The sequence below is a fragment of the Bacillus sp. FSL R5-0434 genome, from assembly GCF_038004745.1.
In the GTDB taxonomy this organism is placed as follows: domain Bacteria; phylum Bacillota; class Bacilli; order Bacillales; family Bacillaceae; genus Bacillus; species Bacillus halotolerans.
On sequence record NZ_JBBORV010000001.1, the window covers coordinates 3,224,077 to 3,280,718 of the forward strand.

Here is a 56,642-nt window from a genome sequence, read left to right on the forward strand (position 1 = left end):
AAAGGTCAGGCCGTTTTCTTCAATCGCCTGGCGAATTCCTTCTTCCCCGATCACATACACAGACGCGTCTTTTTTCTGCTGGGCGATATGCTGGGCAGTCGCCATGCTTGTCGTAAAAACCTGCTCCTCTGTTGCCGGAATGTCAAAAGAGACCAGCTTGTCCGCCACCTGCTTCGGTGTGCGGGAAGAGTTGTTTGTCACAAAAAGATAAGGAATGCCGCGGTCTTTCAGCGTTCTGACAAATTCACAAGCTTCCTCGATTTTTTCTGTGCCGTTGTACATCGTTCCGTCTAAATCAATTAGATATCCTTTATATGTTTTCATTTTTAAACACTCCTGTGGCTTTCCTGTCGTTATTTAAACGCGGAAACAGGGCCCAGCTCTGTTTCCAAGTAGCTTCTGATTCGTTTCGGAAAGACTTGAAGGACCGCTAGATGCGCGGTGATCAGCTTGTAAAGCTCTGCACTGTCAGCGAGCTGGTATTGCTGAACCAATGTTTTTCGGTACGCAATCAATTGCTTCAGCTCTGCCCCCTCTTCTTCCGTTACGACTTTTTCATCAACCAGTATGTCCATGATATCATCATAGCTGCCCGGGTCCCGCATAATAAAACCGTCAATCATGTCATTTCCTGTATCGAGAATGCATTCGATTAACAGGTGGCCGATGCGTTCAAGCGCGAGCCCCTCGATCTCGGATTTCCAGTCTGTTTGCGAATGAAACAGCTCCAGCTGACGCTCGAAGAACCCGAGTGTATGCTCTATCTTGTTTCTGTCAACAAAATACATGACAGCATCCCCTTTGTGTAATGGTTATTTTCTGATCCGTTTTAAGACAAAATACGCACAGCCGAAATTACAGTATTCGTAAATGTATTCGTCCAATGTGCTGATTTTCGTTTCAAAGGTCGCCTTTTGATTCTGGTCGTCAAAGAAGCCCTTGAGCCTGAGCTGGCCGTATCCCCAGTCTCCCACAATGTAATCGTATTTATTTAAAATATCGGAATAACGGGCTTTAAAAGCCTCTTCGTTGAAGCCGTCTTTGAAATTGTGCACCAGCTCAAATTCGGCATTTTGAATAAGAATCATGATCTCACCTCTTTTTCACTCATTCCTATCATAATTCATTGCCCCGTCCCCATCAATTGCTAAAGAATAATTCGTGTGATTTGGCTACCCTACACATGAGGAGGGATTACAAATGAAGCGAACTGCTGTCAGCCTCTGCCTGATGACCGGGCTTTTATCCGGATGCGGAGGCGCAGGACTCAATAACGCTGAACAGAATGCCCAGCATCAAAATGAAACCAGGCCCATTCATGTATCTGACCGCAATGAAGCTTTTAACAGGCATGATGAGAATGAACAGTTTGGTTATGTCCGCTATCAAAAAGAACAATTTGACGGCGAACAGCAGGAGACACCGGCGCCAGACCGTGAAGAAACCGCTCACATCATATCAAGCTTAACGGTTCAGCTCCCTCATATTCAAGATGCCGCAGCGCTTGTCACTGACCAAGAAGCGCTTGTCGTGTACAAAACAGATTCGAATAACCGTGAGCTGACAGCTGATCAAGTGAAAAAAACGGCGGTTTCGGTGATTCCGCGTTACTATCATGTGTACATTTCCGACAATCCAAATCACATGCAGGCCATCAAAAATTACAGCAATCTCGGTTCCGGTTCAAGAGATGTCAGAGACATCATGTCGGGGACGATACAAGAAATGAAAACCTCCCCGCAAGGAAGCCCTGTCTCGGAAAACGAAAATGCCAATGGAGAAACACGCCAGGACAAGGAAACGAATAGGAATGACAAAAACGCCAGATGATCTGGCGTTTTGGCATTATGCTTGCGCTTGGCGTTTTTTAGATGCTTCGTTAACCTGTTCATCCGCATGGTAGGAGGAACGGACAAGCGGACCGGCTTCACAGTGGCTGAAGCCTTTTTGCATCGCGATTTCCTTCAATTCTGCAAATTCATCAGGGTGATAATATTTTTGGACTTTTAAGTGCTTCTTCGACGGCTGCAGATATTGGCCTATTGCCATAATATCAACATTGTTTGCCAAGAGGTCGTCCATCACTTCGATAATTTCTTCTTTCGTTTCACCGAGTCCGATCATGATGCTTGATTTTGTCGGGATGTCAGGCTGCATTTCTTTCGCGCGGCGCAAAAATTCCAACGAACGGTCGTACGTCGCACGCGCGCGGACTCTTGGCGTCAGGCGGCGAACCGTTTCGATATTGTGATTCAGGATGTCAGGGCGCGTATCCATTAACGTTTTTAAGTTATCATAGTTTCCGCCCATATCTGACGGAAGCACCTCAATCGTTGTGAACGGGCTTTTTCTGCGGATTGCACGGACAGTTTCCGCGAAAATACCCGCACCGCCGTCTTTTTGGTCATCACGCGCAACAGCTGTGATAACCGCGTGTTTCAGATTCATCAGAGCGACGGAATCTGCTACGCGTTCCGGCTCTTGCAGGTCAAGCTCAGTCGGAAGGCCCGTTTTGACTGCGCAGAAACGGCACGCTCTCGTACAAACGGATCCTAAGATCATAAATGTCGCTGTACGTCTCACTGCCCAGCATTCATGAATATTCGGACATTTTGCTTCTTCACATACGGTGTGCAGATTGTTTTCCCGCATGAGTTTTTTGAGTCCTGTATAATTTTCATTTGTATTTAATTTGATTTTGAGCCATTCGGGCTTTCTGAGGTGTTCGTCTTTCTTTGCCAATTCCCATCATCTCCAATATCCAATATACTCAATTTCTGACACGAAACATTCTGAAAACGAGATAGGTGCAGTTTTTTCATTTCTGCAACAAAAATAATGTTTTTCTAACTAAAGAAAGTCTTTTCTTTAGACACTTTAACATAGGAAAAATTTCTCGACAAGGGAAGATGATTACTGACATTTTCTCGCCGGGTTGCCGCAAACTATGTGTATTCAATATTGAAAGGAGATTATTTTGTGAAAGTTGTGTTATCTGCCCTTCTTCTCCTTTTGTTTGCATTTGAACCTTATGCGTCTGGTAAAGAGCTTTCAGATCCGGTGCTTTCCAAACGGATGGAATTATATCATAAAGTCGAGGCTGTAACGCAGATTCCTTGGTATGCGCTTGCCGCTGTTGATCAATACGAGGAGAATGTGCGGAGCAACAGAAAGGATCTGCCTGACAAAACGGGAATCATCAGCATCTATGTACCGGATGAGATCTGGAGCGGACCAGAAAACCCGAATCTGAAAGACGATGCGCCGTTAAGCATAAAAGTGTTTGACGGAATCGGAATGGACGGTGACGGCGACGGGAAAGCCGAGGTCAGCAATGATGAAGACATTCTGTATACATTCGCACAATATCTGCTGTCGTACGGCACAGATGAGGAGAATATCCGCATCGGGCTCTGGAATTATTACCGCCGTGATCAAACGGTGGGAATCATATCAGAGTTCATGAAGCTGTTTAAGGCTTACGGTCATATTGATTTGGGCGAGCATGCATTTCCGCTTCCGATCAGAACGGATTACAGCTACCGCAGCACGTGGGGAGACGCCCGCGGCTTTGGGGGAAGGCGGATTCATGAAGGAACAGATCTCTTTGCCCACTACGGCCTTCCTGTTAAATCCACCTGTTACGGCGTCATTGAAATGAAAGGCTGGAACCGCTTTGGAGGATGGAGAATCGGCATCAGAGATATTAACAATACGTATCATTATTTCGCCCATCTCAATGGGTTTGCAAAGGGCATTAAAACAGGGCAGATCGTTGAGCCCGGCCAAGTGATCGGGTCAGTGGGCAGCTCAGGATACGGCCCGCCTGGCACGGCCGGAAAATTTCCGCCGCACCTGCACTATGGCATGTATAAGGATAATGGAAAAACTGAATGGTCGTTTGATCCTTATCCACATTTGAGAGCGTGGGAGCGCTATGAGTACAAGAAAAAGAAATGACGAAAGCCGCCTCATGAAAAGGCGGCTTTATTTGCTGTTTTTTTCATTTTTTGAATCATGGCTGTCTTCTTCTTTGCTGCTTGGAAGCTGGACAGAAGGCGTAACACCTGAACCGCCGCTTCCGTTATAAAATTGCGGCACTTCGCCCTGCACTGCTTTAATTGATACAGGAACATTATTGGTGACCACGGCCGTTTTGCTTGCGAACGGGATGATGACCTTCACTTTAATTTCTACGAAGATGCTGATATCAATAAGTGCGTTATTAATGCCGTATGGCTTTATTTTTGTTTTGACGTCCGTAAAGGCGTCACCGATCAAATTAAACCGGACCGGGATTTTCGGGCCGAGGTTTCCAAGAAGGCTGTTTCCTGTCACCTGTCCCAATGGGATGTTGATCATAATATTTTCACTGGCGCCGCTGTGTCCGGTGTGGGTTTCCATCTCTTTCAGATGAGACTGAAGCTGTTTTGTCACCTTTGTTTTCACACTGTTTATAATCTGTGTATTAAAATCGATTGTCGTTAAATTTCCGTTTTCATCAGAATTCATTTGAAACATATCTTTCATATTTTCGCTGTCAGACATATAATCCTCAATCGAATCCTGAATCACCTCTGTTGCCACACGCTTCGTTTCCATTTCACCGATGCTCATTAATACCGGTTTAATCGAGCCGTTGATAATCCAAAGGCTGACTGTTGTTGATATGATAAAAAATACGAGTGACAGCAGCAGCACGTACCGGAAAGGCAAAGGTCCTCTCTTGCGAAGAGGGCCGCGATATCTTGGCAAGAAAATCCCCCCTTACATATCACAATGTATGCTTGTAAGGGGGGACATAGTAATAGCCGGGCCAATTTATTTTATTTCACCATTTTTAAAAGCGCTTCTCTGCCGCTCATGCCGGCATGAATGCCAAGATCTTCTGCGGCATATGTGACGGATTCTAAAGGGGCGTCTAACAGCTGGTCAATTGTTCGCACACCAACCGCCCGTCCCGCCACAATTCCACGCTCCTTTAATTTTTCATTCAGCAGCGCCACATCAAGCGCGCCGCACATAATGTATCCGTGATCATTGGAAACTGCCATGAAATTTGTTTTTGGAAGCTTTACTGTCACAGCTGTAAAAGGCTGTCCTTCGATCATAATCGGTGTCAGATTTACCACGTCAACCACTCCCTTCCTTCATCACTTTATGATGAAGGGCACGGCTTGTTGTGGGCTGACCTCCTTATTGTGCAAGCTTCCAGGCAAGCAGATCCCGCAAAAATTCCGGCATAAAATATTCTTTTACCTCGGCGTCGCGGATGATTGGAAACAGCCTGCCGAGCGTAAACATGTCAAGCACGGCCACAGCGTATTGTTTATTTTTATCTATGTCAGCTCCGTTCAGCGTAATCCGGGTGACGTGGGTCATCCCATCGTCCAGCCGTTTTGTTTCGACATCGACACCCGCGTACACCATTTTTCCCATCACTTCTCCCCGGAAGCCCAATCCTTTAATTCGGAGCTGCTCTATCTGTTCCGAAGCGGCATGAACAATCGTTTCCTTCAGTTCCTCTCCCGTCAGGCGGACAGTAACCGGGTTGATGGGGTGAGGGCAGATGCGGTGCAGGTCAAGCTTGGTCACCGGGCCGGCTTTAAGCGGTCCGAGGATGACGCCGGAATTCACCATGCTGATGTCGGCTCCGCACCATTCCTTTAACGCATATGCCAAAAGTAAAGGCAGATCAGATTCTTCAAACCACTTGACTTCAGCATCTTGCGCAAGCTCCGCAACGGCAACGGACAGCTTTTCCTTGGCTTCACGCTCTTTTTCCTCAAGAAATGCTTTGGTTTCCGCCGATTCCCCTGTCCATTCAGCCATGTTTTGAACAGACGCTGTTTTGCTGATGATTTTTCGCTTTTCAGTGTCCATCGTGATGTCTACACAGCCGACATAGTTTCCGTATTTCTCAGCGCTGGCAAGCAATACGCCGTTGACCATCTGTCCATTTTCAAGCAGATGGTGAGTATGAGACTCGAGGATAACGTCAATCTCCGGAACCGCTTCAGCAACCGCTTGATCGTCAAGAATTCCCAAATGCGACAGGAGAACGATGATATCAGCCTGTCCTTTCACTTCCTGTATGGTTTCTTTTATACTTTCGAGCGCATCAGTAACAGTCCATTCCAGCTTGTCATATACGGGATAATACGGCACCGTTACGCCTAACAAAGCGATGGTCATGCCGTTTCCCAATGTTTTGATATGGTAAGGAACCGCCCAGGACGGGCGGTTTCCGTTTTTGTCATACAGATTAGAGACGATAACGGGAAACTCGGCATGATCATATAAAGAAGCAAGCTCTTCATGAGGAAGCGTAATCCCCTCGTTATTGCCGATAGCCGCTCCATCAATTTCAAGACGGTTTAAGAGGTCTACATTGGCTTTTCCGAATGTCGCCTCTGTCACAAAATGAAAACGATCAATATGATCACCAATATCAAAAACGAGCGTCTCTTCGCTGTGCAACTGATGTTCTTTTCTTTTTTGCTCAATATAATCTGTTATTTTTGGCCAATTTTCAAAATGGCTGTGCAAATCATTTGTGTGATATAAGCGGAGCTTCTCTTTCATACCATTCTCTCCCTAATCGTTCAGCTGAAAATGCCTTCATAAATGAGCTGGCAGCCGATCAAAATTAATACGATCCTCATAATCATAACGATCGTTTTCGTCTGCATTTTTCGGTTGATGGCGGCGCCAAGCCTTCCGCCGAACCAAGCGCCGGGCACAAGTGCGAGGGCATACAGCCAATTCACATGCCCGGACATGATATGTGAAACAGATCCTGTCATAGAGGACAGGAAAATAATGAACATGGACGTTGCCACCGCAACCTTTGGCGGGAACAGAAATAACAGCATCATGGCCGGAACCATCAGCGAGCCGCCGCCTATTCCAAAGAGCCCGCCTAAAAAGCCGACAACAAAGGCGATGGCAATCCCGACAGGCGCCTGATACGAGTAAGTATAGGGCTCTCCGGCATCATCCTGAAAAGTCCGTATTATTCCTCTGTGCTCTTTGTTTACCGGCCGCGCCTTCGCTTTCAGCATTAAGGATAATGAAATAAGAATCATAAATATGCCAAACCAAATGGAAAACGAGTTTGAATTAAAAAGCTTTGACACGTAAGCCCCAATAATGCTGCCGGGACCTGAACCGATAAAGAAAATGAGCCCGCTTTTATAATCAACCGTTTTATATTTAATATAAGCCAAAGTTGAGGAAAGACCCGTAAAAATAATGACCAGAAGCGAAGTCCCGATGGCGACCTGCGGCGTCACATCCTGAAAATACGGCGTCACCGCGCTTAAAAACATCATGGCCGGAACGATGACAATCCCGCCGCCGAGTCCAATCAAACTTCCTACCGTACCCGCAATAAATCCCAGTACGATCAAAATCACAAACGACATCAATCAAAACCTCTTTTCTAAAATAAATCGAGCTGTCTCGGAGAAAGTCCGGAGTACTCGATATCAAGCAGTTCAAGCATCTGCTTGCCGTTATCCGCGGCGTCTCCGCCGGAATTGTTGTTGAACAGGACAAATACATCTTTACACTGCTGCTGCAATTCATTCAGATGCTTTTTCCAGTCTTCCAGCTCCTGTTTGTTATAGCGGTATAAATATCTGACCTCACGCCAGTTTTTCCCGCCATCAGGCTTCATCCAGCCCTGCTTATTGCGTCCGTGAAACCTGACGAGCGTTTTGTTTTCATCGGTCGCCCGCAACACAGTCGGGACACTTCCATCGCCGATTTGCGGTTCATCACATACGCTGTGAATCCAGCCTTCCGCTTTCATAAAGGAAAGCGTCTGCTCATAAAATGGCGGCGAAAACCAGGAGCGGTTTCTGAACTCAAGCGCGCAAGGAATATCGCCCATTTGATTTTTGCACCATCTTAAATAAGCGACATTTTCTTTCTTGCAGTCAAACCACGGCGGAAATTGAAACAGCACCATGGCGAGCTTATTGCTATGTAAATATGGCGTTAAGGACAGCTTAAAAGCATCAAACATCTCCTCTTTGGAGTCAAACGGAATGTCGCCGCGCTGATGCCCCGTCATGCCCTGATACGCTTTAATGATAAATTGGAAGGTTTCCGGTGTTTCCTTCACCCACTTTTCATTGTTGCGCGCCGGCTGAATCGCGTAAAAGCTCGCGTCTAATTCCACGATCGGAAAATGGGAGGAATAGGCCTGCAATTTTTTCTGGCTGGCCGTTTTCGGCGGATAAATGCTGTCATGATCCCCCCATCCCGTCAGTCCGATATAAATCACAATCATTCACCTCTCTTCCAGTTTATCACACGCGTTTTCAGGTTTCCTCGGAAATGCTGTTCATATTGCGGAAAAACGCTGAGCGCAGATGCTGATATTGTTCCTCATTGGTATCCAAAAACGCCTCCTCTCTTGAGGAAGGGATATTTTGGTACTCAATAGGCTCCTGAAACTGTTCACTCGTAAAGTCATACACAGCCCCATTTATGCTGTTATAAAAATGCCAGCTCCCACCGACCTTTGTTTTGAAAATATCGCCCCCGAATTGCTCCTGTATCACCAATGCCGTCACGCCGCATTGGCCGCATGCCGGGCATTCTTTCGTCCATTTGGAACTCGTATGCAGCGACCATGATTGGTTTAGTATGTGTTTGATGTGTTCCATCATCGAAAGCCCCCTTTTTAAAAAGATACCACGATGATTGATTTTTAAAAACCAAAGTCACTGACATAAAAAAACCGGCAGAATTCAATCTGCCGGGCTTACGAAGGAACGACCAATGCTCCCTCAATTCCGCTGTCTGCTTTCTCCCCATCACTGTACACGCTCCGTCCTCTGCTGTAGGTGGCCGAGATGCGGCAGGGGAAAGTATGTCCTTCATAAATGCTCTGCTTATGTTTTGCAAACATCGTTTCTGTTGTGACTGTGTACGGCTCCATGCTGACGAGAACGAGATCCGCGTCTCGCCCCTCTTCAAGCCTCCCTTTTTGCTGAAGGCCGAATCGCTTCGCGGGTGCCCCCGCTGTCCATTCAGCAATGGTTTCAAATGGAATATCCCGCTCAAGGGCCAATTCAAGCATGGCCAATAAAGTAAACTGCCCGCCGCTGATTCCGCCCCATGACAAAAACATATTATCCTCCCGCTTCAGAGAAGGACGGCAGGGGGAGTGGTCCGAGGACACCATGTCAATATCCCCCGCGATCAGCGTATCAATTAACGCCTCTTTTGATGGCTGCGATCTGAGCGGAGGGGCGCATTTTGCGACAGAACCCCTTTCGCGTAAATCGTCATGGCTGAACAAAACATAATGCGGGCATGTTTCGACCGAAACATCAAGCCCTTCCCGTTTCGCCTCTCTAATCAGCCGAACCGCTTTCACCGTGCTGATATGGACAAAATGAACCGGACAGCCCGTCACTTTCGCATACTGAATCGTGCGATACACCGCTTCAGCTTCGGCTTCCTCCGGGCGGGAGGCCGCGTATGCATCTGCATTCACTTTCCCTTTATTCGCCCATTCCATCTGCAAAAAGCTTGTGATCGCATCGCTTTCTGCGTGAAGAGCAAGGATTTTTCCTGCGGCCGCGATTTCTTTCATGCCTTTGAGCAAGGTCCGTTCATCAACAGAGCGAAACTCCTCTGTGCCTGATTTTGATAAAAATGCTTTAAATCCTATCGCACCCGCTTCAGCCATCGGATGTATGTCATCAATATGACCGGGCACAAGGCCGCCCCATAACGCAAAATCCACCGCCGATTTTTGCCTGCCGATTTCAGCTTTTGCGAGAATGTTTTCAGCCGTCACCGTGGATGGAATGCAGTTCAGCGGCATATCAAAATAAGTGGTGCAGCCGCCTGCAGCCATCATCTGTGAGCCTGTTTCAAACCCTTCCCAATCCTCTCTGCCCGGTTCGTTGAAATGAACATGGCAATCGATCGAACCCGGAAAAATATATTGCCCGCTAGCCTCCACAACTGGTGCCCCCTCTGCTTCAATTGCAGAACCGATCTTGGCAATTGTCCCGTTTTTCATTGCAATATCAGCTTCTTTAACACCATCCGGCGTGACTGCCTTTGCTCCTTTTATTACTAAATCGTAAGCCATACTGAACCCTCCCCTGTAAGGATGATGAATTTTTATGTCAGTTTATGTAACACAATCAGTCTATTTTCAACATTTTACTGTTACTATGATCGTATTACATCAGCAAAACAGCTAGAATTAATAATGAAATTTATTCATCTTAACCAATGGTTACTTTTTGTGAAAAAAGGAGAATGAGCTATGAATATTTTTGATGTGATGAAAATACCGGCTTACGAAAATGCAGTTTTAATTGCGGGCAAAGCAGGGGGAGAAAGAGAGGTTCAGCATGTCAACATGATGGATGCTCCTGATATCGCGGATTTTCTGCATAAAGACGAGCTGCTCGTCACCACCGCGTATCACCTGAAGGACAATCCTCACCAGTTATCAGAGCTGATTCGGCAAATGGCAAAACGCGGCTGTGCCGGTCTCGGCATTAAAACAAAACGCTACCTGGAGGATATCCCGAAAGAAATTATTGACCTCGCCGATTCACACGCGTTTCCTATCATTGAGCTCCCTGAGCATATACGCCTCGGAGACATTGTCAACGCCACGCTGAGCCATATTCTTGATATGCGTTCAAACGAGCTTCAGCAAGCCATTTACGCACATAAGAAATTCACAAACCACATTATGAGCGGCAAGGGATTGCAATCTCTGCTCAAAAAGGTATCAGACCTCCTTCATCTTCCCGTGCTGCTCCTTGACCAGCATGCCAAAATGCTTTCTGCATCTCATCAGATTTCATTTGAAACCGAAAAGCTCAAAAGCACGCTGCACACCGTGTCCGGGCCGTTTTTCACTTGTTTTTCTTCGATCTCAAATCAGAAAACATATTCTGTCCTTCCTATCTATAATCATGAAAAAAGCTGCGGCTACCTGCTTATACCGGAAATGGTCCAAGCCGCTGATAAAGGATTGATTCTCACCATTGAACAGGCTGCGAACGTGATTTCCTTTGAGCTGCTGAAGGAAAACGCGCTGAAGCAATACAGCCGGCGGGCGCGGAATGAGTTTTTCAGTAATTTTATCGAGCGGTCGTTCTCTTCAGACGACGAAATCAAAAACCGGGCAAAAGAATTTAAGCTCAGCTGGGATCAAAAATATATGTGCATCGCCGGAAAGCTCGACCGGAATGACAGATCGATCAGCTTTACTGAAAATCAGCTGGCCTCTGACAGTGTATTTGAATTTCTCGAAGGCGAATTGTCTGCCTTCCCATTCCCGCCTCACCTCTTTATTAAAGGAAATGTCGGCATTCTGCTGATCGAGGCGACAGACAGCTGGAGTGAAATGCACGCTTCGGTGATCAGCTTTTTAGAGCAGTTTCAGGCACAGGTTAAAAACCAATTTAAACGGACATTGTCCTTTGGCATCAGCAACATTTGCCAAAAGCTGATCGATGTTCCGGACGCTTTCACAGAAGCGTCTGACGCTCTCCAATCAGGGCATTTATCAAGAAGCACGGAGTTTATCCAAGTGTATCACGCGAAAGATGTACCTGAGTTGCTCCGCCTGCTTCCGGTTGAGGATTTGAAGAAATTTTACAATTCCACTCTTCAAAGCCTGGCTGAAAAGCAGCAGGAGGATCAAAGCCTGCTTCATACACTGTCTGTCTATCTAGAGACACACTGCCAGATTTCCGAGACGGCAAAACGTTTGTACGTGCATCGCAATACGGTCATCTACCGCCTCGAAAAATGTGAAGAATTACTGGGCAAAAGCTTAAAAGATCCCGAAACGACAATGCGGTTGCGGCTTGCCTTGCGGATGCAGCGGCTGATTAGCTAGCATTTGTCACATGGTGTTACAAAAGAAATGGCTTTTCGTTACTTTCAGCAATAACGCTCCTATTTTTCAGCTACTGTATCCAATGACATCCCGCAAACGGCACGCTATCATGTTACTAAAGTTCACATGTAAAAGGAGGGACTGTAGTGAAACAAAAACCGTTTGCAGTGTTCACTCTTGGCCTGCAGCATGTGCTGGCCATGTACGCAGGTGCGATTTTGGTGCCTCTGCTTGTCGGCAGAGCGCTGAATGTAACGTCGGAACAGCTGTCTTACCTATTGGCGATTGACCTGTTAACGTGCGGAGCCGCGACGCTTTTGCAGACCTGGCGAGGAACGCACATCGGCATTGGGCTTCCCGTCATGCTCGGCAGCTCGTTCGTGGCCGTCACCCCGATGATTGCAATTGGTGCAAATTACGGCATTTCAGCGATTTACGGTTCAATCATCGCAGCCGGTGTCTTGATCTTCTTGTGTGCCCGTTTCTTCGGCAAGCTGACCGTGTTATTCCCTCCTGTCGTAACAGGAACTGTTGTCACCTTGATTGGTCTTTCTCTTGTTCCGACAGGTGTGAAAAATATGGCTGGCGGAGAAAAAGCAAACGGCAGCGCCAATCCCGAGTACGGTTCGCTCGAAAATCTTCTTCTTTCTGTCAGCGTCCTTATCCTGATCTTAGTCCTCAACCGCTTTCTCAAAGGGTTTGCCCGAACGCTTTCCGTTCTGATCGGGATTGCTGCGGGTACTGCGGCGGCTGCCGTCATGGGCAAGGTCAGCTTTTCATCTGTATCTGAAGCCCCATTCTTTCAAATCCCAAAGCCGTTTTACTTCGGCGCTCCATCTTTTGAAATCGGTCCGATCATCACGATGCTGATCGTCGGAATTGTCATTATTGTTGAATCAACCGGCGTTTTTTACGCCATCGGAAAGATATGCGGCCGGCCTCTAACCGAAAAAGATCTGGTCAAAGGCTATCGGGCGGAAGGAATCGCCATTATGATAGGCGGGCTGTTCAACGCCTTTCCCTATAATACATTTGCACAAAACGCCGGATTATTGCAGCTGACAAAGGTGAAAACGAGAAATGTCGTCGTCACCGCGGGCTGTATCCTTCTTTTCCTTGGGCTGATTCCTAAGGTTGCCGCTCTTGCTTCCTCCGTTCCCGCGGCTGTGCTCGGCGGCGCAACCGTTGTCATGTTCGGCATGGTTATCGCCTCCGGAGTAAAAATGCTCAGTACAGTGGATCTGAAAAACCAATATCATCTGCTGACCATCGCCTGCTCAATCGCACTCGGTATCGGCGCCAGCACAGTACCGGCGATTTTCGCAGAGTTTCCCGCTCCGATCCGCATTCTGGTCAGTGACGGCATGATCACAGGAAGCCTGACTGCGATCTTTTTAAACCTATTCTTCAGTTTGCGCGACAGAAAGGAAAAAACCGTTCAGAAGGAAAAACAGCCTGTATTAGAAAACACACTCGTTTTAGAAAAAGAGGTGTAAATAGAGATGAAGGAACAGTATCATTCCTTTCAGCTTTTGATGCTTGGGCTTCAGCATATGCTGGCGATGTACGCGGGAGCCATTCTCGTCCCTCTGATCGCCGGAGCTGCGATCGGGCTCAATGCGGGCCAGCTGACGTATTTAATTGCCATTGATTTGTTTATGTGCGGGGCTGCGACTCTGTTACAGCTCTGGAAAAACCGCTATTTCGGCATCGGCCTTCCTGTTGTGCTCGGCTGTACGTTTACTGCAGTCGGCCCGATGATTTCTATTGGCAGCACATACGGTGTCTCAGCGATTTACGGTTCGATTATCGCAGCCGGGCTGATTGTCGTTTTAGCCGCGGGCTTCTTCGGGAAGCTTGTCCGTTTTTTCCCGCCGGTCGTAACCGGCTCAGTCGTTATGATTATCGGCATCAGCCTGATTCCGACGGCGATGAATAACCTGGCCGGCGGCGAAGGCAGCAAAGACTTCGGCTCACTAGGCAACGTGCTCCTTGGCTTTGCCGTTACAGCCTTTATTTTAGTGCTGTTTTATTTCTTTAGAGGGTTTATCCGCTCCATTGCGATTTTGCTCGGCCTTGCAGCTGGAACGGCAGCCGCTTTCTTTATGGGAAAAGTCGATTTTTCTGAGGTCGCGGAGGCGTCCTGGGTTCATATTCCTTCTATATTTTATTTCGGCACGCCAACCTTTGAGCTGCCCGCCATTCTCACCATGCTATTGGTTGCGATTGTCAGCCTTGTTGAATCAACGGGTGTTTACTTTGCTCTATCCGATATGACAAACCGGAAACTAACAGAGAAAGATCTTGAGAAAGGCTACCGTGCGGAAGGGCTTGCGATTGTGCTTGGCGGCTTATTGAACGCGTTTCCTTATACAGCCTTCTCGCAAAATGTCGGTATCGTTCAGCTTTCAAAAATGAAAAGTGTCAATGTCATCGCCATCACCGGGTTTATGCTGATGGCAGTCGGTCTGATTCCAAAAGCCGCGGCATTGACGACCGTGATCCCGAATGCAGTGCTCGGCGGCGCGATGATTGTCATGTTCGGCATGGTCATTTCTTACGGTATTAAAATGCTTTCCGGCGTCGATTTTGAATCACAAGGCAATCTGCTGATCATTGCTTCTTCTGTCAGCTTAGGGCTTGGCGCCACGACGGTGCCCGCCTTGTTTTCCTCTCTCCCGGGAGCAGCTTCCGTGTTGACCGGAAGCGGCATTGTCATTGGCAGCTTAACCGCGATCGCATTGAACACTTTTTTTCAATGCAAACAGCCCCATGGCGCAGAAATCAATACGTAAAGGGGAGATGGCTCATGTTCACAATTGACGACCTGAATCAAATGGATAGACAAACACTGGCTGACACACTTGGATCTATTTTCGAGCACTCTGCATGGATTGCGGAGGAGGCCGCGGCACTCCGCCCATTTTCCTCCCTTTCTGATTTGCATCAAAAAATGTCCCGCTTAGTCAAAGCTGCGGATCGCAAGACACAGCTTGAGCTCATCTGCAAACACCCTCGCCTCGGCACCAAGAAACCAATGAGCGCTTCCTCTGTAAAAGAGCAGCAAAACGCAGGGCTCAGTAAGCTTGAACAGCAGGAATACGAGGAATTTCTCAAACGAAATGAAGACTACTATCATAACTTCGGTTTTCCTTTTATTTTAGCGGTAAAGGAAAAAACGAAACAGGAGATCCGCCAAGCTCTGCTGACAAGGCTGAAGAACAAACCAGAAACAGAATTCCAGCAGGCTCTTGAGGAAATATACCGCATCGCCCGCTTTCGTTTAGAGGACATCATTACAGAAAAAGGAGAGATTCTAATGAAAAGAACCATGTCTTACGGCAAAGGAAATGTGTTTGCATACCGAACGTTTTTAAAACCGCTCACAGGCATAAATCAAATCCCAGAGTCTTCTTTTACGGGCAGAACCAATACAGTTGTCGGCATTGATGTGACATGCGAAATTGGCGGAGATGCCTTTTTGCCCTCATTTACAGACGGAGATAATACGCTCATCGTGGCTACGGATTCGATGAAAAACTTTATTCAGCGCCACCTCGCTTCCTATGAGGGAACAACCACCGAAGGCTTCTTGCATTATGTGGCTCACAGATTTTTAGACACCTATTCTCATATGGATACGATCACCCTGACAGGTGAAGACATTCCGTTTGAAGCGATGCCTGCATACGAGGATCAAGAGCTCGGCACAAGCCAGCTTGTCTTCAGAAGATCGCGCAATGAACGCGCTCGGTCGGTGCTGAAAGCAGAACGAATGGGGGATACGATAACGCTGAAGGAGCAATACAGCGAAATAACGGATCTCCAGCTTGTCAAAGTAAGCGGAAACTCCTTCGTCGGCTTTATCAGAGACGAATATACGACTCTCCCTGAAGATGGAAATCGTCCGCTCTTTGTCTATTTAAACATCAGCTGGCGTTACGAACATACGGAAGATGCATACGCCGCCGATCCAGCCCGTTACGTGGCGGCTGAGCAGGTCCGTGACTTAGCGAGCACTGTATTTCACGAGCTCGAAACGCCCTCCATTCAAAACTTAATCTATCATATCGGATGCAGAATATTAACGAGATTCCCGCAGCTCACGGATGTCAGCTTCCAATCTCAAAATCACACATGGGATACAGTCGTCGAAGAGATTCCGGGCACAAAAGGAAAAGTCTACACAGAACCGCGCCCGCCATTCGGTTTCCAGCGGTTCACCGTGACGAGAGAAGACGCCGAGAAAGAAAAACGGAAAGCCGGGGAAGCATTAGGGAGCCTGAATGCCTGATGGGAAAGCTGACAACACATATCTTGGATTTAACCTGCGGCAAACCCGCGGCAAACGTAAAAATCGAATTGAAGCGGCTGTGCGAAGACAAAAGTCTTATTCTTATCAAAGGGGCTTTTACGAATAAGGACGGCCGAGTCGATGCTCCGCTCCTTGCGGGAGAAGAGCTGAAATCAGGGGAGTATGTGATGGAGTTCCATGCGGGGGATTACTTTGCGGGAAAGAAAGCGAACACGGCTGAGCCGTTCTTAACGATTGTAACAGTTCGTTTCCATCTTTCTGATCCGGAAGCTGATTATCATATCCCGCTTTTGCTGTCGCCGTTTGGTTATCAGGTGTATAGGGGGAGTTAAGAAAAGAGCCCGCCCGCTGGTGAGGCGGGCTCCGCAAATGTTTAGGGGTTGCTGGATCACTGCATAAATAAAAGACCCTCCCTATTGTGAGAGGATTCCTGCGAATTATGCCACATCAGGACCTCGTATTTGAGAGTTCGAGTTTCTTTTTTATATATTAAATTTATCGTTCTCTATTTCTACTTAGACTAAAAAAAATTTAAAATCAATTAAACTAGTATCACTATCAAGTTATCTCCATCAGCATATCATGTACTATCCTCTTTTAAGGGAGGTGAAGTTATGAGGTCATTCCCTTTGATCGTGGTGCTATTCATCCTATTAATCATCGTTGGCACTTCTTTCTTCGGTGGCTATTAAGAACTCACCTTACCCCATATCCGTCAGACGCCATAAGAATTCTTTATGGCGTTTGTTTTGCTATAGCGACAAGGTTTTGACAGGGAAATATAACACTCGCTACAAATCCTCGTCCTCCATTACAATATGAGATGAGAGCGAGATGTTTTCCCACAACGCGGCCGCGTCTTGATCACGCTCTTCAATTAATCCCACCATTTAGAAACGCTTGTTAACGGATTTGTTAGTTTCTATCGGATCGATTTCTTCCGCACCTACAAAAAATTTTTTTCATTCCCTTTTCTCCAAAATGAATTATTTTATTTTTTCAATCGATTTAACAGGTACTTCCGGTGGATTGAGTATTAAGTCAATCCGTTGAACAGTGACAAAGACGACAGAAAAAATCAGGGAACAAAGAAAGGTTAGTAAAAGTATTTTCCACCAATTTAAGTTATTCATCATCTCTTCTCCCTCTTTCCTTAATTTGTAACATTACCCATTTCTAGTATCAAACACAACTAGGCAAAAAGTAAAGGGAGAAGAGGTATTTCATCTTCACGATCTGTAATTGAAGTTTATCCTTTATCGATTCGCTTAATTTTTTATATCCGGTGCTTTGCCGTAGCTGCGGGAAAAGTCCAATGACTCCCTTTTCCCACTTGCTACCTCTTTTCTAATCCTGCAAGCCGACCGCATAATCCCTCCATAACCGGTACACCGGCACAAATTGCCCGCCAGACCTTCTTCAATATCTTCGTCAGTAGGTTGCGGGTTTTCCTGAAACAGAGCTTTGAGCGCAATCGTCATCCCTGGTGTGCAATATCCGCATTGGAAGCCTCCTTCCTCCAGGAAAGCGGTTTGGCAGATATCCAGTTCTTCTTTTTGAAGCCCCTCAATGGTTGTGATCGAATGGCCGTCCGCTTGGTATGCCATGGTCATACACGCATTGGCGAGCTTGCCGTCTAGCAGGACAGAACATGCTCCGCAACGGCCGATTCCGCAGGAAACCTTAGTTCCGGTCAGCTGGAATTCTGTCCGGAGAAGGTCAATCAAGCGAGCTGTAGGAACCGCATCAACCTCCTGCTCTATTCCATTCACTTTCATTCGGAATCGCTGCTTTCTTGCAGAGAAAGATCCTGCTTCTTTTACGTCCATTGCTTTATCCCCTTTCTGTCTATTTCATCAAGCAGCTCTTCACGCGAAATCGGCAGCTTGTTCACCCAGCAGCCCACGGCATCATGTACCGCCTTTACAATCGCCGGGGTGATGGCGATCGTTCCTATTTCTCCGACACCGCGCGGGCCATATGAGTCACCATCCATCAGCTCTTCTATCGCGGTCAGTTTCATTGCCGGAACATCTTTGATTCCCGGTATTACATACTGATCCAAATTCACCGCCGTGTAACGGCCGTCCGTCATTTTTGCTTCCTCCATCAGCGTATAGCCGAGCGCCATAGCAGCGCCGCCTTCGATTTGTCCACGATAGCCCTGCGGACTGACAACCGGACCTGCCGCAATGGCGTGCTCACAATCTATCACTCTGACATCGCCTGTTAATAGATCAACCTCCACCTCAACTGCAGCCGCTCCAAATGAGTAGAGAAAATGGCCGCCGATCACAGGATCAGGCGTTGTCGGAAAATCGAATGCTGTTTCCTCAGTCAAAGGGCCTTTTTCTGCCAATTCCTTATAGGTCACCACCAGATCCTTTGTATTATGCATCCGCAGCCCCCCAGCGCTGAGAATGAGTTGTTCAGGCAAACATGAGACCAATTGTGCGGCACGTTTTTTCAACTGATATAGAAACGGTTTCTTCAAACGCTGGATCGCGTGCCACACCATGCTCGTGCCGCGGGATGCTGTGGAGGAGCCTGACTTTGGCACTTTTGCGGTATCCCCGATGATAATGGAAATATCCTCCGCCGCACAGCCCAGCTCTTCGGTGACAATATGTTCAATCGCGGCGAGTATGCCCTGCCCGCACTCTTCAAATCCAAATGAAGCCGTGATTTTGCCGTCACTTGAAAGGGAAAGGCGCCCTCCTGCGACATCCATCCGGCCATAGCCAAGCCCGCCCCCGTGCATGGTAATCGCGGCTCCAACACCTCTTCGTTTATAACGAGACGTCTGATGTTTTCTTTTGAGAATAGGAGATGCAGAAATGACGTTCAACACCTGCGCCGCTCCGTCAGTGGGCGCAATCCGATGCTCAAGCGGCCCCGGGTCATGCGGTTTTCTGATATTTTTTCTTCGCAGTTCCAGTGGGTCGATGCGGAGCATGCTGCTGAGGCGATCAAGATGGGTTTCAAGCGCAAATGTAATTTGATTGCCGCCAAAGCCTCGGAATTCTCCCGCCACCCCATTGTTCGTAAACACAGAGATCCCTTCAGTGCGGATATTCGGAATGCGGTACGGACCCGCGGCATGCTCGGCAGAAAAATCCAGGACTGCCGGTCCCAGCGTGGCGTAAGCGCCTGTATCGGCAATGATTTTCACATCATGAGCCAGAAGGTTTCCTGTTTGATCAGCCCCTGTTTTGATCGAAATTTTCATCGGGTGGCGCTTGATTCCTGAGCGTACAGATTCCTGTCTCGTCTGATGAATTTTGACCGGGCATCCGCTTTTACGGGCTAAAAGCGCGGCATACGGCTGAATATTCAGCTCATCCTTTCCGCCAAATGAGCCGCCCATCGGACTCGACACAACCCGAATTTTCTCTTCAGGAATACCAAAAATGCGGGCAAGCTGAAAACGGTCCTTGTAGCCGTACTGAGTGCCAGCGTACATCGTAAAACCCCCGTCACGTTCCGGAACAGCTACGCCCCCTTCCGTTTCCATATACGTATGCATCTGCCGCGGCAGTTCGTAGGTTTCTTCAAGGATGGTGTGACACGATTGGAATCCCGCTTCCACATCGCCGTGCGAGAAAAACGCGCGATGAAGGATGTTCCCGTCCGGGTGCAGCATATGCGCATCTGGTCGGAGCGCTTTTTCCGGAGAATCAATGACCTCCAGCTCCCTGTACACCACATGAATCAGCTCCAGCGCGGCTTCGGCAATATCTTCTGTTTCTGCTGCGACGGCCGCCACTGCATCTCCGACATAACGCACTCTATCCTCGCATAGAACCGGCTGGTCAGGGATGACAATTCCAAAACGGTTGAAACCTGGAACGTCCTTATGGGTGACAACCGCTCGCACACCTTCCATTTCTTCAGCCTTTTTTGTGCAAATCGACACGATTTCCGCATGAGGATAAGCGCTTCTCAGGATTTTGCCATACAGCATCCCCGGAAAAGTGAGATCAGTCATATACTTCAATTCACCCGTGACCTTTTCCCTTCCATCTGGCCTTATTCTTGATGGTTTGCTTACGCTCATTTATTCCCCTCCCTCAAACATCAGCTCGGACATGATGACGTTGGCAGCCGCTTTTTTTCTGTATGCCGCTGACACGAAAGCATCGGCTGAAAACGGCAGCTCCTTGATAAGTGTTTCGTACAGCTCGTGCGCCTCCCATTCAGGATCCATCCATTTCGCCTCGCTTTCTATTAATCTTTTCGGCCTGATATCGGCATGACCCGCTGCGAGGCGAATGTCACTGTCTTTCAGTAAACGTCCTGCCGCCACAGCAACCGCTCCGGTAAATGCCTGCCGCCTTCCCAGCTTGCGGAAAAACACACGATCTCCATCATGATGCGGGATGATCACACGCGTCACGATTCCATGTGAGTACTTTTCACTGGAGATCCATTCAGCAAGCGGCAGCCTGACAAGCTCCTTCTGATAAACGATAAGCTCCGCATCAAGCACAAGCAGAAGCGGAATCAAATCCCCTATTTTACTCGCTATGTTGCCGCCAATTGTGGCCCGGCTTCGGATTCCCGGCGCTGCAACAGCAGAAACTGCATCACATAAGCAAGCCAGATCCCGCTTGATGAGGCTGTTTTTTCTGCATTCATTCAGCGTGGTGAGCGCCCCGATCGACACATGGGTGCCGTCAGCGGTAATGCCTTTCATCTCATCAATGCCTTCAAGGCTGATGAGATGCGTTTTCGGAAGAATTCCTTTGTCCCATTGGAGCTGGAGCAGCGTGCTGCCCGATACTGCACACACATCTGGCGCAAGCTGCTCCAAAAGAGAAAATGCCTCATCAAGCGCTGCCGGCCTCCATAATTGAATGTTCATTCGCGCTTGTGTCACTTGTCCGTTCATGTATTCGCCTCCTGACAGTGTCATATTCCTCCGGCGTATCAATATCTTCCAGTTCCTCGCACGCTTTCACTGCCAGCACCGCTCCAGTGCCAAGCTGTCCGTTTTTCAGCAGCCTGCGGGCACCCTCATCTCCCTTTAACTCCTTTACATATGGAAAACAGGCGGATGAGAAATAAATAGGCGGACTGAGCGTACGCAAAGACGCTGACACGGCAAACAATTCGTGAGCCCTTGATATCAGGGCATTTACATGGTCGACGGAAAGCTGCGGCTGGTCACCCAACAAAATGACGACTCCGTCTGCCCCCATGCTTTCCGCTATTCTCACCCCGGTGCTGACGGAATGCCCTTGGCCCTTTTCCGCCTCTTTACAGACATGCAAACTCCAGCGATCCAGAAAAGGCGGTGCTTGATATTGCTCCCCGATCCACTCAAGTGAAGCATGTTCTGTCCTCTCGACAATCAGCACATGGTCAAGACGGGATAATAGAGCTGTTTTTAATGAAGCCGATCCGATCGTTTCTCCTTTTAGCGGCAATGCCAGCTTGTTTGTGCCCATTCTCTCGCTTTTTCCGGCCGCCAAAAATACACCGATAATGCTCATGTAACCTCCAGCCGTTCTCGTGTTTGAAGGATTTCCGCAACGATGCTGACGGCAATTTCCTCTGGGCCTTCCGCGCCGATTTTCAACCCGACCGGACTGTAAAAATGCGCGGGCGGCTGTTTTCCATTCAGCAGCCGTTTCGTGCGGTTTTCAGAGCCTAGAAGCCCGATATAATGAAGGTCTCGAGAAAATAAGGATTCAACGATGACTTGATCGTGCTGAAAATGGTGAGTCGCCACAACAGCGAAATCCTGAGGCGAAAATTCAAATTCACTCAGCATCTGCTCCGGAAAGGCAGTGATCAGCTGATCTGCTTTTGGAAAAAGAGAGGCTGTGCAATATGCAGGCCGCCAATCTGTCACAATGACAGAAAATCCGGTCTCAGCCGCCAAATTGGCGAGCGGTATCATATCTGGGCCCGCCCCAAACAGAATGAGACGCGGCTTCGGCTCAATACGCTGAATAAAAATGTTTGATGATGGATCAAAATGCGGTACATTTGAAGCGGTGCGTTGAATATCTTGAAGCGGCACATCCGGCCAGTGCCCAAAATACCCGTTCTCTGACAAAAACAGATAACGCCCTGCCTGTGGGGATTCAATCTGTGTAACGGCTGTTACGGCTTTTCCTGAATGAAGGCAGTCTCTTACTCTTTCATAGTACCGCTTTTTTTCCTGAGAGATTCGTTCCGCATAGATATGAATAACGCCATTGCAGCCGACTCCCATGCCCCACGAAAGATCGTCTTCAGCCCGCATGTCATAGGATATAAGCGCTGTCGTCAGCTGATCGCCGAGTTCACCGATTCTTTCGGATATATCCTCTTCCAGACACCCGCCGCTCAGCAAGCCGATTCTTTCTCCATTTTTCTTAAAGAGCATAGTGGCGCCCGCTTTTCGATATGCGGAGCCTTCAACTTGAACAATGGTCGCCAGCACAGCCTCATCCTGATCTTCCAGAAGCGCATCTAAAATCATGTGAAAATACTCCAATGCCGCATCCTCCTCTCAAAAAATGCCGTAAGAAATAAAACACTATTTAATAGGGCCGTGTATAAAGAATAGATGAAAAAAGAAAAAATGACTCATGCCCCGTCAGAAAATGCAACACAGAGAAAACGGATTTGTAAAAAGAGTCAAACAGAGAAAATCAGATTGGAGAAAGAGCGAAAAGTAAAAAAAGCGTGCGGAATTCCGCACGCTTTTTCTTTAAATCGCCGTCTGGCTTTTAGCATTTTCATATACATCAAGCGCGGCCTGAAGTGCTTTTCCTGCTTCAATCACAGCGCCGTGTCTGAGAAGCACAGCTTCTAATCCGGCAAGCACAAACAGTACGTTTTCCCGTCTGCAGCTGTAGCCCATCGTACCAATTCTCCAAATCTTCCCGGCTAAAGGGCCGAATGAGCTGGCGATTTCGATTCCGAACTGTGCCAAAAGCATATGGCGGACTGACTCTCCATCTACGCCGTCCGGGATTTGCACACAGGTGACAACAGGCATTTTGCAGCCCTCATCCCCAAACAGCTTCAGCCCCATCGCTTTAATTCCGGCTATTAACGCGGCCTCATGGTATTGATGCCGCTCGAAACGTGCTTTAAGGCCTTCATCAAGCACCAGTCTCACGCCCTCACGCAAGGCATAAAGCATCGTTGTCGCTTCTGTATGATGATTGAGCCGCCGTTCGCTCCAATAATCCTCGAGCTGGCTCAAATCAAAATAATTGCTTGTGATCGGGCGATTTCCGGAAAGCTTCGCCTTGTCTGCCTGGGTCGCAATTCCGCGTTCCACCTTTTTGCGCGCCGCAATGATATCTGCCACCCGTTCATTATATGTAATCGGTGCCATGCCAGACGGAACAGACAAACACTTTTGCGTACCACCGATAGCTGCGTCAATGTTCCATTCATCCACTTTCACCTCGCAGCCCCCAATTGTCGCTACCGCATCGACAATAAACAGTGCATCCCAAGCACGGCACGCTTCTCCAATCGCTTTCAGCGGATGGATTCGGCCAGTTGATGTTTCCCCGTGCACCATCGCCACAATTTTCGGCTTCACTTTTTTCATTTCCCGTATAATAGCGTCAGGGTCAAAAACCGTTCCCCACTCACACTCAATCGTATGAACATTCGCCCCGTACCGCTCAGCGATTTCAGTCAGCAAAAAGCCAAAGCGTCCGTATATCGGAATAAGCACGTCATCTCCCGGTTCAATGACACTCGCTAACACCGCTTCGATTCCCGCCCGGGAGGTGCCGTCAATCGGATACGCCCAGCGATTTTTCGTTTGAAATAATTCTCGGAGCATCTCCATCGTTTCATTCATGATATCGGTAAACGCCGGATCAAATTGGCCGACAACCGGCGTGCTCATCACTCTTAATACACGCGGATCGACCTCTACAGGCCCCGGTGTCATAATCGTTCTTAACGGTGTACATAATTCTTTTCTGCCTGACACAGCCATTCCTCCTTCATCAGTAAGCCAGTTTGTATAATAAATTAGTCAATGTGCGGACGCCGATCTCAAGCTGACGTGCAGAAGTAAACTCCTTCGGCGAATGGCTGATGCCGCCTCTGCTCGGCACAAACAGCATACAAGCGGGGCAGCTCCTTCCGATCATTTGCGCATCATGCCCTGCCCCGCTCACCATTTCTTCACAGCTGATACCGTTTTCTGCCGCTGTCTCAAGAGCCTTGGCAGAAAGCGTTTTGTCCATCGGCACAGGCTCTATCCGCATATATTCATCAATCATGGCGTGAATCCCTTTTTCGTCACAAATGCCGTTGATGACAGCAGTCATTTCTTCATGAAAATGCTCCAGAACATGCTGATTTTGATGTCGAATATCGATTGAAAACTGCACCCGGCCAGGTATGACATTGGCCACATTGGGCTGCACCGTCATTTTTCCGCATGTCAGACGAAGCTCATCCGGCTGTTCTTCAGCGCGAAACAGCAGTTCATGAATCACTCGGCTGCTGGCTGCGAGCGGGTCCTTGCGCCACTTCATGGAGGTGGTCCCTGCGTGGTTGCATTCTCCCTCAAGCGTAATCAGATATCTCCTCTGCCCGACTATACTTGTCACCACACCGAGATCTCGTCCTGACATTTCAAGCGTCTGTCCTTGTTCAATGTGAATTTCAATAAAAGCGTTGATATCTGTCCTGTGCGCTGACGGATACACGCCTCTGCCAAAACCGTTGTCATGCATCGCCTCTTGTAATGAAACACCTGATCCGTCTCTCGGTACTTCCGCATGCTTCAATGACAAAGCACCCATCATATTCCCTGATCCCCAGTATGTCATCGGAAAACGGCTGCCCTCTTCCTCACATAAAGACACGGCCTCAAGCGTTTTTTTCGGCGCTCCATATGTTTCTTTGAGCTGCTTTAAAGCAAGCATTGCCGCAAGCACGCCATATGAGCCGTCATACTTTCCCCCATTGATCACCGTATCGATATGTGAGCCGGCTAAAATCACTTCATCCGGAGACTGGGTGCCCTGAAGCCTTCCAAAGACATTGCCGACGTCGTCAAATCTGGCGTCAAGCCCAAATGCCGACATCTCCTCTTTCACGGCGAGCTGCGCGTCCATCCACTCCTTGGTGTACAAAAGTCTCGTCACTCCGCCATCAGCAGACGCACCGAATTGGGCAAGCCAATCGATGTAATCAGCGATGCCGCTTTCTACTGAAAGCCTCTGCTTTTCCATGTCTTCCTCCTCTGGCCGTTATGGTGACTTCATTATAGAGGGAGGAAGACGTATAGTTCATCAGCACATAAACCAAAAAAACGTTTGTTTTTTGGTCATAATAACCAGCCTGCCATTCCATTTTAGGAATAGCAGCCAGTAAGGAAGAGAGTCAATAGGCAGCGATGGATTAAAAAAACAGCGAGAGGAAAAAGTGGTTCTAAAGATTTATTGTATGAACTAGCGAAAAACACGGGAAGGCAATGCTTTCAGTGAAGCAGCACTCGATCAAGGAACAGCGCTTGCCAAAACTCAGCGGGAGCAATAACGCGGACTAAAGCTCCTGGAACAATAGAGTTCCGCCTCCTCCAAAGTTACTAATTTACAAATTTAATAAAAAATATACAAAATGACACTTCTAACCTTTATCTCAATTTTAGATAATAGACATGATCTGATCTAAAGGAGGGCAAGTGATGACAAAAAAAGCAAGGTTTCTGCCGCTCGTCTGTGTATTACTGATTTCCGGATGGTTTGCGCCCTCTGCTTCAGCAAGCGCGCAAACCGGATTGAACCTGAATGGCCGTGCAGCTACTTCTTCCGCAGCCTCCGGGGGCATTCTCTCATTAGTCTCTCCCGCGGCACCATACGCCGACACAGACACCTATTATGAAGATGCTGAAGGAAAAAGCGGAGAGGCGTTAAAAAGCGCGCTGCACCGCATCATTAGCGGACATACGATGCTGTCTTACAGCGAGGTATGGGACGCGCTGAAAGAAACAGATGCAGATCCGGCCAATCCGAATAACGTCATCCTGCTCTATACGAATGAATCCCGTTCGAAAAACCTGAACGGCGGCAATGTCGGGGACTGGAACCGGGAGCATGTCTGGGCGAAATCCCATGGCGATTTTGGTACAAGCAAAGGGCCCGGCACTGATATTCATCACTTGCGTCCAGCAGACGTCCAAGTAAACAGTGCCAGAGGCAACATGGACTTTGACAACGGCGGCAACGAGTATGCGAAAGCACCCGGAAATTATTATGACGGAGATTCTTGGGAGCCCCGCGATGATGTGAAAGGCGATGTCGCCCGCATGCTGTTTTACATGGCTGTCCGTTACGAAGGAGATGACGGCTACCCTGACCTTGAGCTCAATGATAGGACAGGAAACGGCTCTGCTCCTTATCACGGAAAACAATCCGCCTTGCTTGAATGGAATAGGCAGGACCCTGTTGATGCCCGCGAAAGAAAAAGAAATGAAATCATTTATGAAAAATATCAGCACAACCGAAATCCATTTATCGATCACCCTGAATGGGCAGACGACATTTGGCCGTAAGAAAAAGGTGCTCCCCCGAAGGGAGCACCTTTTCTAATACACAGCCTGTTCCGTTTCCGCATCGAAAAAGACGGCGTGATCCATTTTCACCGCCAGCTGAATTGTATCGCCCGCGGCGATTCGATTGCCGCCGTCCAGCCTTACCGTAAGCCGCTCGTTCCCGGCGCTGACATGCACAATCAGCTCAGATCCCAAATTTTCATTCACTTCCACCGTCGCTTTAAACACAGAATCAAACAGCCGGTCATTTCCAGTCATTTGTGCGATGTGCTCCGGCCGTACACCGGCTGTCATCTGTTTTCCGGCATAGCCTTTTTTCTTCAGCCGTTTTGCCTTTTCTTCAGGGATATGAAGCCGGATCGAAGGGTTTGTGAAAAACAGCTCGCCATGGTGCTCTTCAATCATGCCTTTGAAAAAGTTCATTCCGGGAGAGCCAATAAACCCGGCCACGAACAGGTTTGCCGGATAATGATAGATATCATGAGGCTTGGCCACTTGCTGAATTTTACCTTCATTCATGACGACAATCCGATCGCCCATCGTCATCGCTTCAGTCTGATCATGGGTGACATAGATAATGGTTGCTTCTAGCCGCTGGTGAAGCTTGCTGATTTCTGTCCGCATTGTCACTCTCAGCTTCGCATCAAGATTAGAAAGCGGCTCGTCCATTAAAAAGACCTTTGGTTCCCGCACAATTGATCTGCCAAGCGCCACCCTTTGCCGCTGGCCGCCGGAAAGTGCCTTCGGTTTTCTCTTCAGCAAATGCTCAATCTCCAAAATGTTTGCAGCTGCATGCACCCGCTCGGCAATTTCTTGTTTCGGCATTTTTCTGAGCTTCAGTCCAAATGCCATGTTATCGAAAACAGTCATATGCGGATACAGCGCATAGTTTTGGAACACCATCGCGATATCACGCTCCTTCGGCGGAAGATCATTGACCCGTTCCCCATCGATGAAGAGGCTTCCTTCCGAAATGCTTTCCAGCCCAGCCACCATCCGCAGGGTTGTCGATTTGCCGCAGCCTGACGGCCCCACCAGCACCAAAAGCTCTTTATCTTTTACATCTAAATCAAAGTCCTTCACCGTTAATTGTGAATGATATGATTTTTTGACATGTTCAAATGTTAATGAAGCCATCAGAAAACTCCCCCCGTCTTTTTTTCTCCGTTATTTCGTCACTGGAAACAACTCGGTCTTTCTGTTATTTTTAGAGTAATCGATTCCCATATTTGCTATATTTCTAAAACAAAAAACGCAAATTTGTATTATAACGTCATAATACATTATAATATAAATAATAGCTTAAAAGGAGGCTACCCCTTGTTAAACAACGGAAGTTCAACACCTTTATACATTCAGCTAAAACAAATCATAACAGATGACATTAAAAAGGGCTTGTATTCCCCGGCTGCCAAGCTGCCCACAGAAAACGAGCTTTGCAGCAAGTATAATGTCAGCCGCATTACCGTCAGAAAAGCCATTCTCGATCTGGTCGAAGAAGGCTATCTGATCAGGCAGCAGGGAAAAGGAACGTTCGTTAAAAGCCCTAAATTGAAGAGAGAGCTGATCGCAGTAAACGGCTACTCGGAATTTATGGAATCAACCGGGAAAAAACCGAAGCATCAGGTTCTGTCCCATGAAATCATTCCAGCATCGAAACCGATCGCCGAAAAGCTTCAGATCAATCCCGAGAGCCCTGTCGTTGAATTAAAACGGATTTTATATAACGATGATCAGCCGCTCACCTTTGAGATCACGCATTACCCGCTGGACATGTTTCCTGCCATCAATACGTTTATTGCTGACGGTGTATCTATGCATGATATTTTAAAGCAGCAATACCAAGTTGTTCCCACTCACAATACAAAACTATTAAATGTTGTCTATGCCCAGCAGGAGGAAAGCAAATACTTAGATTGCGATATCGGGGATGCGCTGTTTGAAATCGATAAAACCGCATTTACCTCAAACGATCAGCCGATCTACTGCTCACTGTTTTTGATGCACACAAACCGTGTCACATTTACAATCAACAGTCCCTACACATGACAGGCATAAAAAACGAGACACTGCTTATAGTATTCTCGTTTTTTCACTGCTTCCCCCTTCCTCCAGGCGATAGGGATAGCCATAGCCGAATGCCCCGTACACTCCGCATGTTTTCGCAGCTGTTTCCGCTCCTTGGCGCAAAGCGTTCATCATATCCTGCTTCTCACAAAACGCAGTCAAAAATCCCGCGATAAATGAATCTCCCGCTCCGAGTGTGTCTATTATATCAGCTTCCACAATCGGCTGATGATAGATTCGGTCTCCCGCAGACAGGATCGCCCCTTGCCCGCCGCGGGTCATGCAAACGATTTTTGCTCCGTACTCATGTGCCTTTTTGGCAAGCTGGCCGCACTCCGTCTCACTCAAATCGCTTCCTGAAAAGAACGCGTACGTCACATAAGGACAGACCTTTTTCAAATACTCATCCTCTCGATTTGTTGAAAAATCAAAAGAGACCGGGATCAGCCCGCACAGCTGCGGCAAATCGTTCTCAAGCCTGCTGTACACACTGGTATGCAGCAGATCATGCCCGCTGATAAAAGATAAGTCCTTTTCCTGAAACACAAGACGGAGACGCGACTGGATGCCGCCCTTATTCGATCGGACAAAGGTCCGGTCCCCCTGTTCATCAAGGGTAACGATTGCCATTCCGTTTTCCCCATGCGCCTGGCGAATAAAATCAGCGTTGACCTTCTCCAATTTCAGCACATTCAGCAGATGAGCCGCGGCTTCGTCATTGCCAACGATTCCGATATAAGAAGACTCATGCCCGAGCCGTTTTGCAAGCACTGCGACATTTAAGGCATTTCCTCCCGGATAGAATGTTTCTTGATCCTGATAGTAGTCTACAACGTTGTCTCCAACAGCAATTAATTTCATTATGCTTCCTCCTTTATCCTTTTACACTTCCGCTTGCAATCCCGCGGACAAAATATTTCTGCATAAATAAAAATAGAATAATAATCGGCGCGGCAGAAATCGTTAATCCCGCCAGCAAGACGCCCCAATCCGTCTGCAGTGCATCTCGGAACTGCATCAGCCCCGCTGGAATGGTCCGCAAATTCTCGTCATCTATGAAAATAATCGCAAACATAAACTCATTCCACGTATGGTAAGCTGTCAGAATACCCGACGTCACTAAAATCGGCACACTCATTGGTAAGAAAATTCTGAAAAATACTCCGAAACTCGTACACCCATCTAAATAAGCCGCCTCTTCTAATTCTTTAGAAATAGAAAGAAAATAAGAGCGGATTAAAATGATGGTAAATGGAATCCGATAAGCCGCATAAGGCAAAATCAAAGCCCAATACGTATTGTAAAGCCCAAGCGACTGAATAATGGAATAAAGCGGCACAAGACTGACCTGAGGCGTCAGCATCAAACCGCCAAGACAAAGCACCAAAAAGAACCCTCTTCCTTTAAACTCGAACCTCGAAAGCCCGTACGCCGCCCATGCGCTGATAAAAACAGTAATCACACATGTCAGCGCCGTCACGATTACACTGTTCATAAAATAAGAAGAAATCCCCTGATTCCAGGCGGACACAAAGTTCTCCGGATGCCACGAAGACGGCAGCGACCAGCTGTTCTCAAAAATATCATCCGAGCTTTTAAAGGCGCTCATGACCATCCATAAAAGCGGATAAGCAATCGCGATTAGATAAAGAAACAGAAAAACCCATACAGACGTTTCTCCGATATACCATTTTCGCCTCGGCTTTCTTTTCACCTCGATGTGCCGGTCAGGCACAGGCTCTAATCTAAACGAATCTGTCTTCTTTTGAGGCAGCATCTGTTAATCCTCCTTTCCGGTTTTAAAGAACTTCATTTGCATGAGCGACAAAGCAAGCGTAATGAGTAACACAACAGTGGCAATCGCTGAAGCATAGCCCATCATATCCTTTGTAAAGGCGCTTTTATATAAGAATGTGCTTAATACCTCAGAAGCGTTTCCCGGTCCGCCGCCTGTCAAAATGTACGGCTCGTTAAACACTGTAAAAGCGCCTGTCAGCGTCATCACCACCGCAACAAAAGACATCTCTTTCGTCTGGGGAATGGTAATGTGAAAAAACTGCTGAATTTTCCCCGCACCGTCAAGCCGCGCCGCTTCATACAGTTCATCCGGTATTTTTTGAATCGACACAATATACAGCATCGCAATATAACCGACAGACTGCCACTGCGATACAAAGATGACAGAAAGCATAGCCGTGCTGTCCTCCCCGAGCCATGCCCTCGTCAGCTGATCCAGCCCGATTGCCTGAAGCAGCTGATTCAAAAGCCCCGTCTCAGGGTTGTAAATAAAATCAAATAAAAGCGCGATAACCGTCATTGAGATGACAACCGGCAAAAAGAAAACGGTACGAAAAAAAGGCGACCATTTTCTGACCAGCTTATCCTCAAGCACCGCCGCCAAAATCAAACCGCCAAACACCTGGCATATAATTGAGATCACTGCGTAGAGCACGTTATTCGTGAGGGCTTGATAAAAGACAGGATCACGAAATAATTCAACATAGTTCTTCAATCCGATAAACGTTTTTTCCGGAGAAAAAGAGCTCCATTGAAACAGACTGAGAAAGACATTCTCAAAAATCGGGATATAAACGAAAAGTAGAAAAACAAGAGCCGGCAGTAAAAACAAATAGGGGATTATTCTATTTTGGTTGACCAAGGATAACTCATCTCCTTTATAAAAAGAAAAGGTGCGTCGCTTCACCTTTTCTTTGATTTATTCAGCTGACGCCTTCACTTGCTTGGCTGCTTTTTGGACGGCTTTCATGACTTGCTCCGGTGTCATGTCGCCGCCAAGCATTTGCTGGACGCTTGTTAAGTACACATCTGCGATTTCAACATCTACATCCATATCGAACCACGGAACCATTGATTTGGCATCTACGATATGCTGAACGGCTTCACGCTGAATGGCTGTAGAATTTTCTTCGGTTGCCGTTCCTTGCACCGCACTGTATTTGCCGACGTCTTTCACGAGCTTTTCACCCATTTTTTTCGACGTCAGAAATTGCAAAAATTCCACTGCTTCCTTCGGATGTTTTGTTTTCGAAGAAATCATAAATCCTTCAGGCGCCCCCGTTAACGCTTCTGAAGATCCTTTTTGCCCGCTGATTTCAGGGAATGAGAACATCCCTAGATTCACTGGCTCGACCAGTTTGATTTCAGCCGTTTCCGCATATATCATCGCCGACTTTCCGCTCTTAAATTGCTGTCTCACATATTCATGGTCGACGGAATTTACATGTTTATTGAAGTAAGGCATCAGTTCCTGCAGCTTTTCAAGTGCTTTCACATAGCCTTCATCGGTAAATTCACCCGTTTTGGCGTTATAATCCTTTTCTCTTGTTTTTTCATCGACCATCCGCTGATTCAGCGTGCCAATATAATGTGAGATTGTCCAAGGCGCTTTTGTTCCGAAACTGATCGGCGTATAGCCATTTTCTTTCAGCTTCTTGGAGACATCGATGAGCTCATCCCAAGTCGCCGGGGGCTCTAAATTGAGCTTTTTAAAAATATCTTTATTATAGAAAAATGATTTAGCGTCCATTTGCCACGGCACGCCATATTGTTTGTTTTCATACGTAAATGGTGTAACTTGCGATTGAACGAGCTGCGATGACCAATCTGTATCATCTTTGTAGTAGGACGAGAGATCAAGTGCTTTATTTCCTCTGATAAATTTAAAAGCAAACTCGTCACTCCATGAGAAGTAAATATCAGGAGGGCTGCTGGTTCCCAGCATAACTTTAATTTTATCTTTATAGGAGTCATTCAAAACCGCTTCAGTTTGAATGTCGATATCCGGATGCTCTTTTTCAAATTCCTTTACAACCTCTTCAAAATACTTTTTTTCCGGCTCCTTCGGCCATCTGTGGAAAAATTTCAATGTCACCTTTCCATCCGCTGAACTGCTCTGGCTCGAACAGCCCGCAATGGTGAGCATACTGACAGCTGCAATGATCAAAAATAAAAACATTTTCTTCAAAGGGTTGGCCTCCTCTGGACATTAGACTATAATGTTATATAACATTATAGTCTAATGCATAATGGTTCCTCTTTTTCAGATCAATACTCAACTTTCCACATGTATCTTCTATGAGATAAAGGATGATTTCTTGCTTCTGCCAAAGCGTCCGCATAGCTTCTCAGCACACGGTTAAGAACAAGCGGAGCAAGGTAGCCTTTTACTGAATCGTCAATTGCAGTGAAGTCGTAAGATGCGGCATCGAGCACAGTCAGCTTTTTGCCATATTTTTTCGAGAAGGTAAGCGCCCGCTCTTCAAGAGGCCTTGTTTCATCTAAACCGAGCAGGATGATAAACGGCACGGATTCATCAATAATTTCAAACGGTCCGTGAAAATATTCTCCGGCATGAATGGCGTGGGAATGAATCCATTGCATTTCCATGAGAATGCAGATGCTGTAGGAGTAAGCGACACCGTAGTTTGCACCGCTTGCCATTGTATAAATGATGCTTTCTTTTTCATGTGCTTTTGCAAATTGCTGTGTGTTTTCAGCTTCCTGCTTAAGGGCTTCATCATACACAGCCTGCAATTGATCTAAACCTTCTATTGCTTGTTCAAATGTCGTATTGTTTTCTAATACCTGCAAAGCGCCGAAAACGATTTGATATAGAACGCCATAGTTCGTATTGATCGCCTGCGCCTCATCACCCCAGTCATATTGGGCTACATATTGCGCTTCCTGTGCTAAAGGAGACTCCGGCTTATACGTCATTGCAATCGTAAGCGCGCCTTTGCTTCTCGCAAATGCAGCGGCTTTTACCGTTTCCGGGGTATTTCCCGAGTGTGAGCACAAAATGACAAGAGACTTTTCATCAAGCTGCACAGGGTTTCGCTGAATAAATTCATTAGAGCTGTAAAGGTCAGAGCTGATTGATTTTGACTCCCTGTCAAACACATATTTACTCGGATACATAATGGCCGAAGACCCTCCGCATGCGACAAAGAATACATGGTCGATGGTTTTTCCTTTCAAATCCTGCAAGAAAGCTTGAACCTCACGATTAACTTTTGCTGTGACCTGACTCAAATCCTTCACTCCTCATTTTTATTATATAACGTTATATAACATTATATATTGTTATATTAAAGTCCAGAGATAGGAATGTCAATATTATTTTCTGAAATTTCTCATTAATTTACTTAGATGATAGACAAAGGATCTTTGTGTAGAAAAATGCCAAATCAAAAAGCCAGAACTTAATATAAGCTCTGGCCTCGCTGTTCAATCCGCAGACTGACTTCTTATTTAAAAAATACCTTGTCTATATTATACTTCGAGTGCTGTGTATTGATGATATAGGTTTCGTAAATTTCTCTTTCCATTGGATCTTCAACTACACATACTTCAATTTTATAAACTTCGTCTCTGTGATTTTTAATCGGTGAGACAGTGTCTTCAAAATGCTTTTTAATTCTCTGTCTTAACTTTCTGGCTTTACCGACAAACAGCAGCTCATCATGAATGTTGTAAAACATGAAGATGCCGCCTTTATCCCTTGGTATCTGGTGAAAGTCAATGAACCCATGAATCGCCTTTACTTTCGGTTCGTTATGATTGGCTGACTGCTGTCGCTCGGTGATCGTCACATTCGGTGCGGGTATATCAATTTTTATCAAAATCAGTTCACGTCCTCTTTTTCATTAAAGATAAATGCTAACACAGACAGGAAAGAAAAGCTAGAACAGCTTTATTATATTTGTTTGTCATGCCTTTCATTATTATGCAAGCGCTCCGGCAAGATCATAAGGGCTAAGGTCTATTTCTGTCGGCTTTCCGAGAACTAGCTTTGCGAGCTCTGAACCGAGAAACGGCCCCATCGTTAATCCCGACGCGCCTAAACCGTTAGCGGCGTAAAGTCCTTGAACATTCGGCACGGCACCCACCACTGGCAGAAACCCCGGTGTAAACGGTCTGAAGCCCACTCTTGTTTCAATGACTGTGCTGTCAGCAAGCCCCGGGGCTGCGGCAAGTGCTTTGCTCAAGACTTCATGCTGTCCCCCTGCTGTCACACGCAGGTCTTTAAGATCGGCCTCATTTTCATGGGTGGCGCCTGCTACAATTCTGCCGTCATCAAAGGACAGAATATACTGGTCATTCGGCGGCATCACTACCGGCCACGATCCGGTATCTGCGCCAGAGATTTCAAAATGCATAATTTGCGCCTTCTGAAAGGACACTTGAAAATGAATGCCCAGAGGCTTCATCAATTCATTGGCCCATGCCCCTCCAGTCACGATCACATTATCAGCCTCAAACTGTTGCTTGTCTGTTTGGACACCGGTGACTCTTCCGTTCCCAAAAAGCAAGGACGCGTTTCCTTTTACAATGACTGCACCATGTTTCTCGGCAGCGTTTAAAAGCGACCGGCATAGCGCCCTCCCGTTCACACGGGCGGCGCCGCTGATATGAACCGATTCATAGCCATCAGCTAAAATGGGAAACAGCTTTTTCGTTTCACTCGCAGACAAACGGGTGATGTCACCGATCTCCGGCGCATCCTCGCGTCTCTTATACGCCCGCTCCTCCATCTTATCGAGCTTCACCGCATCAGTGTGAATGCTGATCGCACCGACACGCTTGTATCCGGTGTCTGTTTCTCCGTCCTCTTCCAATTGATTGATTAAATCATTATAATATCGCGCTCCGCCCTTAGCGAGCTGATACCAATCCTGATTGCGGCGCTGCGACAGCCAAGGACAGACGATTCCCGCCGCCGCATCCGTAGCTTGTCCCGGTTCCTTCCGGTCAATCACCGTAACCCGGGCTCCTGATTTTGCGAGATGATAAACCGTCGATGCACCTAGTATGCCTGCGCCGACGATGATGTAAGACTTCATATGCAAACACCTTTTCTTTTATAATATCTATTCATTTTACCAAATAGAGTGCTTTCCTTCGACCTTTAGCCCCAATGTGGAAAAACCGCGAAGTTCGTCCAATCTCTTCACTCTCCTATTGAATATCCTGTCACTATCAATAGAGAAAGGATGATACCATGAGCGAAAATCGTCATGAAAATGAAGAAAACCAAAAGCGCAATGTATCAGTTGCTAAAGTTGAAAACAGCGGCAATGCAAAAGTCGTAGTCAACGTGAATACAGATCAGGATCAGGCACAGGCACAGTCTCAAGACGGAGAAGAGTAATGAACGAGAATATCATTCCTATCAACAGACATACTCAAGATATGCCTAGCAATGGATCTATGATCGAAAACAGCGGCAACTCAGAAGTCCATATTGAAATCCACATTGATACAATGCCGATCGCCTTTGCCATTTTATGCTCAGCATTAGCCGCAAAGCAGATGTCAAAAGAGGAATTTGACACGGCTTATACGCAATTACGAGAGATGAACAATGGATATCACAATGGCACATCTGTAAAGCAAATCATCAATCAGGAGAATGAAGTGTAGAAACCGCGGGCCCCTCGGCCTGCGGATTTTCTTCTGCATACATAAAAGGACGCAACTGGTAACCAGTCACGTCCTTTTCAAAAGAAAATTAACCGATTGAACCTTCCGTTTCGAACTTGATTAATTTTGCTCGAAATGGTACGAAATGATTTATAAAAGGCGCCCAAACCCTTGATATAAAGCCATTTCTTCAAATGGTTTAAAATAGATTATAATCTCAACTTAGAACGGTGTTGGCATGGGCTGAAGCCACATGATATAAGAGTTTTACAGTGATAACTCACGGGTGCTGCCGTGAGTACGTTTCATTTCGTTTGAAGGTTCTTACAAAGTAATGCACCCGTTAGTTGAACAAGTCCACGGCTTATTTAAACTGTACTAATTTCCTTTTGAAATAGAGATACCGTTCTCAATAAAAATAGGTGTCTAATCTATAAACCACTCCATATAAGCTTCTTTATTCATATTTAAATTTTTTTGGGCTACTAGGCATACATCCAATCCAAGTTTTGACCCTGAGCGTAAACTGGTTAAAAGTCTAATTGCAATAAGGAGTGAACCTCGAATTATGGTATATCAAAGACAAATGACACCCTATGCCCTGAATCCCTGGGATCTACAAAATTGTTTGTATCGTTTCACGTATTTGTGGCTTAGAAACGATGATAATTTCTGGTTTTTCTTAACGACTATCGGGGAATCAAGAGTTTATGGATATAGGTTTTTCGGTGGAAGATGGAATAATTATTCCGTTGATTTAAGAGATATTGTTTCCTTCTATTGTTCTCCTCCGACTCCAACTCTATATTAAAACACTGCGCCTAATCTTCGTATATGAAGAAGTTATTTGTGAATTAAAAACGTTCAAAACATAGCAAAATGAATTGATTCTTGGAAATCCAAGGTTCAAAAAAAATGGAATCATTTTTCAAAATTACAATGAGCACTATCTTACACCTTCCACTATACGTGAAACGATTCGGACTATCACCAAGCTTCAGGGGTTGAATATAGAGGCTTACATGCTTTCAGACACACGCACACTGTTTTCGCCCTTGAGTCATGTGTAAGTCTGCTATATCTATCTATCAAAACGATTCGGACACAAGAACACTAAAACAACAAGTGAAAAATATTCACACATAACTGAAAAAATCGAACAAGATGAGCTTGAAAAATACGCTTCTTACACATCAAGATAACAAAAAACTTGGCATAAAAGTTGGCACAATAGAAACTTGGCACGTGCCAAAAGTAAGAAAAACCCTTGATAAACAAGGGTTTTTCGTTAGTTATCCAATAGAACCTTCCATTTCGAACTTAATCAAACGGTTCATTTCAACTGCGTATTCCATTGGAAGCTCTTTTGTGAATGGCTCGATGAAGCCCATTACGATCATTTCAGTCGCTTCTTCTTCGGAAATACCGCGGCTCATCAAGTAGAAGAGCTGTTCTTCAGATACTTTAGACACTTTCGCTTCGTGCTCCAATGAAATGTTATCATTTAAGATTTCATTGTAAGGAATTGTATCTGATGTTGATTTGTTATCCATAATGAGCGTATCACACTCGATGTTGGAACGGGCGCCTTCCGCTTTACGTCCGAAGTGGACGATTCCGCGGTAGGTTACTTTCCCGCCTTGTTTAGAGATCGATTTTGATACGATTGTGGAAGATGTGTTTGGCGCAAGGTGAATCATTTTTGCACCCGCATCCTGATGCTGGCCTTTACCCGCAAGAGCGATAGAAAGCGTCATACCGCGCGCGCCTTCGCCTTTTAGGATACAAGCCGGATATTTCATTGTCAGTTTAGATCCGATGTTGCCATCGATCCATTCCATCGTTGCGTTTTCTTCACATACTGTACGCTTCGTTACTAGGTTGTAAACGTTGTTCGCCCAGTTTTGGATCGTCGTATAACGGCAGTAGCCGCCTTTTTTCACGATGATTTCAACAACCGCACTGTGAAGAGAGTTTGTTGTGTAAACAGGTGCCGTACAGCCCTCAACGTAATGCACGCTTGCTTCTTCGTCAACGATGATCAGTGTACGTTCGAACTGACCCATGTTTTCAGAGTTGATACGGAAGTAAGCTTGAAGCGGTGTCTCAACCTTCACGCCTTTTGGCACATAGATGAAAGATCCGCCGGACCAAACAGCTGAGTTCAGCGCCGCAAACTTGTTATCAGTCGGCGGAATCACTTTTGCCCAGTGCTCACGGAAAATATCTTCATTTTCTTTCAGCGCGCTGTCTGTATCTTTAAAGACGATGCCTTGCGCTTCAAGATCTTCTTTCATGTTGTGGTATACAACCTCTGATTCGTACTGAGCAGAAACACCCGCAAGGTATTTTTGTTCAGCTTCAGGAATCCCGAGCTTGTCGAATGTTTGCTTAATTTCTTCAGGAACTTCATCCCAAGAACGCTCTGAACGCTCAGACGGTTTTACGTAGTACGTAATTTCGTCAAAGTTCAGTGAGTTTAGATCTCCGCCCCATTGTGGCATTGGCATGTTGTAGAAATGTTCAAGTGATTTCAAGCGGAAATCAAGCATCCATTGAGGCTCTTCTTTCATGCGAGAAATTTCTTCTACGATTTCTTTTGTCAATCCGCGCTCTGAACGGAAAATGGAAACGTCCTTGTCGTGAAAACCATATTTGTATTCACCAATATCAGGCATTTTTTTAGCCATCCATTTTCACTCCAATCCTTTTAATTGCCGCCCTCTTCTTTAGCGACTCCTTTTTCAAGTGCCTTCCATGACAGGGTTGCACATTTAATACGGGCCGGGAATTTTGAAACGCCTTGAAGGGCTTCAATATCACCCAGATCTATAGAATCATCATATTCTTTCCCTTGCATCATATCCGAGAAAATCTTAGACATGGAAAGGGCTGTTTCAATATCTTTCCCTTTAATCGCCTGAGTCATCATCGAAGCGGATGCCATTGAAATGGAACAGCCTTCCCCTTCAAATTTCGCATCTTCCACGATGTCTCCGTCAAGCTTCATTGTCAGTCTGATTCGGTCGCCGCATGTCGGGTTGTTCATATCCACGACGATGCTGTCATTCAAAACCCCTTTGTTGCGCGGGTTTTTGTAATGATCCATAATCACTTGTCTGTACAATGTATCTAAGTTTGCATTAAAAGACATTTGTAAAATACTCCTTTGTCTTTTGAAGAGCTTCCACAAGCTTATCAATCTCTTCCTCTGTATTATACAGATAAAAGCTTGCTCTCGCAGTAGCAGTTACATCCAGCCATTTCATCAGCGGCTGGGCGCAATGGTGACCCGCTCTGACAGCGATCCCTTCCGCATCAAGTACGGTTGCCACATCGTGCGGATGAACATCATCAAGGTTAAATGTGATCAGCCCGGCACGCTCTTCCGGTCCGTAAACCGTCACGCCGTCAAGCTGACGGAAGCGTTCAAGCGCATAAGCTGCAAGCTTGTGCTCGTGGCGGGAAATCTCATCAAGACCGATTTCTTCGAGAAAATCAATTGCGGCACCGAGACCGATTGCTCCAGCAATAATCGGAGTACCCGCTTCGAATTTCCACGGAAGCTCTTTCCAAGTTGATTCATAAAGCCCGACAAAGTCAATCATTTCACCGCCGAATTCGGCAGGCTCCATGTTTTCCAGCAGGGCTTTCTTTCCGTACAGCACACCTACTCCGGTAGGGCCGCACATTTTGTGGGAAGAAAGCGCAAAGAAGTCGCAATCGAGATCCTGCACGTCAATTTTCATGTGAGGCGTGCTTTGTGCACCGTCCACCACAATGACAGCCCCGTTGTCATGAGCAATTTTCGCCATTTCTTTTATCGGGTTGATCGTGCCGAGAACATTAGACACATGAGATACCGCAACAATCTTTGTATTGCTTGTGACCGTTGCTCTGACGTCATCTAATGAAATCGTGCCGTCTTCCTGCAGCGGAATATATTTTAATGTGGCGCCAGTCGCTTTGACAGCCTGCTGCCACGGAATGATATTCGCATGATGCTCCATATAGGTGATGACCACTTCATCACCCGGTTTGAGGTTGGCGCGTGCATAGCTTAGCGCCACCATGTTCAATGATGTGGTCGTGCCTTTTGTGAAAATAATCTCAGCCATTGACTTCGCGTTAATAAACTTGCGGACTTTTTCACGCGCTCCTTCATAACCGTCTGTCGCTCTGGTTCCAAGCGTATGGACGCCCCGGTGAACATTGGAATTGTATTGGTTATAATACTTATCCAGTGTTTCAATGACAGCACGCGGCTTCTGAGAAGTCGCCGCGCTGTCGAGATAAACGAGATCATGTCCGTTCACTTGCTGATGAAGGATCGGGAACTGTTCACGAATATCTGTGATATTCATTACTTCACTTTCCTTTCGATAACAGAAACCAATTGTTTCTTAACGCCTTCAATCGGAAGTTCGTTAACTACCGGCGCAAGGAATCCATAGATGACTAAGCGTTCTGCTTCTTCTTTCGCAATCCCGCGGCTCATCAGGTAGTAAAGCTGAATAGGGTCCACACGGCCGACAGATGCCGCATGTCCTGCAGTTACATCGTCTTCGTCAATTAAAAGAATAGGGTTTGCGTCTCCGCGCGCTTTTTCGCTGAGCATCAGCACACGGGATTCCTGTTCCGCATTCGCTTTAGAAGCGCCATGTTCGATTTTGCCGATTCCGTTAAAGATAGAAGAAGCGGAATCCTTCATCACACCGTGCTTCAAGATATATCCTTCAGAAGCTTTACCGAAATGAATGATTTGTGTCGTGAAGTTTTCTGTTTGCTCTCCTCTTCCGACAACAACCGTTTTCGTGTCGCCATAAGTGCCGTCACCGTAAAGGTTTGTTGTGTTTTCGGAAATGGTGTCGCCATCGTTCATGAGGCCGAGAGCCCACTCGATTTTGCTGTCGCGTCCGCGCGCAGCACCGCGGCGGTTGACATAAGTTGTCACGCCGGAAGACAGAGTATCCACCGCACCGTATGTCACACTGGCATTATCACCTGTGATAACCTCACTGATAATATTGAATACAGCATCTTTCGGGTTGACCGTGCTGATGTAGTTTTCTACATACGTTACTGAGCTATGGTCTTCCGCCACAATCAATACGTGGTTGAATAGAGCTGTATCGTTGCTTTCGTGGACATAAACAGCCTGAACCGGCGTCTCCACCTGAACATTTTTCGGAACATAGAGGAATGCCCCTCCGTTAACAAGAGCTGCGTGAAGTGCAGTTAATTTATGCTCATCAACCTTCACGCCGTCTTTCATAAAGTATTTCTCCACTAAGTCGCTGTGCTCGCGGGCAGCAGTCAAAATATCAGTAAAGATGACGCCTTTGTCTTTCAATTCCTGAGAAAGAGAAAGGTATGCAGGCGTCTGATCACGCTGTACATATAACGTTTTATCTTCGTTTTCGACATCGATCAGCGCTTTTGCTTCATCAGTCAAATCTTCTAATGAAGAAAGCGGCTCATTATCAACTGTATGCTTCGCGAAGTTCGTGAAGTTCCAGTTTGTGATTTTTGTTTTGTCAGGCTTCGGCATCGGCAGATCCTCAGCTTGTTCAAGAGCCTGTAAGCGCAGGTTTTTCAGCCAGGCAGGTTCTTGATGCTTTTCGGAAAAGCTTTTGAGATACTCCTGATCTACGGATAGTTTTGTATCTAGTGTCATATTAATCCCCCTAACGCTTACGCTTCTTGGCCTACAGTTTCGTCTTCAATGCCAAGTTCTTTTTTGATCCAGTCATAACCTTCTGCTTCAAGACGCTGTGCAAGCTCTGCACCGCCGGATTTTACAACGCGGCCTTGCATCATAACGTGAACCACATCAGGAGTGATGTAGTTTAACAGACGCTGATAGTGAGTGATCATCAGGCAGCCGAAGCTTTCGCTGCGCATTTTGTTGATCCCTTTTGATACAACTTTCAGAGCGTCAATATCAAGACCTGAGTCGATTTCATCAAGGATGGCGATTTTCGGTTCAATCATCATCAGCTGAAGGATTTCGTTGCGTTTTTTCTCCCCGCCTGAGAAGCCTTCGTTGAGGTAGCGCTGAGCCATTTCAGGGTCCATTTCTAAGAATTCCATGTTTTCGTCCATTTTGCGGATGAATTTCATAAGAGAAATTTCATCGCCTTCTTCTCTGCGCGCGTTGATCGCAGAACGAAGGAAGTCGGCATTTGTCACACCGCTGATTTCACTTGGGTACTGCATTGCAAGGAACAAACCTGCCTGCGCACGCTCGTCCACTTCCATTTCCAGTACATCTTTGCCGTCAAGCGTGATGCTGCCCTTCGTTACTTCATATTTAGGATGCCCCATAATAGCAGCTGACAGAGTTGATTTACCAGTACCGTTCGGTCCCATTACGGCGTGGAACTCTCCGCCTTTTATTTCAAGGTTTACACCTTTTAAGATCTCTTTCCCTTCGATTTCAACGTGAAGATCTTTGATCGTTAATGTTGAAGCAGCCATATCTATACCTCCAAAAATATATAATCATTATTCTCATTTTATTCTCATTCTAATTTTATAACAAATGAAAAGTAAATACAACTTTTTATCGTGCCTTGCACATTTCTCAAGTTTAACAAAGTTCAGCACTTTATTAAAGCAATTGAAAAAGAAAAAGAGTGGATTCCCACCCTTTTTTAAAGACCGATTTTCTCATTAAGCTCCGCAGAATACCGCTTGCATTTTTTATATTCAAGCTCTCTCTGCCGCTCAACTTCCATTCTTGTATCCAGCCGGCGTCCGTATTCCTCGTATCCGATTCCATGAGACAGCTGCATCGCTTTTTCCATTTCTGACGTATAATCGAGGTCCAGTCTGTCCTGGCTGCTGCAAATAATGAATCAATCCCTTCATTTATTTACTGCTATTGTATCAGCTCTGCGACCGGCGCTGCAAAATGGATATGGCTTGATATAACAACGGATGAGACGAAAGGACCCTTTGAGTTGAAATGAGAATCGTTTTTCGGAATATTCCTTCTTCTAATGCGTAGTGTTTCCAAATTCCTCTATGCACTGCTGGACAACTGTCACACCTTGGCTTAGAGCAGCTCCGCCTCCGAATGCAGCCGCCACACTGACAGCTTCAAGAATGTTTTCTTCCGTCGCTCCTTGGTCAAGACAGCCTTTTGTGTGATAGATCATGCAATATTCGTCCTGAGCATTGATGGCGATCCCCAGTGCAATCAGCTGTTTTTCTCTTTCTGTTAGCGAATTAGCTGCAAAGCATTGTTCGGTAAATTCGTTAAACTTTCTTCCCATCATCGGCATCTTCTGTTCAAATGTGCCTAAACTTTGTTTATATTGTTTTAGCGCGTCCTGCATGCTTCCTCTATCTTGATTCAAAGAAAATCCCTCCATCTGTTTAACATTCCTTTTTATTATGAACAGCTTTAAGGAAAATACCCAAAAAACCCCGGATTTCTCATCCGGGGTTTCAGTCTTATTCAGATACAGGAAGCACAGCTCCGTCATATTTTTTATCGATGAAGTCTTTGATCTTTTTAGAGTGAAGAACTTCCATCAGCGCTTTGATTTTTGCAGAATCCTCTTCGCCATCTCTCACTGCAATGATATTGGCGTAAGGGTTATCTTTTGTTGATTCCACTTCAATCGCGTCTTTTTTAGGATTTAATTTATTTTGGATCGCGTAGTTCACATTGATGAAGGCCGCGTCTCCTTCTTTGTTTTCATATGCTTTTGCCGTTAATTCAGGCGCTACTTTTTTGAACTGAAGGTTTTTCGGGTTTTTCTTAATGTCTTTCAGTGTTGCATCGACTGTCTCCACTTTGGAATCAAGTGTAATTAATCCTGCATTCTCAAGCATTGCAAGCATACGGCCTTGTTCAGCCACGTTATTTGTCAGGATAATTGTCGCACCGTCGGGAAGATCTTTTAATGATTTGTATTTTTTAGAATAAATACCGAATGGCTCTAAGTGAATCGCGCCGGCATTCACAAGTTTATAATCTTTGTTTTCTTTCATTTCTTGCTCAAGGTAAGGAATGTGCTGGAAGAAGTTCGCATCCACTTCTTTATCAGCTAAGGCTTTGTTGTACATTTTGTAATCACTAAGCACTTTCACTTTCAGTGTGTAGCCTTTTTCTTTTAACAATGGTTCAGCTTCTTTTAAAATTTCTGCATGCGGTGTTTTTGTAGCTGCAACAACAATTTCTTTCTTGCCGGATTCAGCGTTATTAGAACCGCAGGCAGCCATAACTCCTGCAAATACAAGCAGTAATGCACCTAAAAATAGCTTTTTCAATGTAAATCCTCCCTTATCGTTTGTCTATTATATTTGTTATGACATCACCGATCATTTGAATAATGAAAACGATGATTAAAATAAATACAGTAGCAACGAAGGTCACATCAGTATTATTAGACTGATATCCTTCTACATATGCAAGGTTTCCAAGGCCTCCTGAACCGATGGCGCCCGCAATTGCCGTTGAGCCGATCAAAGCGATGGCCGTAACCGTGATCCCAGAAATAAGGGCCGGCATGGATTCCGGAAGCAACACTTTGAAAATAATCGTTGATGTTTTGGCTCCCATTGATTTCGCAGCTTCGATGACGCCTTTATCCACCTCGCGCAGCGCAATTTCAGCAAGCCGCGCGTAAAACGGGGCTGAGCCGATGACTAACGCCGGAAGTGCCGCGTTCGGCCCTAAGATGGTGCCGACTAAAAACTTCGTAAAACCTAGTAATAAAATAATTAAAATGAGGAACGGAATAGACCTGAATACATTGACAATGGCCGCAATCACAGTGTTGACCGCTTTGTTCTGCCAGAGGCTCCCTTTGCTTGTGAGAAAGAGCAGCAGACCGAGGATCACCCCGATGACAAAGGCAAAAACCAAAGAGATCAGCGTCATATAAAGCGTCTCGTATGTCGCGTTCCATAATTCAGTTACATCAACGTTCGGGAAGTATTTTTCAAACATTCGTGATCACCTCTGCTTTCACCTGTTTGTCATTAATAAACCGGATCACGTTTTGCACTTCTTCCTCGTCACCGTCAATATGGATGAACAATGAACCGTATGCTCCGTCCTTCGTCTGCGAGATTTTCCCTTGCAGAATATTGACACTGACATTGAAGTTTCTGATCATCTCTGTAATCAGAGGCTGTTCAGCCGCTTCGCCGACAAATGTGAGCTGAACCGTTGTTCCTGACGCTTTTTCGTCAAGAAGATGCTGAAGCGTTTCTTTTGTTTCTTCAGGCTCAGTCACCTGCTGGACAAATCGTTTTGTCATTTCTTCCTTCGGATTCTTGAAGACATCGAGAACTTCTCCTTCTTCAACAACCTTTCCGTTTTCCATGACAGCGACTCTGTTGCAGATTTTTCGGATGACATGCATTTCGTGTGTGATCAGCACAATCGTCAAACCGAGTCTTTCATTAATATCGGACAAAAGATCCAAGATTGAATCAGTTGTTTGCGGATCTAAAGCTGATGTCGCTTCATCGCAAAGGAGAACCTTCGGATTGTTTGCGAGCGCTCTGGCGATTCCGACCCGCTGCTTTTGTCCTCCGCTCAGCTGGGATGGGTAAGATTTTTCTTTTCCTTCTAAACCTACCAGTTTAATCAGTTCATTGGCACGCTTGATCCGCTCGCTTTTTTTCACCCCGGCAATTTCTAAAGGAAACATGATGTTATCTCTGACAGTTCGCGACCAGAGCAAATTGAAATGCTGGAAAATCATACTGATTTCATGGCGTGCTTTTCTTAAATTGCGTCCGTTTACTTCATTAATCTTTGTTCCCGCCACTTCCACGATTCCTGAGCTCGGTTTCTCAAGTCCGTTCAGCAGACGGATTAAGGAACTTTTACCAGCTCCGCTATATCCTATAATTCCAAAAATCTCACCTTTTTTTATGGAAAGCGAGACATTTTGGACAGCATTGACATCTCCATGTTTCGACTTATACACTTTTGAAACATCCTGAAGATTGATCAAAGCGATCACCTGCCTTAACACTATTCTAAGAAATCTTCCGGTTTTTTCTGCAAAAGAAAAGCCTTTCTGCATACTTGAGCAGAAAGGCTTATATAAAACGCCTTTCTCTCATCTTTCAAAGCTGAACGCTTCGTGTGAATTGGCACCATTTCAACAGTGTTGATGGTTGCCGGGCTTCATAGGGCACTTCCCTCCACCTCTCTTGATAAGAGAAATATATAGTCTTTTTCGTCCGGAAATTCTTAATGTAGAATAGCATGGCGAATGATAAAATGTCAATAAAATAAATGATGTCAACTTTTACTATTATAATAATTTACTATTTTTCAATTCTTTAGAATCCTCTGAAAAAAACCATTAGTCAGCCACAGAATGGCTTCCAGCTTTAACAGCGCTCTGAATGAACCCTTTACCTTTAGGCTTCCGCTCTGGATCAGGTGCTGAAGGGAAATGTCTCCATGCAAAAGATCAATGATTTCTGTTTGGTTTCCATAAAAGGTCAGGTTGGACGTGTGGGGCGGAGAAATCTTTTTCATTTCCCCTTGTTCGTTTATTGAGACGGTTAAGGCTTCTGTTTCTCCTTGGAAGGTAATGAGCAATGTTGAAGTGTTCAAAAGGGGTTTTAAAAACAGATGCTGGTAATCATCTTCTAAAACTTCCGCTTTCTCCATTTGTACAACCTCCTATTTGTTGGTCATACATACACATTTCTCTCCTCAGCGCAAGAACCCCTTTATAAAACGAACGACAATTTCATTGGAATGCGCCGAGAAAAATGTCATAAATGAGATGCAGAAGATGATTTTTGTTTGATCAGCTCATATAAGTAAGAAACGGAATGAAACGCATACCCTCTTTCAATTACTTTCCCGCCCTTAAACAGCAGAAAACAAGGGACGCTTTCAATTTGATATGCTTTAGCAAACGCCGGTGAATAGTTGAGATTATTTTTATAGAAGGCGACAGACGGAAGCATTTCTTCGACGACTGTCAGCATTTTGCTTGCCAGCTGGCAGGTCCCGCAAAACGGAGTATATAAATATAGGAGATACACATCATCAGTAATGTGTTCAAGTTCTTGTTCTTGGAGTTCTTTCATGCTATAACACCTCAGGTCTTTCTTTCAAGAAAAATCGTATGGACATTCAGATTTGCGCTCAGCAATACAGATGCTATATGGTGTCTGGGCGCCGCCGCGACTTCCTTATAGGCTTTGTCGATATGTATATGGAAGGCTTCATTAAATTCCCTTTTCAGCTGTTTTCTCAATTTCTCGCCCGATTCATCGGCATCAACCAAAATATAGACGTCCTTCTCATAAAGCTCGTCAGCCAATTCCTCCAGCTTCAGCTGGCTGATTGTTCCGTTTGTGCAGAGAATGCGCACTGGCTCATTCAGGACGCTTTCAATCTTTTCTTTATCTGATTTCCCTTCAACAATCAAGACTTTTTCCAGCTCGTCCATGTTCATCTGCTTCACCTGCCGCCAAATTTGAAACGTTCAGATTGTAAAAGAAGGCAGTGAAATTCACCGCCAACATTAACACCAGCCGCTTTCGTAGTCACAATCCACATATTTCTGATCGTCTCCTGAAACCACGTCGGCTGTCTTATAAAACTTTTCATTTTCATAGGTAAAACCGGACTTAAGCTCATATTCATTCATGCCTGTCATTTGGCCGATCATCTCATCTTCATGATATAACGAGAGCCGGCCATTTTGAAAGCGGCCTGTCACATCATTGGTGACATCGAGCTTTTGTTTGCTGAAAGCCATATTGGACACCTCCCATAGCGTTAGCGTATCCAATTGCCTGCTCAGCTATCCGGTTTTAGTCTTGCTGTGTCATCTCTTCGTATTGCTCTGCTGTCATTAGTTTTTCAATTTCAGACGCATCAGACGGTTCAACGACGATCATCCATGCTTTTTCATACGGAGATTCGTTGACGAACTCCGGGCTGTCATCAAGATCTTCGTTTACTTCCACTACAGTTCCGTTAATCGGTGCGTAAAGCTCAGATACCGTTTTTACGGATTCTACACTTCCGAAAGGCTCGTCCGCTTTAATTTCAGCGCCGACTTCAGGAAGCTCAACAAACACGATATCTCCGAGCTCGGATTGGGCAAAATGGGTAATGCCGATTTTGGCTTTTTCTCCTTCAACTTTTACCCACTCGTGTTCTTCTGAGTAACGCAAATCTTTAGGTATGCTCAATTGAATCCCTCCATTTTTTACAGCACTACAATAAGAAGATACCACACTTTTCGAAAAAAATTTACATCATGACCAGTTTTCTTCAAATTGATCTTCTTTAAAGCCGACTGTCACTTTTTCGCCGTCTGTTGTGAGCGGGCGCTTGATCAGCATTCCGTCTGAAGCCAGCAGTTCAAGCTGTTCGTCTTCTGACATATGATACAGTTTTTCCTTCAGATTCAGTTCACGGTATTTCATGCCGCTTGTGTTGAAGAATTTCTTTAAATCCAGCCCGCTTTTTTCATAAAGCGATTTTAGCTCCTCTTTGCTTGGAGGCTGTTCTGCAATATGTATTTCGTTGATTTCTTTTCCGTGTTCTTCAAGCCATTTTTTCGCTTTGCGGCACGTTCCGCATTTAGGGTACCAGTAAAAAGTTAACGACATCTTCTTCCCCCTCAATAAAATAATCGAGGTTATTTTAACACAGTTTGTTTTAAAAACCTAAAACAGTGCTTCATAAAAAAAGAGCTCCGGATGAGCGGAGCTCCTTGGGACTCAGACAATATATTTTTCTGCCTCGAACACACCCGCTGCCGCTTCACGTTTTTTCCGAATGACATTTTTAGGCGTCACGCGTGTCAGCTTGCGGAGAGCCGAGAGCATCATACGGAGAGAATCCCCTTCTTCCATTGCTAGTAAAGATTCTTTCGCATGGGCTTCAATTTCGTTAAAGGCTTCTTGAACGAAAATTTCTGTGTACAGCAGCTTTTGCGCTGCTTTATCGCTTCCTTGCGCGGCAATTGCCTTTTCCGTTCTGAGCACCGCTGATTCCATTGCATATACATTGCTGACAATATCAGCAACGTTTACGAGGATTTCTTGTTCGCGGTCGATCGCTTTTCCGTATTTTTGCGCGGCAAGGCCCGCGGCGAACAGGGCGATTTTTTTGGCTTGCTTGACGATATATTTCTCTTGCTCTAATACGCCGGTGCCCGGATCCTCAGGCATAAGCATCATGAGTTCTTCTTGAAGCGCCTGTGCCTTTTCAAAAAGAGGCAGCTCGCCTTTCATCGCTTTCTTCAGAAACGTGCTTGGCACGATTAACCGGTTAATTTCATTTGTTCCTTCGAAAATCCGGTTGATCCTGGAATCGCGATAGGCTCTTTCCACCTCATACTCCTGCATAAATCCGTAGCCGCCGTGGATTTGCACGCCTTCATCGACAATATAATCAAGCGTTTCAGAGCCAAACACCTTGTTGAGAGAGCATTCAATGGCGTATTCGGCAATGGACTTCGCAATTTGTCTTCCGTCCTTTAGGTCTTCAGCTGTAAACTGGCTCATATTGTCTTCAAACAGTCCGACAGTTCTGTACACAGAGCTTTCCATCGCATACAGTCTTGATGCCATCGTCGCGATTTTTTCCTGGGTCAGCGAAAATCCTGCGATCGGCGTTTTAAATTGGCGGCGCTGATTTGCGTAAGCTGCAGACAGCTCGATCACCCGTTTGGACGCGCCGATCGTTCCTACTGCCAGCTTGTAGCGGCCGATATTTAAAATATTAAAAGCGATGACATGCCCTTTGCCGATTTCTCCAAGAAGGTTTTCCTTCGGCACCTCAGCCTGATCTAAAATAAGGGTTCTCGTCGATGACCCTTTAATTCCCATTTTCTTTTCTTCAGGTCCGGTTGATACGCCCGGAAAATCTTTTTCTACAATAAAAGCGGAAAACTTTTCGCCGTCCACTTTGGCGTAAACGACAAAGACATCGGCAAAAGCTGAGTTGGTAATCCACTGTTTTTCTCCGGTTAATACGTAATGCGTTCCAGCTTCATTCAGCACCGCTGTCGTTTTTGCGCCTAACGCATCAGATCCGGAACCCGGCTCAGTCAGTGCGTACGCAGCGATCTTTCCCCCAGAAGCCAGATCAGGGAGATATTTTTTCTTTTGCTCTTCCGTTCCAAAGAAGACGATCGGCAAGGAACCGATGCCGACATGCGCACCGTAAGAAAGTGAAAAGCTTCCCGCACGCGAAAATTTTTCAGTGATCAGCGCCGAGCTGATCTTATCAAGGCCCAGCCCGCCGTATTCCTCGGGCACATCGGCTCCGAGAAGCCCCAGTTCTCCCGCTTTCTTCAAAAGCCGGACGGAATGTTCAAATTGATGGTTCTCAATTTCATCTATATGCGGCAGAACGTCCTGCTCAATGTAATCCTCCGTTGTTTTCGCAATCATTTTATGCTCGTCGGTGAAATCCTCCGGTGTATACATCTGATCATATGTGACATCCTCGATTAAGAAGCCGCCGCCTTTTAGTACTTCAGCCGTTTTTTTCGTCATTTGTTTTTCCCCCTTTAGCATAATTCAAATACACCGGCTGCTCCCATTCCGCCGCCGATACACATTGTGACGACACCAAATTGCTCGTTTCTTCGTTTCATTTCGTGAATCAGCGAGAGAGTTAGCTTTGTGCCCGTACAGCCAAGCGGGTGTCCGAGTGCGATAGCGCCCCCGTTGACATTCACTTTCTCCTCATCAATCCCCAGCTCCCTGATGACTTGGATGGCTTGTGATGCAAACGCTTCGTTCAGTTCGAACAGCCCGATGTCCTGCAGTTGAAGCCCGGCAAGCTTCAGTGCGCGCGGAATGGCTTCCACGGGCCCGATGCCCATGACTTCCGGCGGCACCCCGCCAACTGCAAAGGAACGGAATTTGACAAGCGGCGCCAAACCAAGCGCATCCGCTTTTTCGCGATCCATCAGCATGACAGCCGCCGCCCCGTCACTTGTTTGCGAGGAATTTCCGGCAGTGACTGTCCCGTCAACGGAAAAGGCCGGGCGTAATGTGCTTAAAATGTCTGTGGTCGTTTGCGGGCGGACACCTTCATCCTGAGAAAAAACAGTATGTTTTTCCTGCGGCTTATGGTTTTCGCCGATTTCTGTCACCTTGACTTCAACTGGGACAATTTCATCTTTAAATTTCCCCTCTGCAAGGGCTTTGGCAGCTTTCTGGTGGCTGCGCACGGCAAAAGCATCCTGATCTTCACGGGAAACGCCGTATTTTTTCGCAACCTGTTCTGCCGTGTGTCCCATGCTCATGTAATACTCCGGCGCTTTCTCGGCTAATGCGAGGTTCGGACGGGTCACATGCCCCATCATCGGAACCTGTGACATAGATTCCGCTCCGCCTGCAATGGCCGTATCGTAGGCGCCAAGCATAATTTTTTCTGCCGCATATGCGATGGACTGAAGACCTGAGGAACAGTAGCGGTTGACCGTAATCGCCGGCACCGTATATGGCAGACCCGCAAGCGCGCCGATATTTCTCGCCATATTGAGCCCCTGTTCTGCTTCAGGTGTTGCACAGCCAATAATTAAATCGTCAATATTGCCCTCATAGCCGCCTGCTCGTTTCAGCGTTTCTTTCACGCAAATGGCTCCCAAATCATCCGGGCGAACGGTGGCCAATGAACCTTTTTTCGCTTTCCCTACCGGTGTTCTTGCTCCTGCCACAATAACTGCCTCTTTCATAAACTCCCTCCTAGTTCCGTAAAGGTTTGCCTTTCACCAGCATATGCTGCATTCTCGCTTGAGATTTCGCCTCGCCTGCCAGACTTAAAAACGCTTCTCTCTCAATTTCCAATAAATACTCTTCATCCACCTCTGTTCCGAACGGCACTTTTCCGCCGGCAATCACAAAAGCGAGCTTTTTAGCGATTTTCATATCATGCTCAGATAGGTAGCCGGACAGCTTCATTTGCTCTGCACCGAGCAGAAGCGCGGCATAACCTGTTTCCCCCGCCACCTTGACCTTTTCTTTTACAGGCGGCCGCCAGCCGGTATCGTATAAAGAGGCGGCTAACTGCTTTGCATCGTACAGGAGGTGATTCTGGTTAGTGCTGATACGGTCAGCCTCTTTTAAAATGTTCAGTTCCCGAGCCTCTTGGGCGGAAGTTGACACCTTAGCCATTGCGATCGTTTCAAATGTTTTCATGGCCGCATTCATCGGATCAAGACCGCGGCGAAGATGATTGATGTACAGCTCTTTATTGCCCCCTCCGCCAGGGATAAGGCCGACTCCTGATTCTACAAGTCCCATATAGGCTTCGCTTGCCGCTTGTATTCGTGCAGCAGGGAGACACACTTCCGTCCCTCCGCCGAGCGTCATGCCAAATGGAGCTGCAACAACAGGTTTCGTGCTGTATTTGATGTTCATCATTGTCTCTTGAAAACGCCGTATCACCAAATCAACTTCCATAAAGTTTTCATCTTGTACTTCCATTAAGATCATGGCAAGATTGGCGCCCACGCAGAAATTTTTTCCTTGATTGCCGATGACAAGCCCTTTGTAATTCCGCTCTGTTTCTTCCAATGCTTTGTTGATCATTTGAATGATGTCGAGCCCGATGGCATTGCTTTTCGAGTGAAATTCCAGAAGCGCTACATCGTCACCAAGATCGATCAAGCTCGCTCCGCTGTTTTTCGCAATGACGCCGTTTGTTTCTTTAACTGACTGTAAATGGATTCGTTTCTTGTTTTCTTTTACAGCTCTGTATTCGCCGCTTTCGTAATAAAGCACTGTTCCGTTTTCTCTGATGTAGAAGGTCTCATTCCCTTTGTCCAGCATATCTTTTATCCAGCCGGGAATCTCCGCTCCAAGCTGTTCAAGCTTTTCCGCCGACTGTCTGAGACCGATTGCGTCCCAGATTTCGAATGGCCCCAGTTCCCAGCCGAATCCCCATTTCATAGCTTGGTCAATTGCATGAATATCGTCGGCAATTTCTCCGAGCAGCTGGGCTGAGTAAAGCAGCGTTTGCGACGTGACATTCCACAGCAGCTGGCCAGCCCTGTCTTCTGAATAAATAAGCGCTTTCATTTTAGCTTTTATCCCTTTAGCTTGCTTTGCCGCTTCAAGAGCCGGCGTTTTCATCTTTGACCGTTCTCCGTAAGTAAGCGTCATCGGATCAAGCTCATAAATCGTTTTTCCTTCTTTTTTATAAAAGCCTTGACCGGATTTGCTTCCGATCCAGCCTTTTTGCAGCATGTCATTCATGAAGTCAGGCAGGCGAAACACTTCTTTTTCGTCTCCCTCTGCTTTGTCATATACGTTTCGGGCGACGTGGGCAAACGTATCAAGGCCGACAACATCCAGCGTTCTGAAGGTTGCGCTTTTCGGTCTTCCGATCAGCGGGCCTGTGATGGAGTCGACTTCTCCGACCTGATAGCCGCCTTTCAGCATTTCTTGAACCGTAATGAGAAGTCCGTACGTCCCGATTCGATTTGCGATAAAATTTGGTGTGTCCTTTGCTGTGACCACACCTTTGCCGAGGACATTTTCACCGAAGGATGTCATAAACGCCAGAATGTCAGGATCCGTTTCCTTAATCGGAATGATCTCCAGCAGCTTTAAATATCGCGCCGGGTTAAAAAAGTGTGTTCCAAGAAAATGAGCTTTAAAATCATCAGACCTGCCTTCAGCCATTGCCTGCACTGAAATGCCGGACGTGTTGCTCGAGACAATGCTGCCCGGTTTCCGATGCTCATCCACGAGAGAGAAAATCTTCTTTTTGACCTCAAGATTTTCGACAACGACTTCAATAATCCAATCAGCTTCCTTCAGCTTCTCAACATCATCTTCTAGATTGCCGGGAGTAATATAAGCGGTATTTTGTGCTGACGTAAGAGGGGCGGGCTTTTGTTTCAGCAGCTTTTTCACCGCAGATCTGCTCAGCCTGCTGCGCACCTCCGGACTTTCCTTCGTCAGCCCCTTTTTCTCCTCTTCCTTTGTTAAATCGTTCGGCACAATATCAAGCAGCAGGACCGGAATTCCGATGTTAGCCAAATGCGCAGCAATACCGGAACCCATAACCCCCGATCCTAAAACGGCTGCTTTTTGAATGTGTTTGTGCATGAGACATCCCCCTTGAACGTTGAATGAATAATCATTCATTTTTTGGTCAAAAAAAATGGAAACCCGTTTCTTCTTTCATCATAAAAGATTTTTGTTTCGACTTCAATAGCTAATTTGTTATTTTTTTGTATGAAGCAAATAGAAGACGGGAAACTTAAACCCGGAGGTGAAGGGAATGGTGCGAGAGAAAAAGAACCCGTCTTCAGCAGCAGTAAGCGCGGCGAGCGTGAAAGGGGATGCCGGTCCGACACAGCATTACGGCGGCGGAAAACAGACAAGCCAAAATCAGCAGTATAAGAAACACAACATGGAACAATAACAATGCAGCTGCGGTTCGCGGCTGCTTTCACTTTTTGAAAATCCCTTTTAACACAAAAGCCGCATTTGCGGGTCTTTCGGCGATTCTTCTCATAAAGTAGCTAAACCAGTCGGTTCCATACGGGACATATACACGCATCTTGTACCCTTCCTTCACGAGTTCCTTCTGCCGCTCCGGCCTAATCCCGTAAAGCATTTGAAACTCGAATTGTGACAGCGGGATTTGATGCTCGGCAACGAGTTTCTTCGTAAACGCAATGATGTCATCATCATGTGTAGCGACGGCAGTATAGTTCCCGCTCAGCAGATGAAGTTTAATCAAGCTCTGAAAGTGAAGGTCTGTTCCTTTTTTATCAGGGAATGCAACGGCCGCAGATTCCTTGTAAGCGCCTTTGACAAGTCTGAGATTCGGCTTCAGATCGTGCAGCTTTCGGATATCTTCTGCAGCCCGGTAAAGATACGCCTGTATCACCGTACCCAGCATGTCAAATTCCTGCTTGCACTGCCTGTAGATGGCAAGCGTCTGTTCATAATGTGAGTAGTCCTCCATATCAATCGTCACAGCCACGTCATTTTCCTTCGCAGCAGATAAAATGTCACGCAAATGTGAAACGGTCAGCTCTTCTGAAATATCGAGCCCCAGTGACGTCAGCTTAAGGGAAAACTCGGAATCTAACCGGTGTTCGGCAATCGCTTGAATCGCCTTCTTGCATTCCTCTGCGACTCGACTCGCTTCTTTTTGTGTAGCCGCATACTCGCCTAAATAATCAATGGTTGTGCACAAACCGGATCGATTCAGCTTTTTAATGGTCCGAACAGCCGATTCAATCGTGTCCCCCGCGACAAATCTCCGCGCCCCCAGCCGTGATCCGTATGCTTTGGCAAGCTTGGTGAGCGTTTTATTTTGAGATAAGAATAAAAACATATGTCTCAACATCCAATTCCCTCCTGACGATACAGCCTTCTTCAAAACACCTGTATATAACTCCCATACTGAAGGAAACATAAAACGAATAGAACGCAAAGGAGGATTACAATGAACAATCAGCAGCAATCTCAAATGCCGCCCTCTGTTATTTCGACAAAGGATCATTTGTATCTGAATGACATGCTGAACTGGAATCTGCTCGCGATGAAAAAAGCGCATTTTATGGCGCAGCAGTGCCAGGATCAAACATTAAAACAAGAACTAGACCGCGTCGGACATATGCATCACGATCACTATCAAAGAATATTAAAGCACCTGCAGCCAGGCCAGCAGCAGTCCGGCTATATCCAATAAGGAGGCGCCAAAATGAATCAGCAAAATCAGAAAATCAGCAACCCGCAAACACCTGTGCCGACTACATCAGAAATGAATGACAGAGATGTCGTCAATGAACTTTTGACAACGGAAAAATACATGACCACTGCGTATTGCACTGCTCTGCATGAGTTCAGCCATGAATCTCTCTATCAGGATATTCAATCCATTTTTGATGAGTCACAAAAAGCGCAAAGAAAACTGTATGATCTCATGTTCCAATACGGATGGTATACTGTTGAAGCAGAAGACGCCCAAAAGCTGCAGCAATCCTATCAAAAGTTCCAGCAAACCATTCAGCAGCAGTCTCCTTATCAGCAATAAAGCTCTGTCAATCAGATCCGCAAAAAGGGTATGATGTGCTTTACTGGCATCTATCCTTTTTTTGTGTGTAAAATCAGTTGACTTTTTATTAACGCTTATTTATATTTAATAAGCATTAACTATTTCAATACATTAAATATAAACATGGATTATATTAAAGAGGAGAAATGAAGATGAAGAGTGCGGATCAGTTAATGTCTGATATTCAATTATCGCTTCAGGCGCTCTTTCAAAAGATACAGCCTGAAATGCTGGATAGTATGGAGAAACAGGGGATTACCCCCGCGCAGCTGTTTGTGCTCGCAAGCTTAAAAAAGAATGGCAGCCTTAAAATTTCTGAAATTGCCGAACGGATGGA

At 46.2% G+C, this 56,642-nt stretch carries 62 protein-coding genes and 1 riboswitch (2 of these 63 only partly in view); of the genes, 16 read left to right on the forward strand and 46 right to left on the reverse strand.

The genetic code is table 11. The features are described 5' to 3' along the window. The 3 genes in view from nucF to NYE43_RS16880 are tightly spaced (at most 29 nt apart) and all read right to left on the reverse strand, a layout consistent with a single transcriptional unit that may run on beyond the window. Window positions 1–324 carry the start of a 5' nucleotidase NucF gene (gene nucF / locus NYE43_RS16870; RefSeq protein WP_024122731.1) on the reverse strand. It extends 447 nt beyond the left edge of the window, so only the first 324 of its 771 coding nucleotides appear in the window; it begins with the start codon at window positions 322–324; the stop codon falls past the left edge of the window. A gap of 29 nt (window positions 325–353) precedes the next feature. Then, window positions 354–788 (reverse strand): DUF86 domain-containing protein, encoded by a 435-nt coding sequence (locus tag NYE43_RS16875; protein ID WP_024122732.1) that lies wholly within the window; start codon window positions 786–788, stop codon window positions 354–356. Window positions 789–812: 24 nt separating this feature from the next. Then, window positions 813–1,088, reverse strand: a complete 276-nt coding sequence (locus tag NYE43_RS16880) for a YutD family protein (protein ID WP_003228682.1) — start codon at window positions 1,086–1,088, stop codon at window positions 813–815. A 112-nt stretch (window positions 1,089–1,200) separates the two neighbouring features. On the opposite strand from NYE43_RS16880, the gene NYE43_RS16885 reads away from it, so the two are divergent. Beyond that, window positions 1,201–1,830: a YhcN/YlaJ family sporulation lipoprotein gene (locus NYE43_RS16885; protein ID WP_024122733.1), complete on the forward strand. Its 630-nt coding sequence runs from the start codon at window positions 1,201–1,203 to the stop codon at window positions 1,828–1,830. A 15-nt stretch (window positions 1,831–1,845) separates the two neighbouring features. Here NYE43_RS16885 and lipA read toward each other — a convergent pair whose 3' ends face one another. Further along, window positions 1,846–2,742 (reverse strand): lipoyl synthase, encoded by an 897-nt coding sequence (gene lipA / locus NYE43_RS16890; protein ID WP_010331747.1) that lies wholly within the window; start codon window positions 2,740–2,742, stop codon window positions 1,846–1,848. A 237-nt stretch (window positions 2,743–2,979) separates the two neighbouring features. Here lipA and lytH point away from each other — a divergent pair, with 237 nt between their 5' ends. After that, window positions 2,980–3,960 (forward strand): L-Ala--D-Glu endopeptidase, encoded by a 981-nt coding sequence (gene lytH / locus NYE43_RS16895; protein WP_024122734.1) that lies wholly within the window; start codon window positions 2,980–2,982, stop codon window positions 3,958–3,960. Window positions 3,961–3,987: 27 nt separating this feature from the next. Here the strand turns inward: lytH and yunB are convergent, their stop codons facing one another. The 7 genes from yunB to NYE43_RS16930 all read right to left on the reverse strand — a co-directional run bounded on the left by yunB (window position 3,988) and on the right by NYE43_RS16930 (window position 10,120). Then, entirely contained in the window at window positions 3,988–4,755 is a 768-nt protein-coding gene (gene yunB, locus NYE43_RS16900; protein WP_059292623.1) for a sporulation protein YunB, read from the reverse strand. 71 nt (window positions 4,756–4,826) lie between these two features. Next, the gene (locus NYE43_RS16905; RefSeq protein WP_010331750.1) at window positions 4,827–5,132 is read right to left on the reverse strand and encodes a YunC family protein; all 306 of its coding nucleotides are present in this window, start codon (window positions 5,130–5,132) and stop codon (window positions 4,827–4,829) included. Between the two features lie 64 nt (window positions 5,133–5,196). Beyond that, entirely contained in the window at window positions 5,197–6,585 is a 1,389-nt protein-coding gene (locus NYE43_RS16910; protein WP_101860001.1) for a bifunctional metallophosphatase/5'-nucleotidase, read from the reverse strand. 20 nt (window positions 6,586–6,605) lie between these two features. Then, window positions 6,606–7,427, reverse strand: a complete 822-nt coding sequence (locus tag NYE43_RS16915; protein ID WP_101860000.1) for a sulfite exporter TauE/SafE family protein — start codon at window positions 7,425–7,427, stop codon at window positions 6,606–6,608. Window positions 7,428–7,444: 17 nt separating this feature from the next. Then, entirely contained in the window at window positions 7,445–8,293 is an 849-nt protein-coding gene (locus NYE43_RS16920; protein WP_024122738.1) for a DUF72 domain-containing protein, read from the reverse strand. A gap of 37 nt (window positions 8,294–8,330) precedes the next feature. Then, window positions 8,331–8,678 (reverse strand): YunG family protein, encoded by a 348-nt coding sequence (locus NYE43_RS16925; protein ID WP_024122739.1) that lies wholly within the window; start codon window positions 8,676–8,678, stop codon window positions 8,331–8,333. A 98-nt stretch (window positions 8,679–8,776) separates the two neighbouring features. Beyond that, entirely contained in the window at window positions 8,777–10,120 is a 1,344-nt protein-coding gene (locus NYE43_RS16930; protein ID WP_024122740.1) for an allantoinase, read from the reverse strand. A 180-nt stretch (window positions 10,121–10,300) separates the two neighbouring features. Here NYE43_RS16930 and pucR point away from each other — a divergent pair, with 180 nt between their 5' ends. The 6 genes from pucR to NYE43_RS16960 all read left to right on the forward strand — a co-directional run bounded on the left by pucR (window position 10,301) and on the right by NYE43_RS16960 (window position 16,903). Next, complete coding sequence (pucR, locus tag NYE43_RS16935; RefSeq protein ID WP_101859998.1) at window positions 10,301–11,896, forward strand: purine catabolism transcriptional regulator PucR; 1,596 nt, start codon at window positions 10,301–10,303, stop codon at window positions 11,894–11,896. Window positions 11,897–12,096: 200 nt separating this feature from the next. Next, complete coding sequence (locus NYE43_RS16940; protein ID WP_395958020.1) at window positions 12,097–13,392, forward strand: nucleobase:cation symporter-2 family protein; 1,296 nt, start codon at window positions 12,097–12,099, stop codon at window positions 13,390–13,392. Between the two features lie 6 nt (window positions 13,393–13,398). Continuing rightward, window positions 13,399–14,691: a nucleobase:cation symporter-2 family protein gene (locus NYE43_RS16945; protein ID WP_185848664.1), complete on the forward strand. Its 1,293-nt coding sequence runs from the start codon at window positions 13,399–13,401 to the stop codon at window positions 14,689–14,691. Between the two features lie 14 nt (window positions 14,692–14,705). Beyond that, a complete protein-coding gene (gene pucL, locus NYE43_RS16950) occupies window positions 14,706–16,190 on the forward strand; it encodes a factor-independent urate hydroxylase (RefSeq protein ID WP_185848663.1) in 1,485 nt (494 codons plus the stop codon). Continuing rightward, window positions 16,190–16,543, forward strand: a complete 354-nt coding sequence (gene uraH / locus NYE43_RS16955; RefSeq protein WP_106019509.1) for a hydroxyisourate hydrolase — start codon at window positions 16,190–16,192, stop codon at window positions 16,541–16,543. Before pucL ends, uraH begins: the two co-directional genes overlap by 1 nt. A gap of 282 nt (window positions 16,544–16,825) precedes the next feature. Next, entirely contained in the window at window positions 16,826–16,903 is a 78-nt protein-coding gene (locus NYE43_RS16960) for a YjcZ family sporulation protein (RefSeq protein WP_072175780.1), read from the forward strand. Window positions 16,904–17,479: 576 nt separating this feature from the next. On the opposite strand, the gene pucE is transcribed toward NYE43_RS16960, so the two are convergent. The 7 genes from pucE to allC all read right to left on the reverse strand — a co-directional run bounded on the left by pucE (window position 17,480) and on the right by allC (window position 25,420). Next, complete coding sequence (gene pucE, locus NYE43_RS16965; RefSeq protein ID WP_185848662.1) at window positions 17,480–18,040, reverse strand: xanthine dehydrogenase subunit E; 561 nt, start codon at window positions 18,038–18,040, stop codon at window positions 17,480–17,482. Continuing rightward, a complete protein-coding gene (gene pucD / locus NYE43_RS16970; protein ID WP_185848661.1) occupies window positions 18,031–20,268 on the reverse strand; it encodes a xanthine dehydrogenase subunit D in 2,238 nt (745 codons plus the stop codon). Before pucD ends, pucE begins: the two co-directional genes overlap by 10 nt. After that, window positions 20,269–21,102, reverse strand: a complete 834-nt coding sequence (pucC, locus tag NYE43_RS16975; RefSeq protein ID WP_185848660.1) for a xanthine dehydrogenase subunit C — start codon at window positions 21,100–21,102, stop codon at window positions 20,269–20,271. Then, the gene (pucB, locus tag NYE43_RS16980) at window positions 21,041–21,706 is read right to left on the reverse strand and encodes a xanthine dehydrogenase accessory protein PucB (protein ID WP_185848659.1); all 666 of its coding nucleotides are present in this window, start codon (window positions 21,704–21,706) and stop codon (window positions 21,041–21,043) included. The genes pucC and pucB overlap by 62 nt, the downstream gene beginning before the upstream one ends. Then, window positions 21,703–22,683 (reverse strand): XdhC family protein, encoded by a 981-nt coding sequence (locus NYE43_RS16985; protein WP_445661268.1) that lies wholly within the window; start codon window positions 22,681–22,683, stop codon window positions 21,703–21,705. Before NYE43_RS16985 ends, pucB begins: the two co-directional genes overlap by 4 nt. Window positions 22,684–22,914: 231 nt before the next feature. Then, window positions 22,915–24,165 carry a pyridoxal-phosphate-dependent aminotransferase family protein gene (locus NYE43_RS16990; protein ID WP_341062245.1) on the reverse strand — a complete coding sequence of 417 codons (1,251 nt, stop codon included), beginning with the start codon at window positions 24,163–24,165 and terminating at the stop codon, window positions 22,915–22,917. Window positions 24,166–24,181: 16 nt separating this feature from the next. Then, on the reverse strand, window positions 24,182–25,420 hold the full coding sequence (allC, locus tag NYE43_RS16995) for an allantoate deiminase (RefSeq protein WP_101859991.1): 1,239 nt from the start codon (window positions 25,418–25,420) through the stop codon (window positions 24,182–24,184). Window positions 25,421–25,875: 455 nt separating this feature from the next. Between allC and NYE43_RS17000 the strand changes: the two genes are divergently transcribed. Further along, a complete protein-coding gene (locus NYE43_RS17000) occupies window positions 25,876–26,742 on the forward strand; it encodes an endonuclease I family protein (protein WP_101859990.1) in 867 nt (288 codons plus the stop codon). 33 nt (window positions 26,743–26,775) lie between these two features. Here the strand turns inward: NYE43_RS17000 and NYE43_RS17005 are convergent, their stop codons facing one another. Beyond that, the gene (locus tag NYE43_RS17005) at window positions 26,776–27,879 is read right to left on the reverse strand and encodes an ABC transporter ATP-binding protein (protein WP_185848656.1); all 1,104 of its coding nucleotides are present in this window, start codon (window positions 27,877–27,879) and stop codon (window positions 26,776–26,778) included. A gap of 183 nt (window positions 27,880–28,062) precedes the next feature. Between NYE43_RS17005 and frlR the strand changes: the two genes are divergently transcribed. Then, on the forward strand, window positions 28,063–28,791 hold the full coding sequence (gene frlR, locus NYE43_RS17010) for a transcriptional regulator FrlR (RefSeq protein ID WP_024122756.1): 729 nt from the start codon (window positions 28,063–28,065) through the stop codon (window positions 28,789–28,791). Window positions 28,792–28,815: 24 nt separating this feature from the next. Here the strand turns inward: frlR and NYE43_RS17015 are convergent, their stop codons facing one another. The 7 genes from NYE43_RS17015 to NYE43_RS17045 all read right to left on the reverse strand — a co-directional run bounded on the left by NYE43_RS17015 (window position 28,816) and on the right by NYE43_RS17045 (window position 35,672). Next, window positions 28,816–29,670: a fructoselysine 6-kinase gene (locus NYE43_RS17015; RefSeq protein WP_268498677.1), complete on the reverse strand. Its 855-nt coding sequence runs from the start codon at window positions 29,668–29,670 to the stop codon at window positions 28,816–28,818. 13 nt (window positions 29,671–29,683) lie between these two features. Then, entirely contained in the window at window positions 29,684–30,586 is a 903-nt protein-coding gene (locus NYE43_RS17020; RefSeq protein WP_059334818.1) for a carbohydrate ABC transporter permease, read from the reverse strand. A 3-nt stretch (window positions 30,587–30,589) separates the two neighbouring features. Further along, window positions 30,590–31,468: a carbohydrate ABC transporter permease gene (locus tag NYE43_RS17025; protein WP_101859987.1), complete on the reverse strand. Its 879-nt coding sequence runs from the start codon at window positions 31,466–31,468 to the stop codon at window positions 30,590–30,592. Between the two features lie 57 nt (window positions 31,469–31,525). After that, window positions 31,526–32,794 (reverse strand): ABC transporter substrate-binding protein, encoded by a 1,269-nt coding sequence (locus NYE43_RS17030; RefSeq protein WP_341062246.1) that lies wholly within the window; start codon window positions 32,792–32,794, stop codon window positions 31,526–31,528. 80 nt (window positions 32,795–32,874) lie between these two features. Continuing rightward, on the reverse strand, window positions 32,875–33,861 hold the full coding sequence (gene frlB / locus NYE43_RS17035) for a fructosamine deglycase FrlB (protein WP_185848652.1): 987 nt from the start codon (window positions 33,859–33,861) through the stop codon (window positions 32,875–32,877). Between the two features lie 215 nt (window positions 33,862–34,076). Then, window positions 34,077–34,451 carry a nucleotide excision repair endonuclease gene (locus NYE43_RS17040; protein WP_101859984.1) on the reverse strand — a complete coding sequence of 125 codons (375 nt, stop codon included), beginning with the start codon at window positions 34,449–34,451 and terminating at the stop codon, window positions 34,077–34,079. Between the two features lie 102 nt (window positions 34,452–34,553). Further along, window positions 34,554–35,672, reverse strand: a complete 1,119-nt coding sequence (locus NYE43_RS17045) for an NAD(P)/FAD-dependent oxidoreductase (protein WP_185848651.1) — start codon at window positions 35,670–35,672, stop codon at window positions 34,554–34,556. Window positions 35,673–35,830: 158 nt separating this feature from the next. Between NYE43_RS17045 and NYE43_RS17050 the strand changes: the two genes are divergently transcribed. Together NYE43_RS17050 and NYE43_RS17055 are read left to right on the forward strand one after the other, a co-directional pair. Next, window positions 35,831–35,980, forward strand: a complete 150-nt coding sequence (locus tag NYE43_RS17050; RefSeq protein ID WP_003240873.1) for a hypothetical protein — start codon at window positions 35,831–35,833, stop codon at window positions 35,978–35,980. Continuing rightward, the gene (locus NYE43_RS17055) at window positions 35,980–36,252 is read left to right on the forward strand and encodes a hypothetical protein (RefSeq protein ID WP_024122765.1); all 273 of its coding nucleotides are present in this window, start codon (window positions 35,980–35,982) and stop codon (window positions 36,250–36,252) included. The genes NYE43_RS17050 and NYE43_RS17055 overlap by 1 nt, the downstream gene beginning before the upstream one ends. Window positions 36,253–37,544: 1,292 nt before the next feature. Here the strand turns inward: NYE43_RS17055 and sufB are convergent. From sufB to NYE43_RS17150, 19 genes are all read right to left on the reverse strand, one after another. Continuing rightward, a complete protein-coding gene (gene sufB / locus NYE43_RS17060) occupies window positions 37,545–38,942 on the reverse strand; it encodes a Fe-S cluster assembly protein SufB (RefSeq protein WP_003228608.1) in 1,398 nt (465 codons plus the stop codon). 20 nt (window positions 38,943–38,962) lie between these two features. Continuing rightward, complete coding sequence (gene sufU, locus NYE43_RS17065; protein WP_003222809.1) at window positions 38,963–39,406, reverse strand: Fe-S cluster assembly sulfur transfer protein SufU; 444 nt, start codon at window positions 39,404–39,406, stop codon at window positions 38,963–38,965. Continuing rightward, window positions 39,396–40,616, reverse strand: a complete 1,221-nt coding sequence (gene sufS / locus NYE43_RS17070) for a cysteine desulfurase SufS (protein ID WP_024122766.1) — start codon at window positions 40,614–40,616, stop codon at window positions 39,396–39,398. The genes sufU and sufS overlap by 11 nt, the downstream gene beginning before the upstream one ends. Continuing rightward, window positions 40,616–41,929 (reverse strand): Fe-S cluster assembly protein SufD, encoded by a 1,314-nt coding sequence (gene sufD, locus NYE43_RS17075; protein WP_095714026.1) that lies wholly within the window; start codon window positions 41,927–41,929, stop codon window positions 40,616–40,618. The genes sufS and sufD overlap by 1 nt, the downstream gene beginning before the upstream one ends. A 17-nt stretch (window positions 41,930–41,946) precedes the next feature. Then, window positions 41,947–42,732 (reverse strand): Fe-S cluster assembly ATPase SufC, encoded by a 786-nt coding sequence (gene sufC, locus NYE43_RS17080; protein WP_010331788.1) that lies wholly within the window; start codon window positions 42,730–42,732, stop codon window positions 41,947–41,949. A gap of 176 nt (window positions 42,733–42,908) precedes the next feature. Next, a complete protein-coding gene (locus NYE43_RS17085) occupies window positions 42,909–43,061 on the reverse strand; it encodes a hypothetical protein (RefSeq protein WP_010331789.1) in 153 nt (50 codons plus the stop codon). A gap of 192 nt (window positions 43,062–43,253) precedes the next feature. Continuing rightward, window positions 43,254–43,631 (reverse strand): carboxymuconolactone decarboxylase family protein, encoded by a 378-nt coding sequence (locus tag NYE43_RS17090; protein ID WP_038954281.1) that lies wholly within the window; start codon window positions 43,629–43,631, stop codon window positions 43,254–43,256. An 82-nt stretch (window positions 43,632–43,713) separates the two neighbouring features. Continuing rightward, a complete protein-coding gene (gene metQ, locus NYE43_RS17095; protein WP_095714027.1) occupies window positions 43,714–44,535 on the reverse strand; it encodes a methionine ABC transporter substrate-binding lipoprotein MetQ in 822 nt (273 codons plus the stop codon). A 13-nt stretch (window positions 44,536–44,548) separates the two neighbouring features. After that, window positions 44,549–45,217 (reverse strand): methionine ABC transporter permease MetP, encoded by a 669-nt coding sequence (gene metP / locus NYE43_RS17100; protein WP_010331792.1) that lies wholly within the window; start codon window positions 45,215–45,217, stop codon window positions 44,549–44,551. Further along, window positions 45,210–46,235 (reverse strand): methionine ABC transporter ATP-binding protein MetN, encoded by a 1,026-nt coding sequence (gene metN / locus NYE43_RS17105; protein WP_024122771.1) that lies wholly within the window; start codon window positions 46,233–46,235, stop codon window positions 45,210–45,212. Before metN ends, metP begins: the two co-directional genes overlap by 8 nt. 105 nt (window positions 46,236–46,340) lie before the next feature. Further along, window positions 46,341–46,447, reverse strand: a riboswitch (SAM riboswitch). Window positions 46,448–46,561: 114 nt separating this feature from the next. Further along, complete coding sequence (locus NYE43_RS17110) at window positions 46,562–46,906, reverse strand: SCP2 sterol-binding domain-containing protein (protein WP_024122772.1); 345 nt, start codon at window positions 46,904–46,906, stop codon at window positions 46,562–46,564. A 107-nt stretch (window positions 46,907–47,013) separates the two neighbouring features. Then, complete coding sequence (locus NYE43_RS17115; RefSeq protein ID WP_024122773.1) at window positions 47,014–47,334, reverse strand: thioredoxin family protein; 321 nt, start codon at window positions 47,332–47,334, stop codon at window positions 47,014–47,016. An 11-nt stretch (window positions 47,335–47,345) separates the two neighbouring features. Then, entirely contained in the window at window positions 47,346–47,699 is a 354-nt protein-coding gene (locus NYE43_RS17120; protein WP_024122774.1) for a toprim domain-containing protein, read from the reverse strand. A gap of 75 nt (window positions 47,700–47,774) precedes the next feature. After that, a complete protein-coding gene (locus NYE43_RS17125; RefSeq protein WP_010331799.1) occupies window positions 47,775–48,011 on the reverse strand; it encodes a YusG family protein in 237 nt (78 codons plus the stop codon). Between the two features lie 55 nt (window positions 48,012–48,066). Continuing rightward, complete coding sequence (gene gcvH / locus NYE43_RS17130; RefSeq protein ID WP_010331800.1) at window positions 48,067–48,450, reverse strand: glycine cleavage system protein GcvH; 384 nt, start codon at window positions 48,448–48,450, stop codon at window positions 48,067–48,069. A gap of 66 nt (window positions 48,451–48,516) precedes the next feature. Continuing rightward, a complete protein-coding gene (locus NYE43_RS17135) occupies window positions 48,517–48,873 on the reverse strand; it encodes an arsenate reductase family protein (protein WP_024122775.1) in 357 nt (118 codons plus the stop codon). Between the two features lie 111 nt (window positions 48,874–48,984). Then, window positions 48,985–50,769 (reverse strand): acyl-CoA dehydrogenase FadE, encoded by a 1,785-nt coding sequence (gene fadE, locus NYE43_RS17140; RefSeq protein ID WP_103671346.1) that lies wholly within the window; start codon window positions 50,767–50,769, stop codon window positions 48,985–48,987. A 14-nt stretch (window positions 50,770–50,783) separates the two neighbouring features. Beyond that, a complete protein-coding gene (locus NYE43_RS17145; RefSeq protein WP_103671345.1) occupies window positions 50,784–51,959 on the reverse strand; it encodes an acetyl-CoA C-acetyltransferase in 1,176 nt (391 codons plus the stop codon). A 10-nt stretch (window positions 51,960–51,969) separates the two neighbouring features. Further along, window positions 51,970–54,339, reverse strand: coding sequence for a 3-hydroxyacyl-CoA dehydrogenase/enoyl-CoA hydratase family protein (locus NYE43_RS17150; protein ID WP_185848650.1), 2,370 nt, complete (start codon window positions 54,337–54,339; stop codon window positions 51,970–51,972). Between the two features lie 175 nt (window positions 54,340–54,514). Between NYE43_RS17150 and NYE43_RS17155 the strand changes: the two genes are divergently transcribed. Then, a complete protein-coding gene (locus tag NYE43_RS17155) occupies window positions 54,515–54,658 on the forward strand; it encodes a YuzL family protein (RefSeq protein ID WP_185848649.1) in 144 nt (47 codons plus the stop codon). A gap of 27 nt (window positions 54,659–54,685) precedes the next feature. Here the strand turns inward: NYE43_RS17155 and NYE43_RS17160 are convergent, their stop codons facing one another. Next, a complete protein-coding gene (locus tag NYE43_RS17160) occupies window positions 54,686–55,594 on the reverse strand; it encodes a proline dehydrogenase family protein (RefSeq protein WP_101859979.1) in 909 nt (302 codons plus the stop codon). A gap of 99 nt (window positions 55,595–55,693) precedes the next feature. Here NYE43_RS17160 and NYE43_RS17165 point away from each other — a divergent pair, with 99 nt between their 5' ends. The 3 genes from NYE43_RS17165 to NYE43_RS17175 all read left to right on the forward strand — a co-directional run. After that, window positions 55,694–55,939, forward strand: a complete 246-nt coding sequence (locus NYE43_RS17165) for a hypothetical protein (protein WP_010331808.1) — start codon at window positions 55,694–55,696, stop codon at window positions 55,937–55,939. A 12-nt stretch (window positions 55,940–55,951) separates the two neighbouring features. Continuing rightward, window positions 55,952–56,284 carry a spore coat protein gene (locus NYE43_RS17170; protein ID WP_024122779.1) on the forward strand — a complete coding sequence of 111 codons (333 nt, stop codon included), beginning with the start codon at window positions 55,952–55,954 and terminating at the stop codon, window positions 56,282–56,284. A 173-nt stretch (window positions 56,285–56,457) separates the two neighbouring features. Continuing rightward, a protein-coding gene (locus NYE43_RS17175; RefSeq protein WP_024122780.1) for a MarR family transcriptional regulator crosses the window boundary here: on the forward strand, window positions 56,458–56,642 show its beginning. Its footprint extends 262 nt past the window's final position; only the first 185 of its 447 coding nucleotides appear in the window; the start codon lies at window positions 56,458–56,460; the stop codon falls past the right edge of the window.

What these genes read in the sequence shown, in the direction of transcription:
- NYE43_RS17055 (WP_024122765.1), top strand. Translation starts at nt 35,980, where the DNA reads ATGAACGAGAATATCATTCCTATCAACAGACATACTCAAGATATGCCT.
- allC (WP_101859991.1), bottom strand. Translation starts at nt 25,420, where the DNA reads ATGGAAAAGCAGAGGCTTTCAGTAGAAAGCGGCATCGCTGATTACATC.
- NYE43_RS17160 (WP_101859979.1), bottom strand. Translation starts at nt 55,594, where the DNA reads ATGTTGAGACATATGTTTTTATTCTTATCTCAAAATAAAACGCTCACC.
- NYE43_RS17085 (WP_010331789.1), bottom strand. Translation starts at nt 43,061, where the DNA reads ATGGAAAAAGCGATGCAGCTGTCTCATGGAATCGGATACGAGGAATAC.
- NYE43_RS16875 (WP_024122732.1), bottom strand. Translation starts at nt 788, where the DNA reads ATGTATTTTGTTGACAGAAACAAGATAGAGCATACACTCGGGTTCTTC.
- NYE43_RS17170 (WP_024122779.1), top strand. Translation starts at nt 55,952, where the DNA reads ATGAATCAGCAAAATCAGAAAATCAGCAACCCGCAAACACCTGTGCCG.
- pucB (WP_185848659.1), bottom strand. Translation starts at nt 21,706, where the DNA reads ATGAGCATTATCGGTGTATTTTTGGCGGCCGGAAAAAGCGAGAGAATG.
- sufC (WP_010331788.1), bottom strand. Translation starts at nt 42,732, where the DNA reads ATGGCTGCTTCAACATTAACGATCAAAGATCTTCACGTTGAAATCGAA.
- NYE43_RS16945 (WP_185848664.1), top strand. Translation starts at nt 13,399, where the DNA reads ATGAAGGAACAGTATCATTCCTTTCAGCTTTTGATGCTTGGGCTTCAG.
- NYE43_RS16910 (WP_101860001.1), bottom strand. Translation starts at nt 6,585, where the DNA reads ATGAAAGAGAAGCTCCGCTTATATCACACAAATGATTTGCACAGCCAT.
- NYE43_RS17020 (WP_059334818.1), bottom strand. Translation starts at nt 30,586, where the DNA reads ATGCTGCCTCAAAAGAAGACAGATTCGTTTAGATTAGAGCCTGTGCCT.
- metP (WP_010331792.1), bottom strand. Translation starts at nt 45,217, where the DNA reads ATGTTTGAAAAATACTTCCCGAACGTTGATGTAACTGAATTATGGAAC.
- NYE43_RS17000 (WP_101859990.1), top strand. Translation starts at nt 25,876, where the DNA reads ATGACAAAAAAAGCAAGGTTTCTGCCGCTCGTCTGTGTATTACTGATT.
- sufB (WP_003228608.1), bottom strand. Translation starts at nt 38,942, where the DNA reads ATGGCTAAAAAAATGCCTGATATTGGTGAATACAAATATGGTTTTCAC.
- pucC (WP_185848660.1), bottom strand. Translation starts at nt 21,102, where the DNA reads ATGAACGGACAAGTGACACAAGCGCGAATGAACATTCAATTATGGAGG.
- NYE43_RS17120 (WP_024122774.1), bottom strand. Translation starts at nt 47,699, where the DNA reads ATGGACGAGCTGGAAAAAGTCTTGATTGTTGAAGGGAAATCAGATAAA.
- NYE43_RS17005 (WP_185848656.1), bottom strand. Translation starts at nt 27,879, where the DNA reads ATGGCTTCATTAACATTTGAACATGTCAAAAAATCATATCATTCACAA.
- pucE (WP_185848662.1), bottom strand. Translation starts at nt 18,040, where the DNA reads ATGGACGTAAAAGAAGCAGGATCTTTCTCTGCAAGAAAGCAGCGATTC.
- NYE43_RS17135 (WP_024122775.1), bottom strand. Translation starts at nt 48,873, where the DNA reads ATGTCGTTAACTTTTTACTGGTACCCTAAATGCGGAACGTGCCGCAAA.
- NYE43_RS16915 (WP_101860000.1), bottom strand. Translation starts at nt 7,427, where the DNA reads ATGTCGTTTGTGATTTTGATCGTACTGGGATTTATTGCGGGTACGGTA.
- pucL (WP_185848663.1), top strand. Translation starts at nt 14,706, where the DNA reads ATGTTCACAATTGACGACCTGAATCAAATGGATAGACAAACACTGGCT.
- sufD (WP_095714026.1), bottom strand. Translation starts at nt 41,929, where the DNA reads ATGACACTAGATACAAAACTATCCGTAGATCAGGAGTATCTCAAAAGC.
- NYE43_RS17045 (WP_185848651.1), bottom strand. Translation starts at nt 35,672, where the DNA reads ATGAAGTCTTACATCATCGTCGGCGCAGGCATACTAGGTGCATCGACG.
- NYE43_RS16960 (WP_072175780.1), top strand. Translation starts at nt 16,826, where the DNA reads ATGAGGTCATTCCCTTTGATCGTGGTGCTATTCATCCTATTAATCATC.
- NYE43_RS17150 (WP_185848650.1), bottom strand. Translation starts at nt 54,339, where the DNA reads ATGCACAAACACATTCAAAAAGCAGCCGTTTTAGGATCGGGGGTTATG.
- pucR (WP_101859998.1), top strand. Translation starts at nt 10,301, where the DNA reads ATGAATATTTTTGATGTGATGAAAATACCGGCTTACGAAAATGCAGTT.
- uraH (WP_106019509.1), top strand. Translation starts at nt 16,190, where the DNA reads ATGGGAAAGCTGACAACACATATCTTGGATTTAACCTGCGGCAAACCC.
- NYE43_RS17145 (WP_103671345.1), bottom strand. Translation starts at nt 51,959, where the DNA reads ATGAAAGAGGCAGTTATTGTGGCAGGAGCAAGAACACCGGTAGGGAAA.
- NYE43_RS16925 (WP_024122739.1), bottom strand. Translation starts at nt 8,678, where the DNA reads ATGGAACACATCAAACACATACTAAACCAATCATGGTCGCTGCATACG.
- NYE43_RS17125 (WP_010331799.1), bottom strand. Translation starts at nt 48,011, where the DNA reads ATGGCTTTCAGCAAACAAAAGCTCGATGTCACCAATGATGTGACAGGC.
- NYE43_RS17155 (WP_185848649.1), top strand. Translation starts at nt 54,515, where the DNA reads ATGGTGCGAGAGAAAAAGAACCCGTCTTCAGCAGCAGTAAGCGCGGCG.
- sufS (WP_024122766.1), bottom strand. Translation starts at nt 40,616, where the DNA reads ATGAATATCACAGATATTCGTGAACAGTTCCCGATCCTTCATCAGCAA.
- NYE43_RS17015 (WP_268498677.1), bottom strand. Translation starts at nt 29,670, where the DNA reads ATGAAATTAATTGCTGTTGGAGACAACGTTGTAGACTACTATCAGGAT.
- NYE43_RS16985 (WP_445661268.1), bottom strand. Translation starts at nt 22,683, where the DNA reads ATGATTTTAGATGCGCTTCTGGAAGATCAGGATGAGGCTGTGCTGGCG.
- NYE43_RS16885 (WP_024122733.1), top strand. Translation starts at nt 1,201, where the DNA reads ATGAAGCGAACTGCTGTCAGCCTCTGCCTGATGACCGGGCTTTTATCC.
- NYE43_RS16930 (WP_024122740.1), bottom strand. Translation starts at nt 10,120, where the DNA reads ATGGCTTACGATTTAGTAATAAAAGGAGCAAAGGCAGTCACGCCGGAT.
- NYE43_RS16940 (WP_395958020.1), top strand. Translation starts at nt 12,097, where the DNA reads ATGTACGCAGGTGCGATTTTGGTGCCTCTGCTTGTCGGCAGAGCGCTG.
- pucD (WP_185848661.1), bottom strand. Translation starts at nt 20,268, where the DNA reads ATGAGCGTAAGCAAACCATCAAGAATAAGGCCAGATGGAAGGGAAAAG.
- NYE43_RS17050 (WP_003240873.1), top strand. Translation starts at nt 35,831, where the DNA reads ATGAGCGAAAATCGTCATGAAAATGAAGAAAACCAAAAGCGCAATGTA.
- NYE43_RS17165 (WP_010331808.1), top strand. Translation starts at nt 55,694, where the DNA reads ATGAACAATCAGCAGCAATCTCAAATGCCGCCCTCTGTTATTTCGACA.
- NYE43_RS17115 (WP_024122773.1), bottom strand. Translation starts at nt 47,334, where the DNA reads ATGAAAGAACTCCAAGAACAAGAACTTGAACACATTACTGATGATGTG.
- NYE43_RS16880 (WP_003228682.1), bottom strand. Translation starts at nt 1,088, where the DNA reads ATGATTCTTATTCAAAATGCCGAATTTGAGCTGGTGCACAATTTCAAA.
- fadE (WP_103671346.1), bottom strand. Translation starts at nt 50,769, where the DNA reads ATGACGAAAAAAACGGCTGAAGTACTAAAAGGCGGCGGCTTCTTAATC.
- NYE43_RS17090 (WP_038954281.1), bottom strand. Translation starts at nt 43,631, where the DNA reads ATGGAGGGATTTTCTTTGAATCAAGATAGAGGAAGCATGCAGGACGCG.
- NYE43_RS17110 (WP_024122772.1), bottom strand. Translation starts at nt 46,906, where the DNA reads ATGGAGAAAGCGGAAGTTTTAGAAGATGATTACCAGCATCTGTTTTTA.
- sufU (WP_003222809.1), bottom strand. Translation starts at nt 39,406, where the DNA reads ATGTCTTTTAATGCAAACTTAGATACATTGTACAGACAAGTGATTATG.